Source organism: Paraburkholderia sp. J67 (genome assembly GCF_905220265.1).
In the GTDB taxonomy this organism is placed as follows: domain Bacteria; phylum Pseudomonadota; class Gammaproteobacteria; order Burkholderiales; family Burkholderiaceae; genus Paraburkholderia.
Window position 1 is genome coordinate 1 of the sequence record NZ_CAJMZK010000041.1, and the last position, 55,448, is coordinate 55,448.

Genomic DNA, 55,448 nt, shown 5'->3' on the forward strand with positions numbered 1-55,448 from the left:
CAACCTGATCGCCGACGTGCTGGAGAGCCCGGAAGACGCAGCCACGATCGAGCGCGTCAAGGCGCAGGTTGCGGAGCTGACCAAGCGCTTCCCGGTTTACCGCTAAGCCACGCGCTGACCCAGCATGCGCTGCCCCTTTTGCCGGCATGAAGACACGCAGGTCGTCGACTCGCGCGTGTCCGAGGATGGCGCCGCGATCCGGCGCCGCCGCCGTTGCCCGGCCTGCGACAAGCGTTTCACGACGTACGAGCGGGTCGAGCTGGCGATGCCGGCCATCGTCAAGAAGGATGGCAGCCGCACGGAATTCGACCGCCGCAAGATCATGGCGAGCATGCAACTGGCGCTGCGCAAGCGGCCCGTTGCTGCCGACGCGATCGACGCGGCGGTCGCCCGTATCGAGTATCAACTGCGCGGCAGCGGCGAGCGCGAAGTGCGCAGCGAACGCCTGGGCGAACTCGTGATGGGCGAACTGCGCGAGCTCGACAAAGTTGCCTTCGTGCGATTTGCGTCCGTGTACCGGCGCTTCGAGGACGTCTCTGAATTCGAGGACGTGATCGAAGAGTTTCGCCGTGCGAGCGGTGCCGCCACCCCGCCTGAAAAGAGCTGAACGCCCGCGCGTTTCTGCCTTCCGCATTTCCCTTCTCCTTGCCGTTGCCCGTGACCTTCGCATTCTCGCGAGAGGATCGTGTGCGCGATAGCTGGCCGTTCGGCTAATTGTTCCCATCCGCTTTCGTCGATAAATTGTTGGCAATCCCTTAACGATCAGGATTGCAGATGAAACAGGCGGGCTTCACCTTGCTGGAAACGATGGCCGTGATCGTCCTGATCGCGATCTGCGCAAGTGCGAGTGCGCCCGCGTTTGTTGCATGGCGTGTGCGCGATCAGGTGGATGCGCGTGCGAATGCGCTGCTCGGCACGCTGTCTTATGCGCGCAGCGAGGCGATCAGGCGCAAGGTGCGCGTGTCCGTGTGTCGGATCGACTTGGCGCGTCATTGCCTCGCGGCGGGCAAGAGCTGCCCCTCAGGGCTTGCCGACTGGTCGTGCGGCTGGGCCGTGATGGCGGAGCGCGCGGGCGCCTCGATGCTGTTGCGCGCGCAACCAGCGCTCGACGAAATCGGCGTGGCGTCGGGCCTCACGGCGCTGACTTTCACGCCCCCGGCGGGGCAGGCCATTGGCAGCCTGCGCAACTTCGAAATCGCACCACGGGCGACAACGGCGTCGACCCGCACCGCGGCGTGGCGGCGCTGCATTCGCGTCGCAGCAGGCGGGCGCGCGCGGATCAGCGATGGCGCATGCGGAGCGACGTCATGAACCGGCGATTGCGTGGCTTGCAGAGAGGATCGGCGTTGCTCGAAGTCGCGCTGGCCATGGCGCTGATGGCGATGTGCGGCTTGGGCCTCTTGAGCGCTCAACTCAGTCTCGCACGGCATGCGTTGGCCAGCGCGACACGCTCGCGCGCGGCGTTCGCCGTGGATGCGCTGGCCGAAGTTGAGCTCGAAAGCAGCACTGCATCGCGCGATCAATGGCGCGTGCGCGCTGCGGCAATCGTGCCGCAAGGGCAGGTGAGCGTATCCAGTTCGTTCATCGCGCTGTCATGGGTTGCTCCGCCGGACGAAGCTGCACCCGTGACACAGCCGCCGGGCTACGGTTGTGACAGCGGGGCAACCGCGCATGAGGGCCGGGCGTGCGTGGCGCTCGCGATCACGCAATGAGACCGCGCTTGCCGTATCCGCGAGCGGGCGCAGGCCATACGCTGCTCGAATTCACCATCGCCGTAGCGCTTGGCCTCGTCGTGATCGCGGGCGCAGTCACCGCGTATCGTTCGCAGCGCCAGGCATTTGCCTATGCGATCGACGCCTCGCGTATTCACGAAGCGGGCGTGAACGCACTGACGCTAATCGGCGAGCAGATCCAGATGGCTGGCTTCATCGCCGCCGACGATCCTTCGACCCTCTCGGGGCCGCCGATCTTTGGCTGCACCGCAGGGCGCCCCACAGGCACCGTTGCGAGCCTGACCTGCGAGGCGCTGTCGAATCGCTCGGACGGCGTCGCGGTGCGTTATCGCGGCGACGCCGATTCGACATGGCTCGCGACCAACGGGCAGGTCACCGACTGCCTGGGCCAGGCCGTCGGCGCGTCACCGGCCGAGGTCCTCAATCGCTTCCACGCGAAGGCGAGCAGTTCGACCGGCGAGCCCGAACTCTATTGCGAAGGCACGGGCAAGCTCGGCACCGCGCAGCCGCTCGTCGAGGGCGTCGAACGTCTGCGTCTGCGCTACTGGACCGTTGGCGCGGCGCAGGCCGTGGATGCCACCGTGTTGTCGCGCGAGCGTTGGGAAGCGGTCGTGGCAGTCGATCTCTGTGTGCTCGTGCGCGGCGCGTCATTCGGCCGCCGCGTGCGCTACGTCGATTGCGACGGCGCTTCGCAAACCGCCAGCGACGGGCGGGTGCGTCAGGCGTTCTGGCGGCATGTAGTCTTGCGCAACGTGCTTGAGGCACAACCATGAGTCGCGCGTCGAACCCAGCGTCGAACCGTGAGCGCGGCGTCGCGTTACCGGTGGTCTTGCTGATCGTCTCGATGATGCTGGTGACGTCCGCAGCGTGGTTCGAGGCGTCGCTTGTCGAGGCTCGGCAGGCCGCCGCTGTGTTCGACCAGTTGCAGTCGTTTCACGCGGCCGACGGCGCGCTAAGGCTCTGCGCCCGCGCGCTGATCGGCGGCGCTGCACCCATGCCTGCGGCGCCTGCACAAGCGGGCGAACCGCAGCAATGGCGGCGTCAGGACACATTCGAAGCGCTCGCAACGATGCCCGCATCGACGTGGCCGGGCTCCGTGCGGCCGCCGCAATGCCTCGTGCAAGCGTGGCGTATCGAAACGCGACCCGCCGTGCGCGCCTTCCTGATCACGGCACGCGGCTTCGGCGCGATGGAGGAGGCGCAAAGCTGGCTGCAGTTGCAGCTTGTGGTCGACGGGATGCGTATCGAGCGTCATTGGCGGCGCATCGTTGCGCGGCCATTTTGATGATGCGGGATAGAGCCATGAGACACCGCGTTCGTGCCTTCACGTTGCTGGAGATGATGATCGCGCTCGCGGCAGCGGCCATCGTCGCGGCATTCGCGCTGCCTGCGTGGCGCGGGCAGATTGCGCGCGGACATCGTATCGACGCCGTCGCGGCGCTTTATCGTGCGGCACAGTATGTCGATGCGCAAGGCGTGTCGGTGACGGCGCTGCCAGCCGGCTTCGACCAGGCGCCGCCGTCCGGCAGCGCGGTGTATCGGCTGACGCTGCTGGCAGGCGACGAGTCGAACGGCGGCTATGCGATCTCGGCTACGCCCGTGGAGACGGGCCCGATGCGCGACGATCCGTGCGGGGCGTTCGTGCTCGATGCGACAGGCGTGCGTAGCAATGACGCCACGGGGACGAGTGTGCCCGCTTCGCGAGACTGCTGGAAAGACCGGTGATGAATGTCCGGCTCAGGCAGTTCAGCCCGTGAGGTCGTCTTCGTCGGACGATGCGCGGCGCGTGCGGGTATCGGCGCTCCCACGCTGACGGCGCATTTGCTGCCAGACGCGCCAGGCTTCCCAGGCGGTGAAGGCGAGGCCGCCCCACTTGACGACGGGTTTGGCCGCCGAGGCAATGCTGTCGCGCAGCGGCTTGGCCAGCACGAGCGAGGCGAGCGAGCTCAAGAGCGGATACTGCTTGAGGAGATTGCCGAGGCCGCCGCCCAGCGCGCCCATCGTGCCCGATGCATTTGCTGCCGCGCGGCCGAAGCCGGGGACGAGAAAGCGCAGCCAGCTGAACTGCGTAACGGTTTCGCGCAGCTCGATGACCGAGGCGGCCAGTTCTGCGCGCTCGACGCTCGCACGCACCAGCAGCAGTTCTTTGCGCAGGGCGCGCATCTGCGGCGTCGAAAGATCGCGGCTGCGCGGCCGCGAGGGGCGGAAGGCTTGATCCGGTCGAAGTTGGCTCATGGCGTCGATGCTAGGGTTTGCGAAGGATTTCGCGGTCCTTCTCGAATTCTTCGAGCGTCGCCTGGAAGACCATCGGCGCGTTGCGCAGTCCGTGCCGTGCCTTCAGCGCGCAGACGAGGGCGGCGAGCGCGTAGACGATCGTGATCCCGGCGAGCGCCTGCCAGCGCCAGGTGTCCCAGAACGCGATTGCGACGAGTGCGGTCAGCGCGATCAGCGCCATCGTCGCCAGCATCATCGCCGCGAGTCCGAGGAAGAGCACGCCCAGCAGGCGCTCCTTTTCTTCGGCGAGTTCGATGCCGATCAGTTCGAGCCGCGTCTGGATGATCGCGAACGCGGAACCGAGGAGACGGCGTAACGGCCCATGTTCGTGTCGCTGCGAGTGGGGGTCTGTCGTCATGGCGAATGCGGGTTGCGCCAACACGCGCGTGGCGTTGGCGGGCGCGCGAAAAGCTGCGCGGGAAAGCGCCCAGAAAAGACAGGCCGGTGCGGTGCACCGGCCTGTTACCCAGGCACTGTGCCGAAGCGGTTCGCGTCGGTGCGCGAATCGTGGCGGCGCGCTTTGGCCGGGGCCAAGGCGCATCGACAAGCCGTACGGCGGGTGTTGCGTGAAGCGTGCACGAAGCGGCGCGTCGACCGTCTCGCGGCTGGCTTCGGCGGGTGACTTGCGGATTACTTGCGGTTGATCAGCAAGCCCACGAGCACGCCGACGCCGGCGGCGATGCCGATCGACGTCCACGGATGTTCGTGTACATAGTCGTCGGTCGCGCGCGCGGCCTTCTTGCCCTTCTCGACGACGACGACCTGAACGTCCGCCGCCTTTTCCTTCGCCTGCTTCAGGCGCGAGAGGGCCGTTTCACGTAGCTCCGAAGCACGTTCGCCGGTGGCGCTCGCCGCTTGCTTGAGCAGGTCCTCTGCATCCGCGAGGACGGTTTTGATATCGGACATCAGCCTCTCCTTATTGACCTCTGACATTGACTGGCTCCCATCGTGTCACATTACGCGTGAATCGTAACAAAGATACGGGCGCTGGCAAGCGTGGCGCGTCGCTTCCGCTTCCCGGACCTTGCCCGATTGACGCACGATTCGTTCCCGCATGTGCGATTTGTCGTGCTGCATCAAGGCTCAAGCAAGCAGCGCGAGCGCTCGCCGGGCGTCTGACGCATGTGTACGAAAAATCGACAGGGACAGACATGGAGTTGATCTGGCACGTAAAGTTTCCGCCTCAGTATTCAAAATTACAAAAACTCATACCAGTGTGACCCGATGTTCGTTCGTGAGCGATGAGCGTGACCTGTATGCTTTCATGTCGCGCGTCACATCAGATCATTACGGGCGGGCCGCATGCGGCCGCCCACTTCGTTCAAAGGAACCGCACCATGAGTCTACGTCTTGGCGATATCGCCCCCGACTTCGAGCAGGAATCGAGCATTGGCCGCATCAAGTTTCACGAATGGCTCGGCAATAGCTGGGGTGTGCTGTTCTCGCATCCGGCCGACTTCACGCCGGTCTGCACGACTGAGCTTGGCCTGACCGCGAAGCTCAAGGACGAGTTCGAGAAGCGCAACGTGAAGACGATTGCGCTGTCGGTGGATAGCGCCGAGTCGCACAACGAGTGGATCAAGGACATCAACGAGACCCAGGCCGCGAGCGTGGGCTTCCCGATCCTCGCGGACGGCGATCGCAAGGTGTCGGCGCTGTACGACATGATCCATCCGAATGCGAGCGAAACGTTCACCGTGCGCTCGCTGTTCGTGATCGACCCGAACAAGAAAGTGCGTCTCACCATCACGTATCCGGCGAGCACGGGCCGCAACTTCGACGAGATCCTGCGCGTGATCGACTCGCTGCAACTGACCGACCACTATCAGGTCGCGACGCCCGGCAACTGGAAGCAGGGCGACGACGTCGTGATCGTGCCGTCGCTCAAGGACGAGGAAGTCATCAAGCAGAAGTTCCCGAAGGGCTACAAGGCGCTGCGTCCGTATCTGCGTCTCACGCCGCAGCCGAACAAGTAAGCATTCGGCCGCCCAAACGAGAAAAGCGCCGCACGTTCGATCGTGCGGCGCTTTTTTACTTGTAGACCAGCGGCGAAGCGAGCGCTTAGAAGAACGCCTGGATGCCCGTCTGCGCGCGGCCGAGGATCAGCGCGTGAATGTCGTGCGTGCCCTCGTAGGTGTTGACCACTTCGAGGTTCACGAGGTGGCGCGCCACGCCGAATTCATCGGAGATGCCGTTGCCGCCCAGCATGTCGCGTGCGAGACGCGCGATGTCGAGCGACTTGCCGCACGAGTTGCGCTTCATGATCGACGTGATCTCGACAGCGGCCGTACCTTCATCCTTCATGCGGCCCAGACGCAGGCAGCCTTGCAGGCCGAGCGTGATTTCCGTTTGCATGTCGGCGAGCTTTTTCTGGATCAGCTGGTTGGCGGCGAGCGGGCGGCCGAACTGCTTGCGATCGAGCACGTACTGGCGCGCCGTGTGCCAGCACGACTCCGCCGCGCCAAGCGCGCCCCAGGCGATGCCGTAACGTGCCGAGTTCAGGCAGGTGAACGGGCCGCGCAGGCCCTTCACGCCCGGCATGATGTTCTCTTCCGGCACGAACACTTCGTCGAGCACGATCTCGCCCGTGATCGACGCGCGCAGACCCACCTTGCCGTGGATCGCCGGCGCCGACAGACCCTTCCAGCCTTTCTCCAGGATGAAGCCGCGGATGTCGTCCTTGCCGTCTTCCTCGAGCTTTGCCCAGACGACGAACACATCGGCGATCGGCGAATTCGTGATCCACATCTTCGCGCCGGAGAGCGAGTAGCCGCCGTTCACCTTCTTTGCGCGCGTGACCATGCTGCCCGGATCGGAGCCATGGTTCGGCTCCGTGAGGCCGAAGCAGCCGATCCACTCGCCGCTGGCGAGCTTCGGCAGGTACTTTTCTTTCTGCGCGTCCGAGCCGAATTCGAAGATCGGCACCATCACGAGCGAGGACTGCACCGACATCATCGAGCGATAGCCCGAGTCGACGCGTTCGACTTCGCGCGCGATCAGACCATAGGCGACGTAGTTGAGACCGGGGCCGCCGTACTGTTCGGGAATCGTCGGGCCGAGCAGGCCGAGTTCGCCCATCTCGCGGAAGATCGAGGCGTCGGTCTTTTCGTGGCGGAACGCTTCCACCACGCGCGGGGCGAGCTTGTCCTGCGCATAGGCGGCAGCGGCGTCGCGCACCATGCGCTCGTCTTCGGTGAGTTGCTGGTCGAGCAACAGCGGGTCTTCCCAATGGAACTGGGCGTGTGCGGCCATGGTGTCTCTCCTGAGTCTCTTAACCTCAAATAGGGCAATTTGCGCTTGACTTCGGTTCCGCTAAGCGGAACAATGTTTTGCAAATTGATCTCAGTGTATCACTAGCCCGCTCATGTCTGCATCCGAAATGAATTCATCTTCCTCGTTCGCGTCGGCGCTCGCTTCCGGGCCGGTCGACGAACGCAAATTCGTCGTCGCACTGGCGCGCGGGCTGGAGTTGTTGCGCGCTTTCCGACCCGGTGAAACGCTGCTCGGCAACCGCGATTTCGTCGAGCGCACCGGGCTGCCGAAGGCGACCGTCAACCGGCTCGCCTACACGCTCACCACGCTCGGCTATCTGCGCTTCGACGAGTCGCTTGGTAAATACGCGCTCGACGCCGGGGTGCTCTCGCTGGGTTTTGCGCTGCTCTCGGGCACGGACACGCTCGAACTCGCGCGCCCGCACCTGCGCGCGTTTGCGCGCGAGGTGGGCGCGGCCGTGTCGCTGGGCTGTCGCGATGGTCTGGACGTGATCTATCTGGAGACGATCCGCAGTGAAACGGCGCTCACGCTGGGCCTGGCTTCCGGCTCGCGGCTGTCGATGCTGACGAGTTCGATGGGGCGCGCGTATCTCGCCGTGCAGCCGCTCGATGTGCGCGCGGCGCTCTTCGCGGAACTGGAAAAGGCGGCCGGCAAGGACGGCCCGGCGCAGGTGGCGGCCGCAAAGCGCGAGATCGAGACCTTCGCGAAGGAGGGCGCGTGCTTTTCGTTTCGCGACTGGCACGAAGACGTCAACGCCGTGGCCGTGCCGTTTCGCGAGCCGCGTGAGCGGCGCTGGATGGTGCTCAGTTGCAGCGGACCGGCATCGTCGATGGGGCCGGACGTGTTCCGCGAACGCGTCGCGCCTTTGCTGAAGTCGCTCGCGCGGCGGCTGGGCGAGACGGTTTGAAGCGCCTGATTGGTCGATAGAAAAAGAAAAAGCCGGGAGACGATCCCGGCTTTTTTATCGGCGCTGCAGTCTGCACGAGGCCTGGCTCAATGATTGAGCTTGCCCAGCAGCAGGAATTCCATCAGCGCCTTCTGGACGTGCAGGCGGTTTTCCGCTTCGTCCCAGACCACGCTTTGCGGGCCGTCGATCACTTCGGCGCTCACTTCCTCGCCGCGGTGGGCGGGCAGGCAGTGCATGAAGAGGGCGTCGGCGTTGGCGCGCGCCATCATGTCGGCGTCCACGCACCAGTCGGCGAAGGCCTTCTTGCGCGCTTCGTTTTCCGCTTCGAAGCCCATGCTGGTCCACACGTCGGTGGTCACGAGATCGGCGCCTGCACAGGCTTCGTTCGGATCTTCGAACACCTCGATGAACGGCTTGCTTTCTTCCGCCACGAGCGCCGGATCGAGCTGATAGCCCGGCGGCGTCGAGATGCGCAGCTTGAAGTCGAGGATCTTCGCCGCTTCGATCCAGGTGTAGAGCATGTTGTTGGCGTCGCCGACCCACGCCACGGTCTTGCCGCGGATCGGGCCGCGAATCTCGTAGTACGTGAAGATGTCGGCCAGCACCTGGCAGGGGTGATACTCGTTGGTCAGACCGTTGATCACCGGCACGCGCGAGCTTTGCGCGAAGCGCTGGATGATGTCCTGGCCGAACGTGCGGATCATGATGATGTCGACCATGCGCGAGATGACCTGCGCGGAGTCTTCGATCGGCTCGCCGCGGCCGAGCTGCGTGTCGCGCGTGTTCATGAACACGGCGTGGCCGCCCAGCTGGAAGATGCCCGCTTCGAACGAGAGGCGCGTGCGCGTCGAGTTCTTCTCGAAGATCATCGCGAGCGTGCGGTCGTGCAGCGGATGGTAGGTCTCGTAGTTCTTGAATTTGCGCTTCAGGATGCGCGCGCGCTCCAGCACATATTCATATTCTTCAAGAGAGAAATCCGAGAACTGCAGGTAATGGCGTATGGTGCGGGAGGTCATGAAGCGAAAACGGCGCCCGATCCGGCCTCGAACTGCAGGATTGAGCCGGCGACGCCGCTGCGGTTGGTGGTAAGTCAATGCAGCATAAAGGATTTTGCGGAATTTGACGAGTCGGCCAAAAGGCGCGGCAGGCAAGGGCGGCGGCCGCCGCGTGAGGGCGCCCACACCTGCCGGACGGTCCCGCAACGGGCCGATCCTATGCCGTCAACTGTCCTGTGTGCGGTGCGTCAAAAGGGCCGCTGCGCTATAATCCGAAAGATTTCTCAGGCACAACGGCGGGCTCGACGCGCAACATGCGAGGCTCGCAAAGCGGCCTGTGCGCTGGCCCGCAGGGCGCCCGCACGCGAAGCCCGGTGCACAATCGCCGCGCGTTTCATGCCCTTGTTTGTTGAGCCGCGAGTTTGCCATAAGCCGAGTCGCACGCCGAGCCGCGCACCGCGCTGTCACACAGGTACTTCTACATGGCCGAAGAAGCCCCAACCGAATACTTCATTCAAGGCATCACCAGCAAAGGGAAGAAGTTTCGTCCGAGCGACTGGTCGGAGCGTCTGGCGGGTGTGATGTCGAGCTTTGGTCCGAAGGCATCGGCGAACGCGCGTGGGCCGAACGCCTATCTGCGGTATTCGCTTTATGTGCGTCCGACGATGATCGGCGACCTCAAGGTCGTGGTGCTCGATTCGCGCCTGAAGGACATCGAGCCGATGGCCTTCAACTTCGTGCTGAACTTCGCCAAGGACAACGATCTCGTCGTGACTGAGGCTTGCGAGCTGCCGCACGATCACGCGACGCAGCAGGGCGGCGCCCGCTAAAGCCAAACGGTGCCCTGACGCGCTGTTGAAGGGCTGCCGCAAGAAAATCACCCGCTCTGGCGGGTTTTTTTACGTCTGAATCGAGTGAGGCCAGAAACAAAAAAACCCGCCGAAGCGGGTTTTTTGTGACGCAGTGTGATCAGGTTGTGCCCGCCGAAGCAGGCGACCCGAATCGATTACTGCGCAGCTTGCATTGCCTTGACGGCAGCTGCCAGGCGGCTCTTATGGCGAGCAGCCTTGTTCTTGTGCACGATCTTCTTGTCGGAGATGATGTCGAGCGTCTTTGCCGAAGCCTTCAGGATTTCAGCAGCAGCAGCCTTGTCGCCTGCGTCGATTGCCTTGCGGACAGCCTTGATAGCCGTACGGAACTTCGAGCGCAGTGCCGAGTTGTGCGAGTTTGCCTTGGTGGCTTGACGTGCACGCTTGCGTGCTTGTGCGGAATTTGCCATTACATATCCTTGAGTTGTCGGAGCGCGAACTGATCGTCGCCCCTTGCCTGGATCTGCGCCCCGGACCCTGGCCCAAAGCGCAAAACGGTATTTGCCGGCTTCGCTTCACACCTGACTACAGTGCCTGGCTGCCGACCGCGCCCCTTGTGCCAAAGCGGGAAGGGCTGTCCGTGCTTCTTGGTGCTTCTTAAAGCTCAGGACATCCAACGCGCTTCCTTTCCAGGACGCATGAATTTCGGGTCCGATTAAGACCGCGAATCGACGATTATAGCAACAAAATCATGGACGTGACAATCGCGCGCATCGCGACACGCCAGGGCATCAGCGCAGAACACGGGGGCAGAACGACTTTTCCGCGACGCGGTCACAATACCGCGCTTCGTTAGCGCCATCCCGCGCATCCGCCCTGCAACGCTATCGGCAGCGCGATGTTTCACGTCGCCATTCGAGTCGCCACGCCGCACATCGGCGATCGGTCGTTTTGCACCCGTATAATAAGCGCCCCATGAATCTATTCCGAGCCCTGCTGACGGTCAGCGGCTTCACGCTGCTGTCGCGCGTGACCGGACTGGCCCGCGAGACACTGATCGCCCGAGCATTCGGCGCGAGCCAGTACACCGACGCCTTTTACGTCGCGTTTCGCATCCCCAACCTGCTGCGCCGCATTTCGGCGGAAGGCGCGTTTTCGCAGGCCTTCGTGCCGATCCTCGCGGAGTTCAAGAACCAGCAAGGCCACGATCCCACGCGTGCGCTCGTCGACGCCACCTCGACCGTGCTTGCCTGGTTCCTCGCGGTCCTGTCGGTGCTGGGCATCGTGGGCGCATCGTTCGTCGTGACCGTGGTCGCGTCGGGCCTGAAGAGCGATGGGCAGGCCTACCAGCTTGCCGTCACGATGACGCGCATCATGTTTCCGTACATCGTGTTCATCTCGCTGACGTCGCTCGCGTCCGGCGTGCTCAACACCTACAAGCAGTTCTCGCTGCCCGCGTTCGCGCCGGTGCTGCTCAACGTATCGTTCATCGTCGCGGCGGTGGCGTTCGCGCCGCGCATGCATCAGCCCGTCTACGCGCTCGCGTGGGCCGTGATCGTCGGCGGTGTGCTCCAGTTCCTCGTGCAGTTGCCGGGCTTGAAGCGCATCGACATGATGCCGCGCATCGGCCTCAACCCGCTCAAGGCGCTCGCGCATCGCGGCGTGAAGCGGGTGCTCGCGAAAATGGTGCCGGCGATGTTCGCGGTCTCGGTCGCGCAGATCAGCCTGATCATCAATACGAATATAGCCTCGCGCCTGGGCGCCGGCGCCGTGTCGTGGATCAACTACGCCGACCGCCTGATGGAGTTCCCCACGGCGCTGCTCGGCGTGGCGCTCGGCACGATCCTGCTGCCGTCGCTCTCGAAGGCGCACGTCGATGCGGATCCGCACGAGTATTCGGCGCTGCTCGACTGGGGCCTGCGCGTGACCTTCCTGCTGGCCGCGCCGTCGGCGGTCGCGCTGTTCTTCTTCGCCGAGCCGCTCACCGCCACGCTGTTCGACTACGGCAAGTTCGACGCGCATTCGGTCGTCATGACGGGCCGCGCGCTCGCGGCGTATGGCGTCGGCCTTGTCGGCCTCATCCTGATCAAGATCCTGGCGCCGGGCTTCTACGCGCGCCAGGATATCAAGACGCCGGTGAAGATCGGCGTGGGCGTGCTCGTCGCCACGCAGATCAGCAACTACATCTTCGTGCCGATCTTCGCGCACGCGGGCCTCACGCTCTCCGTGGGCCTCGGCGCCTGCATGAACGCGCTGCTGCTCTTTATCGGCCTGCGCCGGCGCGGCATCTACATGCCGTCCGCGGGCTGGTCCACGTTCTTCGTGCAGCTGTTCGGGGCATGCCTCGTGCTGGCAGGGGCGATGCACTGGAGCGCCATCAGCTATGACTGGATCGGCTTGCGCCACGAGCCGCTCGCGCGGATCCTGCTGCTCGGGTCCTGCCTCGTGCTGTTCGCGACGCTATATTTCGGTATGCTTTGGCTCATGGGCTTCAAATACGCATACTTCAAGAGGCGCACGAAGTGACGACGATGAACTCGCGGGTGCTGGACTATTTCAGCGCGCTCGTCGCGGAAGACGAGGGCCTGCCGCTCACGGAAGCGGCGCTGGCGATCGCGCAGGATGCCTATCCCGATCTCGATCTGCAAGGCACGCTCGCAGAAATCGACGAGCTCGCGCTGCGCGTGAGCAAGCGCCTGCCCGAGGGCGCCGACGTGCGCCAGCAGATCGCGTTTCTGAACCGCGTGTTCTTTCGTGAAATGGGCTTCGCGGCCAATCTCAACGACTTCTTCGACCCCGACAACAGCCATCTGCACGTCGTGCTGCGCCGCCGGCGCGGCATTCCCATCTCGCTCGCCGTGCTCTATCTGGAGATCGCGGGCCAGCTCGGGCTGCCGGTGCAGGGCGTCTCGTTCCCGGGGCATTTCCTGCTGCGCGTCTCGCTGCCCGACGGCGATGCGATGCTCGACCCGACCACCGGCCGCGCGCTCACCGAAGCCGACATGGTCGAAATGCTCGAACCCTACGTGGCGAACGCGGGCGACTCGGTCGCGCGCGCGCTGCGCATGCTGCTCGAACCGGCCACGCGGCGCGAGATCGTCGCGCGCATGCTGCGCAATCTGAAGTCGGTCTATTTGCAGACCGAGCGCTGGGAGCGCCTGCTCGGCATCCAGCAGCGGCTGGTGATCCTGCTGCCGGGCAATATCGAGGAAGTGCGCGACCGCGGTTTCGCTTACGCGCGGCTCGATTACGTGCGGCCCGCGCTCGAGGATCTGGAGTCGTATCTCGACGAGCGCCCGGACGCCGAAGACGCCACGGTCGTCGAATCGCAGTTGCAGGAGCTGCGTCAGCGCATGCTCGATAACGACTGAATTCCCGCGCTCCAGCAGCGCAAAAAACAAAAAAGCCCGCGACATCCAACGTTCGCGGGCTTTTTTTACGTCTTGCGCGGCTTACTTCGGCTGCATGCGGATCGCGCCATCGAGGCGGATCACTTCGCCGTTGAGCATCGGATTGTCGAAGATCTGCTTGACCAGCATGGCGTACTCGTCGGGTTTGCCCAGACGCGGGGGGAACGGCACCATCGCGCCGAGCGCGTCCTGCACTTCCTGGGGCATACCCAACAGCATCGGCGTTTCGAAGATGCCCGGTGCGATCGTCATCACGCGGATGCCGCTGCGCGACAGATCGCGCGCGATCGGCAGTGTCATGGCGACCACGCCGCCTTTGGAGGCCGCATAGGCCGCCTGGCCGATCTGGCCGTCATAGGCCGCCACCGACGCGGTATTGACGATCACGCCGCGCTCGCCGCCCTCGATGGGCGCGGTCTGCGCGATCGCGGCGGCCGCGAGGCGGATCATGTTGAAGGTGCCGATCAGATTGACCGAGATGGTCTTGCTGAAGGCGTCGAGCGGATGCGGTCCATCCTTGCCGACGGTCTTCACGGCGGGGGCGACGCCCGCGCAGTTCACGAGGCCGCGCAGGGTACCGAGCGCCGTGGCGGCGGCCACGGCCTTTGCGCCGTCGTCTTCGCTGGCGACGTTGCACTTCACGAATACGCCGCCCAGCTCCCTGGCGAGTGCGTGGCCGGTTTCCTCGTTGAGGTCGGCGAGCACGACCTTGCCGCCTTCGGCTGCGATCAGACGTGCGGTAGCGGCACCAAGGCCCGAAGCGCCGCCGGTGATCAGGAATACGTTGTCGCGGATTTGCATCTGTCTTCCTCCTTGCTGCTCGATGAGTATTTTTATAGGCGGGCCAGCCCGCGACTCATCGGCGCGACGCAGCAACGCGATCAGGCGTTAAAGCGAAGCAGAGGAGCAAAAAATGCAGAGGGCCGGCCAATAGCGCTGAAAGGGGAGGCCGGCTTTCAAGCCGGGCCTCGCCCGGCATGGCCGGCTGAAGGTGTCTTACTTGAGGGCGTCGAATGCGCGGTTGCGGATTTCGTCCACGCTGCCCAGACCCGAGATCGCGCGGTACTGCGGCGCTTGCAGGCCGTTTTCTTCACCACGCTTGGCCCAGTCGCTGTAGTAGGCGATGAGCGGCTTGGTTTGTGCGACGTACACGTCGAGACGCTTGCGCACCGTCTCTTCCTTGTCGTCGTCGCGCTGCACGAGTGCTTCGCCCGTCACGTCGTCCTTCATCTCCTCTTTCGGCGGATTGAACTTGACGTGATAGGTGCGGCCCGACGCCGGGTGCATACGGCGACCGCTCATGCGCGTGATGATCTCGTCGAACGGCACGTCGATCTCCAGCACGTAGTCGATCGCCACGCCAGCTTGCTTCATGGCTTCGGCTTGCGGCAGCGTGCGCGGAAAACCGTCGAACAGATAACCGTTCTTGCAGTCGTCTTCCTTCAGACGTTCCTTCACCAGGTTGATGATGAGCTCGTCGGTCACGAGCTCGCCCGCGTCCATGAAGCGCTTCGCCTCGAGGCCGAGCGGCGTGCCTGCCTTGACCGCCGCGCGCAGCATGTCGCCGGTCGAGATCTGCGGAATGCCGAACTTCTCCTTGATGAAGCTTGCCTGGGTTCCCTTGCCCGCGCCGGGGGCGCCCAACAGGATCAAACGCATTTCAACTTTCTCCGATCTGTGTGAATTCTTGCGGCGCGGCGGCTGCCCATCCGTTCAGGACGGCATATGCGGCGTCGTGCGTCTCCTACCCGTTTGCTCGTGCCCGACACGCCTCTCGCATCATCATGTCAGAGGCCGGTGGCGCTGCGCCAGACCCGCGCATACAAACGCGCCGGAAATGAAATCCGGCGCGGCGGGAGGCGAATAGCCTGGAAAGGCTGCGAGCAAAACCGGGCAACGGCGGGGAAACCCCCACGCACAAAGGCTTGGACGGCTCGCGCAAACAATTGATTATGCCACGGGTTTTTTTGCCTACAACCGCTATTAAGGCCGGAATAACGCCTGTACACGTGCGAGGTCCGCGGGCGTGTCGACGCCAGGCGCGGGCGCCTCGTCGGTCACGAGCACCGCGATGCGCTCGCCGTGCCACATCGCGCGCAGTTGTTCGAGCGCTTCGACCTGCTCGATCGGCGATTGCGCGAGCGACGGATAGGCGCGCAGGAATTTGGCCCGGTAGGCATACAGGCCGATATGCCGATAAACCGTCGCCGGGGCAGGCGGGGCGGGCATCGCGCCCAGATCCAGACGTGCCGGCGACCAGTGCGGCTGCCAGGCGTCGCGTGCCCAGGGAATGGGCGCGCGCGAGAAGTAGAGCGCCACGCCGCGCGCATCGAGTACGACCTTCACGACATTGGGGCTGAAGATCTCGTCGGGGGCGGTGATGGGATGGGCGGCGGTGGCGATCGCACACTCGGGGTGCGCGGCCAGGTGCGACGCCACGTCGCAGATCAGGGCCGGGTCGATGAGCGGTTCGTCGCCCTGAACATTGACAACGATCAAATCATCGTTCCAGCCGAAGTGCTCGGCGACTTCCGCTAGGCGATCGGTGCCCGACGGATGATCGGCGCGCGTGAGCACGGCTTCGAAACCGTGCTCGCGCGCGGCATCCAGCACGCTCTGGGCGTCCGAGGCCACCAGCACCTGCTGGGCGCCCGAGGCGCGCGCGCGCTCGGCGACACGCACGACCATCGGCTTGCCGCCGATATCGGCGAGCGGTTTGTTCGGCAGCCGGGTGGACGCGAGACGCGCCGGCACAACGGCGATAAAGGGTTGCACGGGAGCGGTCATGGCCAGTTCGGGCGAGGACGGAAGGGGGGCGCGCCATTTCAGGCGCGCGGAATTTCGATGAGTTTCGACGAGTTTCGCCGATATGGCGAAGCAGGTCCTGCGAGGCATATGAAGAGGCCTTGAGCGGCCCGCGCCATATGCCTCGCGCGGAGCCGAGGCGGACTCAGGCCGCAGCCGGGCCGTTCGGATCGACGGGCGTGCCTTCGACCGTCTGGCGCGCTTCGTCGACGAGCATGACGGGGATGCCGTCGCGGATCGGGTAGGCCAGTTTGTCGGCGTTGCAGATCAGTTCCTGCGCGGCGCGGTCGTAGCTGAGCGGACCTTTGCAGATCGGGCAGACCAAAATTTCAAGCAGACGGGCGTCCACGGAGTTTCTCCACAACCAGGGTAATGAGGCGATGATCGAGCGCGGCTTCCACAGGGACTACCCAGATGCGCGCGTCGTTCCAGGCCCCCAATTTTACTGCATCCTTTTCGGTGACCAGGATGGCGTCGGCAGCGATCTCGCTGAACGGGTTCGACGTGTAGTCGTAGTGATCGGGCAACGGCAGGGTGCGCGGCGCGAGACCGGCCGCGCGCAGCGTGGCAAAAAAACGTTCCGGCGAGCCGATGCCGGCGGCCGCGACGAGGCGCTGGGGCGCCTGAGCGGGGTTGGCGCTATCGGCGGCGCCGAACTGCGCAAGCGGGCGGCGCAGCGCCGGATTCGCCAGATGCCACGCGTCGCCCGGTACGAGTTTGAGCGCGAAGGTGTTCGGCCAGTCGGGCAGCGCGCGATCGAACGGATTGTTCACGAGGGTGGCATCACGACGCCGCGAAAGCGGCTCGCGCAGCGGTCCGGCGGGCAGCAGGAAGCCGTTGCCGCCCAGCCGATGGTCGAACACCACGAGCTCGACATCGCGCGCGAGGCGGTAATGCTGCAAGCCGTCGTCGCTGACGATCACGTCCACATCGCGATGCGCCGCGCACAGCGCCTGCGCCGCCGCGACGCGGTCGGGCGACACCCAGACCGGCACGCCGCTGCGCCGCGCAATCAGCAAGGGCTCGTCGCCGCAGGTGCGCGCAGGCGTGGCGGCCGTGACGGGCGTCGGGCGCTCCACCTTGGCGCCGTAGCCACGCGACACCACGCCGGGCGTATAGCCGGCGGCGCGCAGCGCCTCGACGAGCGCGATTACCGTAGGCGTCTTGCCCGTGCCGCCAACCGTGACATTGCCGACCACCACGATCGGCACGCCCACGCGCACCGATTTGAGCCAGCCCGCCGCGAACGCGGCGCGCCGCGCACCGCTCACGGCGGCGAACACGGCGGCGAGCGGCGTCAGCGCCCACGCGAGCGGGCCGCGCTGCTGCCAGGCGCGCGCGAGACCGCTTTCGGCGCGTGCCTTGAAATCGGCGACGGGGCCGCTCATCGGCGAGCGCGGCGCGCGCGGGTTGCGTCGGACGCGGGCATCGGGCGGTGGGAGGGGACAGGCATCGGAGCGGTTCTCCAGTTGGGTACGGACGGACGGCGCGGGGTGCGAGATCGTGCGCGGAAAATGGCCGTCGTGAACCCGGCACTCTAGCGCGGGTGGCCGAGGGGCGGCAAGTTGCGCGGCCGCAACCGCAGACTAAGCTCTCCCCACACTCGCCATTCCCGCTCGATCCCACCCCCGCTATTCGTCTGAAAATCCACGCCCTGTGGACAACTTTGTGGAGAAGTCGATGCCGGGCCGCCGCAAAGGCCCGATCGTGCGCCTTTCCATCGGTGTGATGCCCCGATTTCGATATAAAAAACGTATTCAAATCAATGGGATGGATGCTCTTTTATCGTTTGCGTCGTTCCTGCTGCAAATATGACAGTTGATGTCGCCGATGTGGAAACTTCACCGTGCTTGCGCACCGGGCGTCGCACTGGGAGCGTTTCCTGCTGGACTCGGGCCCCCTGAACGGTCTATCGTCTGGGCGGGCCGCTTCGTGCCTGCCGCTTATCCACACCGTCCCCATGTTCTCCGATCGCTCTCCCTCCGCGTCCGGCGGCGACGTCGTCGTCCCGGTTTCGGCGCTCAATCGCGCAATTGGCGCGATGCTCGAGCGCAGCTTTCCGCTCGCCTGGATTTCCGGCGAGGTGTCGAATTTCACGCGCGCCGCGAGCGGCCACTGGTACTTCTCGATCAAGGACGCGCAGGCGCAGATTCGCTGCGTGATGTTCCGCGGCCGCGCCCAGTACGCCGAATTCACGCCGCGCGAGGGCGATCGCATCGAGGTGCGCGCGCTCGTGACGATGTACGAGCCGCGCGGCGAGCTTCAACTCAACGTCGAGGCCGTGCGCCGCACGGGGCAGGGGCGCCTCTACGAAGCGTTCCTGCGCCTGAAGGCGCAACTCGAAGCCGAAGGTCTGTTCGACGAGGCGCGCAAGCGCGAGCTGCCCACCCATCCGCGCGCCATCGGCGTGATTACGTCGATGCAGGCCGCGGCGTTGCGCGACGTGCTCACGACGCTGTGCCGCCGCGCGCCGCACGTGCCCGTGATCGTTTATCCGGCGCCGGTGCAGGGCGCGGGCTCGGCGGAAAAGCTCACGGCCATGCTGGAGACCGCCAACGCGCGCAACGAAGTCGACGTGATCGTGTTGTGTCGCGGCGGCGGCTCGATCGAGGATCTCTGGTCGTTCAACGACGAAGCGCTGGCGCGCGCGATCGCGGCGAGCGCGATTCCCGTGGTGAGCGGCGTGGGCCATGAAACCGATTTCACCATCGCCGATTTCGCTGCCGACGTGCGCGCGCCCACGCCCACGGGCGCGGCCGAACTCGTGAGCCCGCAGCGCGTGTTGCTGCTGCGCGAACTGGATCAGCGCCATGCCACGCTTGCGCGCGGTTTCGGCCGTTTGATGGAGCGGCGTGCCCAGCAACTCGACTGGCTTGCGCGGCGTCTCGTGTCGCCGGCCGAGCGCCTCGCGCAGCAGCGCTCGCATCTGCGCCAACTGGCGATCCGGCTCGCGTCGGCGGGTTCGCGCGCGACGGCGCAGGCCCGCGCGAGCTTCAACGTCGTGCAGATGCGCTGGCAGCGCACCCGCCCGGACGCGGCAGCGCAGCGCGCGCAGGTGGAGGCGCTCGGACGGCGTCTCGACGCCGCGTTCGCGCGCGAGCGCGAGCGGACGGCAGCGCGTGTTTCGGAACTCGGCGCACGGCTCGAAGTGCTGAGCCCGCAGCGCACCCTGGAGCGTGGCTACGCGGCGCTCCTCGATGCGCAAAGCGGCGCGGCCGTGCGAGCGCCCGCCGCGCTCAAACCGGGCAAGCGCCTCACGGTGCATCTCGCGCAAGGCACCGCCGATGTCGCGCTCGCCGACGTGCAGCCGCGTCTTTCCGAGGGTTTCTGACGAGGCGATGAATACCGGCCGCGCATGCGTCTTGCGAAATATTGCAACGACCTTGCCATGTTGAAGGGCGATGCTGGCAGCGCATGCAGCGGGCGCGCCGCATGCGCATCACTCGACGCATTGACAGCGTTTGCGTTGCCCGAACATCGCCTTGGGCGAGTGGGGTGGAGCATGTGCTGACGTAGCGGCAGTCGATGCTGCGCGGCCTGCCGTGATCGGGACGTTATTCGCGCGCTCGTGGCAGCCGAAACGGCCACCGAAAGCGCACGAATTGCCCTGAAAGCGGGCTTGAAAGCCTTGTCCAGCCGATGTTCGGCATAATGTCCGCGCGTTTGCGGGGTTATTCCAACTCGCCTACAATCGAGTGCTCCATGCCGGTTATTACGCAGAACTCCCCATAACACGACGAAGGAACCGCATCATGTCATTTACGCTCCCGCCGCTGCCGTTCGCGAAGAACGCCCTCGCTCCGACCATGTCGGAAGAAACGCTCGAGTTCCACTACGGCAAGCACCACCAGGCTTACGTCACGAACCTGAACAACCTGATCCCGGGCACCGAGTTCGAAAACCTCTCGCTCGAAGAGATCGTCAAGAAGTCGTCGGGTGGCGTGTTCAACAACGCAGCCCAGATCTGGAATCACACGTTCTTCTGGAACAGCCTCTCCCCGCAAGGCGGCGGCGCACCGGCAGGCGCGCTGGGCGATGCGATCAACGCAAAGTGGGGTTCCTACGACGCGTTCAAGGAAGCGTTCACGAAGGCTGCAGTCGGCAACTTCGGTTCGGGCTGGACGTGGCTCGTGAAGAAGGCTGACGGCTCGCTCGACATCGTGTCGACCAGCAACGCTGCTACGCCGCTCACGACCGACGCAACCGCGCTGATCACGATCGACGTCTGGGAACACGCTTACTACATCGACTACCGCAACGCTCGTCCGAAGTTCGTCGAAGCGTTCTGGAACATCGTGAACTGGGACTTCGCAGCGAAGAACTTCGCTTAAGCGCAGCCGGTTCGCGCGCCGCGCGCGCATGACGTAGTGCGCGGCGCCATAAAAAAAGCCCTCGATTCGCATCGAGGGCTTTTTTGCTTTCAGCGCAGGTTAAGCAGGTGACTTACGCGAGTGCGGCGAGGGTTTCCTGCGTCGAGCGCACGTGGCCCATGTGGCGGAACAGCTTCTCGAACGTGAAGTGATGCATCTCGTCGTTCAGCGCCGAGGTGGCGTCCTCGACGAACACGAGCTTGAAGCCGAAGTCGAAGGCCGCGCGCGCGGTGGATTCGACGCCGAAGTTCGTGGCGATACCGCCGATCACGATGGTGTCGATGCCGCGGCGGCGCAACTGCTGTTCGAGATCGGTGCCGTAGAACGCGCCCCATTGGCGCTTGGAGACGATCACGTCGCCGTCCTGCGCGCCGATTTCGGGCACGAGTTCGGAGGCGATGGCGGGCGCGAGCGGCGCGTCGGGCGTGCGCGTGGGCGCATCGGCGGGCAGCGCGAGGAGGTCGTTGAGCAGCACGCGCACCCAGACGACGGCGCCGCCTTTGGCGCGCAGTGCGTCGGCGAGCGCACGGCCGTTTTCCACGACCTGCGCGCCGCTATGGGGCGCGACCGCGCGGCTCACGATACCGTGTTGCAGGTCGATCATCACGAGCGCGGTCTTGCGCGGATCGAGCGAAAGGGAAGAGAGAGCTTGCGTCATGGTGCACCATTATGTGAGGATAGCCTCACATATGATACAGGAATATGAGGGAGGACTCAGATATGGCGGCCACACCGCTGCGGCCGGGTGCCGTGCCAAAGGAAGCGGGGCGGCGCGTGCCGCGCCAGGAGCGCGCCGCGCGCACCGTCGATGCGCTGCTCGAAGCGGCGGCGGACGCCTTTGCCGAGCGCGGCTTCGAAGCCGCCACGATGACGCAGATCGCGCAGCAGGCGGGCGTGTCGATTGGCGCGGCGTACCAGTATTTTCCGAACAAGGACGCGCTCGCGCTGGCGCTGCGCCAGCAGTACGGCAACGACATGGACGCGCGCTGGAGCGCCTTTATCGAGGCGCAGGCCGACGCGCCGGCGCTGCCGGCCGCGCAACTCGCCGAGCGCCTGTTCGACATGATGGTCGACCTGATGGACTCGTATCCGGCCTATCTGCCCTTGCTGTCGGTGTCGCTCGGCTTTCGCCGTGACGACGTGGCGCGCAACAAGCTGCGCCAGCGCTTTTCGACGCTGTTCAGGCGCTATAACGAAGCGCTCTCCGCCGACGAGGCCTACCGCATGGCCGAAGTCATGTTGCAGGTCGTCAAGAGCCTCAACCCGCTTTACGCGGCGGCGAAACCGAAGGAGCGCAAGCTGCTGGTGGCCGAGTACAAGGGCGTGCTGGCAGCCTGGCTCGCGGTGCGGCTCGTCTGACGTGATCGCTTAGCGCGGCAGGGGTTCGTCGCGCGAATGCAGCACCCGGTCGATCAGGCCGTATTCCGTCGCCGCTTCGGCCGACATGAAGTGGTCGCGGTCGGTGTCGCGCACGATCTGTTCGACCGCGCGGCCCGTGTGCGCCGCGAGCATCGCGTTCAGGCGCTCGCGCAGATACAGCACCTCGCGCGCCTGCAATTCGACATCGGCGGCCGTGCCCTGGCTGCCGCCCGAAGGCTGGTGAATCATGATGCGTGCGTTCGGGAGTGCGAAGCGCTTTCCCGGAGCGCCGGCAGCCAGCAGAAACGAGCCCATGCTGGCCGCGAAGCCGGTGCAGAGCGTGGAGACATCGGGCTTCACGAACTGCATGGTGTCGTGGATCGCGAGGCCGTCGTAGACCGAACCGCCCGGCGAATTGATATAGAGGCTGATGTCCTTTTCCGGATTTTCGGCTTCGAGAAACAGCAACTGCGCGACCACCAGGCTCGCAGTCTGTTCGGTCACCGGACCGATCAGGAACACGATGCGTTCGCGCAGCAGGCGCGAGTAGATGTCGTAAGCGCGCTCGCCGCGCCCGGAGGTTTCGATGACGGTCGGCACGAGATTGAGCGCGCGCGGTGCGATTGCTGCAAGATGCTGGGAGAGGGGCGGCATTTGAGGCCTCGGAGTGCGGTGGTTTGGGTGACTGGCAGCGCGGTGTATCGGCATAGCGGCGCTGCTGCCCTCAAGACGCCCGCCGCGTCCCGCGCGTGACGACGATTTTTTTGCGCGCGGCTGTCACATCGGCGGTGCGCCGGACGTCATAAGGGCGAGGGGCGGCGCGGGCTGTCCGCAAAACCGGGCGCGGATCGCGCCGGGTCAGGGAGCGATGCGAATGACGCAGGCAATCGACCAGATGAGCGATGAAGTGACGGTGCGGGAAAGTGGCCCGCAAGAGGGCGCGTGGAGCGAGGCGCGCCGCGCGGCCACTTTCGGCCTGGAGCGCGCGCGTCTGCTGGCGTTGGCCACGCGCGTGCTCGGCAGCCGTGCCGAGGCCGAGGACGTCGTGCAGGATGCCTGGTTCCGCTGGCGCGACGCCGATGCGGCGGCCGTGCGCACGCCGCAGGCGTGGCTCGCGACAGTGACCGTGCGTCTCGCGATCGACCGGCTGCGCAAGCTGCGTCGCGATAGCGCCGCGCAAGACGGTCTCGCGGGCGACGCATCGTGGCTCGACGCTCTGGCGCCGTCGGCGGAGGAAACCGGGCTGCGTGCCGCGCATCTCTCGCAGGCGCTGCTGATGCTGCTGGATCGGCTCGGGCCGCTGGAGCAGGCGGTATTCGTGCTGCGCGAGGCGTTCGAGTGCGATTACGCCGAGATCGCCGCGCTCACGGGCTGCACGCTCGCGCATTGCCGCCAGATCGTGCATCGCGCGCGCGGCAGGCTGGCGCGTGAGGTCTCACCGCAGGCCGCGCCTGCCGATGCGGCGCAGCACGCGCGCACGCTCGAGCGTCTGCGCGAGGTGCTGCACGCGCAGGATCGGCTCGGATTGATGGATTTGCTAGGGGTGACTGCGACGGCGCTGGCTGTAGCGAGCGCCGTCGCATCGGATGCGCCGCGTGCGCTGCGCGCCGAAACGCTCGCGCTCGACGGCGAACCGGGCGTTGCGTTGCTCGCGGAGGATGGCGAACTCGCCGCGTGGCTGCACGTGAGCGAGTCCGGCGACCAGCGAGGCTTCACGCCCGTTGTCTGCGTGGCCGCGGCAGGCGTCGTACAGCGCGCGAATCGGGTATTCGGAGGCGCAGCAGTGCGCGCCTTGCTTGCGCACTACTCAGCGAACTGCGGCGGCGTGAACGTCTCGATGCAGACGACCGTCTCGCCGGTCGCGACATCGTTGGAACCCGCCTTCGCCGTGCTCGCCTAACCGCGCAGTGCGGCCGCTTCCCAGTTGATGTCCACGCACAGCACCTGCAGGCCCTGTGCCGTCTGCGCGGCGATCGAAGCCGTCACGCAAAGGTGGGCCTCGTTGATCGAGAGATAGGGAGGCGTGAACTGCACGTTGCCCGGCGACTTCATCGCACCGATGAAATAGGGCCGGCGTTCCCAGCTAGCGCCCTCGGAATGCAGCAGCGGCCGGAAGCGCTTGGCGCGCTGCGACGTGCGGCCGTCGGGCAGCACGTTGTCGCCGATCTGACGGCCCGACGCGTCCAGCAGGAAGCTGCGCGCGGTCTCCGCGAGGCCGAGCAGCGGCAGGGTGGCGTCGGTCATGCTCGCGCCGGCGGCGAGTTGCGCCGCCGCCGCTTCGAGCGCGCTCACGTACGGCGCGAGGCGCGCGCTCTGGGCCCGCTCGCGCGCGCTCACGCGCTCGCGCAGACGCGCCGACAGATCGTCCATCAGGCGCGCGGCGGTCGCGGGGGGCACCGGCTGCACGTCGGGGCGCGCGAAGTACGCGCCTTGCACGAAATCGGCGTTGCTTTCCAGCGCGATCAGCGCGTCGCGCTCGGTCGAAAGACCACCCACCAGCACCAGTTGACCCGACTCGTGCAGCATCGACACCAGCCCCGGCAGCACCCGCTCGATATGCGCGTGACGGCTCGCCTGCGCAAGCAGGCTGCGGTCGAGCGTGACGATATCGGGGCGCAACTGCCACACGCGGTCGATGTTCGAATGCTTGGCGCCGAAGCCGTCCAGCGCGATCACGAAACCGGCCTTGCGCAGCCCGTCGATGATCTCGGCGAAGCGCGAATTCTCGCCGCCCGCCTGTTCGGACACCTCCAGCACGACACGCTGCGGCGGCACGCCGAGCGCCTTGATGCCGGCGAGCAGGGCGTCGCCGTAGCTCGTGTCCATCAGCGCGGCCGGATGCAGGCTCAGGAACAGCCATTCGTCATGCGAATCGAAGGCGTTGAAATTGCCCAGGTGCAGCGATTCGGCCAGCCGGCCGAGTTCCAGCAGATCGCCGCGCCGAGCGGCCTGCGTGAAGACCTCCTGCGACGGCACCTGCTGGCCATGTTCGTCGTGCGCGCGCAGCGACGCGTGATAGCCGATCGCACGGCGGTGGGCGACCGAAAACACCGGCTGGAACACGCTGAATACGGTGTATCCGCCGTAGAGAACGGTGCGCCGGGCGCCTTCTTCGCCCGCGACGGGGCGCGACTGGTAGCCGGGGGGATCGAGGTCGATCATGCTGTTCATAGGCCTGAATGGCGCGCGCTGGAGGCGGGACGGGAGCCATCCCGGACGATGCGCGCGAGCCCCGAGTTTACATTACTGGATAAGCGTGCAAAAAGTATGCGCGCTCACACACAGGGCGGATCGGATGATCCACCCTGAATAATAGGGATTTTAAGAGGGTGTGGGGTGGCCGTCAGGCACTCGCGCGGCGCTTTGCCCGCGCGCTCGCGCACCGCGTGATCGCCGCATGCACCACCGAGGTGCGGCGAGCTTCAGGTGCGCTCGGACGGATCGGTTTTTTTCGCCGTGCGCCGCACGTCGTCGGAGAGCTGGGCAAAGATCCACGACGAGGCCGCCGTGATGATGCCCACGCACACGAAGGTGGCGTGGAACGCCGGAATTACGTTCGAGGCCGTCATATGGGCGATCAGGCCGGTGAAGGTCGTGAGCATTGCGCCCGCCACGGTCACGCCCAGACTCATCGAGAGCATCTGCACGAGCGAGAACAGGCTGTTGCCGCTGCTCGCGCCGCCCATGCCCAGGTCCTTGAGCGTGAGGGTGTTCATCGCCGTGAACTGCATCGAGTTGACGGCGCCGAACACCGCCAGTTGCACGATGCGCAGCCACAGCGGCTCGCCGGGCGTGGAGAGCGAGAAGCTCGCCATCATGAGGCCGACCAGCACCGTGTTGATGACCAGCACGCGGCGGTAGCCGTGGCGCGTGATCAGGTAGGTGACGAGGCGCTTGGAGCCCATCCCGGCCGCCGCGACCGGCAGCATCATGAGCCCCGCTTCGAACGGCGTATAGCCGAGCGCGACTTGCAGCAGCAGAGGAATCAGATAGGGCATCGCGCCACTGCCGATGCGCGCGAACAGGTTGCCCAGCAGCCCGACGCTGAAGGTGTGAATCTTGAAGAGTTCGAGCGAGAAGATCGGGCGCGGCGAGCGCTGCGCGTGCAGCCCGTAAGCCACGAAGGCGGCCAGCGAGACGATCAGCAGCACCAGCACGACCGCCTGCGGAATACCGAGTTCGGAGCGGCCGTCGAGCGCGAACGAGATCGTCACCATGCCGGTCACGAGCAGCAGGTAGCCTGGCAGGTCGAATTTCGGCGTGTCGGCGTTGCGGCTGTCGGGCATGAAGAAGAAGGTGGCGATGCAGCCCACCACGCCCACCGGCACGTTGATCAGGAAGATCCAGTGCCACGAGGCGATCTGCACGAGCCAGCCGCCGAGCGTCGGGCCGATCAGCGGGCCGATCAGGCCCGGGATCGCCACGAACGAGAGCGCGGGCAGATAGCGTTCGGCGGGGAAGGTGCGCAACACGGCGAGGCGCCCGACCGGCAGCAGCATCGCACCGCCCACGCCCTGCGCGATACGCGAGAGCACGAGCTGGTTGAGCGTGTGGGCGCTCGCGCACAGCAGCGAGCCGACGGTGAAGACCAGGATCGCGCCCATGAAGACGCGACGCGTGCCGAGTTTGTCGGCGAGCCAGCCCGAGACGGGGATCATGACCGCCATCGTCAGCGAGTAGGCGATCACGACTGATTGCATGCGCAACGGTAATTCGCCGAGGCTCGTCGCCATCGCGGGCAGCGCCGTGTTGACGATGGTCGAGTCGAGCGTCTGCATGAAAAAGCCGGTGGCGACAATCCACAGCATCACCGTCAACGAACGGGGCATGGGCGCGGGACTGGACGGCACGCTGGGAGAAGCGTTAGACGAAGTGCTGGGTTCGGACATGAGAGCAGGCGGGCGCGCAGGCAGTGGCTGGCAGCCGTCATTGTAGAGAACCCGGCGCGCTCGCGCGCTTTAGGGGCCGGGCGCGCTCACGCTGATGGCTGCGCGGTCAGCTCAGCCCGGCAGGCGCGCAGCCGCCGCGAAGAACACTTGGGCGCGCGGGTCCAGCGCGAATGCCGCGTTGATGCGCAACCAGGGGCTCGGCTCGCCGTGCGGGCGAAAGTGGCTGCCCGGCGATGCGCTCACGCCCAGCGGTTCGCCGCAGGCCACCAGTAGTCTCGAATCGTCGATATGCGGCACGCGCGCCCACACGAACTTGCCGCCCATCTGCTGATGCGCACGTCCGCTTGCGGGCGTGGCGGAGGCGCTCGCCGGGCCGCCGAACAGCTCCCAGCCGTGTTCTTCGAGGGTGCGCGAGGCTGTGCCGAGCGCCTCGGTGATGCGCCGGCGCAGCCTCTCCAGGTATTTGCGGTAGGCGCCGCGCTCCAGCAACGTCGCCGCCACGGCCTGGGTAAAGCGCGAACCGCTGATGGTGGTCAGCGCCTTGATCGCGGCCAGATCGCGCACGATTGCCGGGCTCGCGACCACATAGCCCACGCGCAGCGACGACGACAGCGTCTTCGACAGGCCGCTCACATAGACCACATGCTCGAACTGGTCGAGCGCGGCGAGGCGGTCGGTGGGATCGGTCTGGAAATCGGCGTAGATATCGTCTTCGACGATGGTGAAGCCGTGCTCGCGCGCGAGTTGCAGCAGCCGGAACGCCACGGGCGGCGAGATCGTCGTGCCGGTCGGGTTGTGAAACACCGTGTTGACGAAGAACGCACGCGGGCGGTGCTGCGCGAGGAGCGTGTGCAGATGCTCCAGATCGGGGCCGCTCGCGGTGCGCCGCACGCCCACGAGACGCAGGCCATGCAGCTTCAGGAGTCCGTAGAGGTTGTAGTAGCCGGGGTCTTCCACGAACACCGTGTCGCCGGGCTTGAGCATGTAGCGGATCAGCAGGTCGAGCCCTTCGCTCGCGCCTTCGGTCACGAGGATCTGCTGCGCCTCGGCGGCGATGCCCAGCGGCGCGAGGCGGTTGCGCAGATGCTCGCGCAGCGTCGCTTCGCCCATCGGCGAGCCGTAATCGATGAGGCTCGACGGATCGGTGCGCGAGACGTGGCGGATCGCCTGGCCGATGGCATCGACGTCTCGCCATGCCTGCGGGACCGAGCCGCTGTCGAGTTGCAGCGTCTCGCCGGGGCGGTTCAGGTGCGCGAGCAGATGACCCGATTCGTCGGCCGCGTTCGAGATATCGCAGGTGCCCATGCCGGCCATGCCGGCGCGCGCATGCTCGCTCACGTAGAAGCCCGAGCCGTGGCGCGAGTCGAGCCAGCCGAGCGACACCAGCCGGTCGTAGGCCTCGATCACGGGAAAGCGGCTGATGCGGTAGTCGGTGGCGAGCTGGCGGATCGACGGCAGGCGCGCGCCGGGATGCGCCGCGCGCGAGCGGATCCAGGTCTGCACGCCCGCGACGATCTGCTCGGTAAGCGGGACGCTACTGGCGCGGTCGAGTTCGAGTTTCATGCGGGTCTGGCGCTGGGGCGAAGAAGGGTGCAATCAAAGTGTCCGGTTTTTTGACTGGACAGTTCCGGGTTAACTGTTCGGAACTGTGCATGGGGTGACCTGACACTGACGGCAATAATGCTCCCATCCGCAACACGCTTCAAGGTGCATTTCGCAGGGTCGATACGACCTGCACAAGCCGCCCGCGAAGCGACATGGCAAGGAGCGAGGCAATGCGAGAAATCCGGATTTTCGAACTGGAACACGGCGAACCCGCCGAAACGTGGCGGCTCGCGCAGGCGATGCAACTGCATGTGAGCGAAGGCGAACTCTGGCTCACGATCGGCGGCGACGCGAACGATTACTGGCTGCGCGCGGGCGAGTCGATGCAGTTGGTGGCAGGCTCGCGCGTCTACCTGAGCGCCGGGCGCGAGGGCGCGCGTTTCGTGCTGGCGCTGGGCGGCGCGTCGGCTCGCACGGCGGGTTTTTCGACGGCATTGCATGGCTCGCGCAGCGCGATGGCCCGGCTTGGCTGGGTCGCCCAGGCGCTGCGCTCGCGCTCGGCGCGCGGCTTGATGATCGGCTGAAGCGCGGAGTTGATTATCTCGGTCAAGATTGATCGCGTTGGGGCGGTGCCCGTAACCTGAGTGGACCGCACACCACTCGACAGGACGGCCCCATGACTCCCCGCGACGCGCTCGAACACCTCTGGATGCTGGCGCATCTGCACGACGACCGGCAAGCGATGGCCGCACTCGATCTGGTCGACGTGCAAGGCGACGACCCCGGTTTGCCTTCGGTATTTCGCGTCGGCACGCTTGCGGCGGCGTCGATCGGCGCGGCGGGGCTCGCGGCCGCGCGTCTGCATGCGTTGCGCGGCGGTCCCGATCAGCGTGTAGCGATCGATGTGCGCCGTGCGCTGGCGGCGTTTCGCAGCGAACGCTATCTGAGCGTCGATGGCGGTGCGCCGTTCGAGTTGCGCCATCCGGTGACGGGCTACTTCGAGACGCGCGACGGCCGCTGGATTCAGTTGCACGCGAACTTCGCGCACCACCTGCAGGGCATCCTGCGCGTGCTCGGCTGCGGCGAGCGTCACGACGAGGTCGCGCACGCGATCCGCACCGGCTGGGACGGCGCCGCACTCGACGCGGCGCTGGCCGAGGCCGGGCTATGTGCCGCGCTCGTGCGTTCGCCGCGCGAATGGGCCGCGCACGACCAGGCCCAGGCGGTGGCGCGTCTACCGCTCTTCGAGATCGAGCGTATCGGCGACGCCGACGCGCCCGCCGTGACGAGCCAGCCCGGCGCGCGTCCGCTCGAAGGTGTGCGCGTGGTCGATCTCACGCGCATCATCGCGGGTCCAGTGGCGGGGCGCACGCTCGCGCATCATGGCGCCGACGTGCTGCTCATCAATGGGCCGCATCTGCCGAACATCGCGCCGCTCGTGATCGACAACGGCCGCGGCAAGCGCTCGGCCACGCTCGATCTGCGCGAGGCGGCGGGCCGCGAGCAACTGCATGCGCTCGTGCGCGATGCCGATGTCTTCCTGCAAGGCTATCGCCCGGGCGCGCTCGCCGCGCATGGCTTCGCGCCCGAGGTGCTGGCGCGCGAGCGGCCGGGCATCGTCTGCGTCTCGGTTTGCGCGTACTCGCATCGCGGGCCGTGGCATGAGCGGCGCGGCTTCGACAGCCTCGTGCAGTCGGCAAGCGGCATCGTCTGGACGGAGAGCATGGCGGCGGGCGGTTTCGAGCCGCCGCGCCCGCTACCGTGCCAGGCGCTCGATCATGCGACCGGCTATCTCGCCGCGTTCGGCGCGATGGTCGCGCTCGCGCGGCGTGCACGCGAAGGCGGGAGCTGGCATGTGCGCGTCTCGCTCGCGCAGACGGGCCGCTGGCTACAGTCGATGGGGACGATCGAGGGCGGGCAGCAGGCTCCCGAAGTGAGTGCGCAGGATCGCGCCGATTGCCTCGAAGAGACGCTGACGCCGTTTGGCCGCGTGCGCGCGGTCGCTCCCGCCGAACGGCTCGAACGCACCCCGGCGTTCTATGCGCGGCCGTGCGTGCCGATCGGCACGGATGCGCCGCAGTGGAGCGCGTGACCGGCGCGCGTCGCGTCGCTTACTTGCTTACTTGCGCAGTTCCGCGACGAAGTCGTAGTAGTCGTTGCGGCAGTATGTATCGGTCAGCTCGATCGCGCGCTGGTCGGCGGTATAGCCCACGCGCGTGATGAGCAGCAGCGCCTCGTTGGGCGCGATGCTCATCTGCTTCGCGATCTCCTCGCTCGCGTTCACGGCGCGAAAGTGCTGCAACGCGCGCACGATCGCGAGACCGCGCTGCTCGAGAAAGCTGTAGAGCGAATCGCCGATGGCGTTCGGATCGGGAATCAGCGCGGCGGGGAAGGTCGAGTTTTCGACCGCCATGACGATGCCGTCCGCGAGACGCAGGCGTTTGAGCCGCGTGACGGCGGCCGCCGGCGACAGGCCGAGCTGGATCACCTCGTCGCGGCTCGCGGGCTGGATCTCGCGCGAGAGCCAGCGGGAACTTGGCGTGAAGCCGCGCTGGCGCAACATCTCCGAAAAGCTCGTGAGCCGCGAGAGCGGGTCTTCATAGCGCGGCGTGATGAAGCTGCCCGCGCCCTGGGTGCGGCGGATCAGGCCTTGCTCGACCAGCAGCGCGATGGCCTTGCGCGCGGTGATGCGCGAGACGCCGAGCGCATCGGCGAGCACGCGCTCGGAGGGCAGCGCCTCACCGGCGGCCCAGCGGTTCTCATGGATCGCGTCGCTGAGCTTGCGGGCGAGTTGCAGATAAAGCGGCGTGTCGTTGTCCGGGTCCGGGCGCAGGCCGCGCCAGCGGTCTTCCGTGGGAGCGTTCATGGGAGGCAGGCATGAAAGGCGAACGGCAATTTTATGACATAGGCGCGCTCACGCGGAAATGAAGGTCTTATCGTTCGACGCATGAGCGTGTGCGGGCCGAGGCGCTACACTGGCCCCTCGCTGCGAGCGCAGTTCACGCACAGTCTTGCATGGGAAGGACGACAACATGACGACCGATATTGCCAGCATCGCGTTGCCCGGCGGCGAGCGCATCGCGAAGCTCGGCCAGGGCACCTGGGAAATGGGCGAGCGCGCCACCCGCTGCGCCGACGAAATCGCCGCGCTGCGCGAGGGCGTGGCGCTCGGCATGACGCTCATCGACACCGCCGAAATGTATGGCGACGGCGCGACCGAAACGCTCGTCGGCGCCGCGCTCGACGGGCTGCGCGATGACGTGTTCCTCGTCAGCAAGGTCTATCCGCACAACGCCAGCCGACGCGGCGTGGAGCGCGCCTGCGAGGCGAGTCTGAAGCGCCTGGGCACCGACCGGCTCGATCTGTATCTGCTGCACTGGCGCGGCGGCGTGCCGCTCGAGGAAACCGTCGCGGGCTTCGAGGCGCTGGTGCGCGCGGGCAAGATCCGCTACTGGGGTGTCAGCAACTTCGATACCGAGGACATGGAAGAACTTCTCGCGATTCCCGGCGGCGAGGCCTGCGCGATGAACCAGATCCTCTACAACGTCGCGCGTCGCGGGCCCGAGTTCGATCTGCTGCCGTGGAGTCTCGCGCAGGGCGTGCCGGTCATGGCGTATAGCCCCGTCGATCATGCGCGTTTGCCGCGGCGCTCGCCGCTCGACGATATCGCGGCGGCGCATGGCGTGTCGGTGTATCAGGTCGCGCTCGCGTGGGTGCTGCGTCAGCCGGGCGTGTGCGCGATTCCGAAGGCCGCGCGCGTCGAGCACGTGCGTGACAATCGCGCCGCACTCGATCTCGTGCTGAGCGCGCAGGATCACGCGACGCTCGATACCTACTTCAAGCCGCCGCGCGCCAAACGTCCACTGGAGATGCTGTAAGGGAAGCGGTAGCGCGCATGAGGGAAGGCGAGGGGGCTCGCCGGTGCGCGCTACGTGATCAGGTCGATCAGGTCGATCAAGAGAGAAGGCCGGGCTGCAAGCAGGCAGAGCCGGTGGCCGTGTTCCGGCCACCGGCGGCGGCTTCCGGCCGGGGGACCGGAAGACCGCCGCCGTTGCTGCCTGGAATGGCGCGACCGGCCGTCGCGCCAATTCGGGGTGGCTGAGGCGCGTTTGCACCGCCGTGCGAGTTCAATGACCGCTGCCATTGCCGCCACCGTGGCCGCCGCCGTTCCCGCCGCCCGGGCCGCCCGACGAACCACCCTTGCCGAATCCACCACCAAAGCCGCCTCCGAAACCACCGCCGAAGCCGCCGCCGAAACCACCTCCGAAGCCGCCGGACGGACCTGAGGGACCCGAAGGACCGGAGCCGTGACCGCTGCCGCAACCGCAGCCGCTCGATCCACCGCCGCTCGATCCGCCGCCGCCGTTGCTGCCGCCACCGCCGTTGCTGCCGCCACCGCCGTTGCTGCCGCCGCCGCCGTTGCTGCCACCGCCGCCGTTGCTTCCGCCACCGCCGTTGCTGCCGCCACCGCCGTTGCTGCCACCGCCGCCGTTGCTTCCGCCACCGCCGTTGCTGCCGCCGCCGCCGTTGCTGCCGCCACCGCCGTTGCTGCCGCCACCGCCGTTGCTGCCGCCGCCGCCGTTGCTTCCGCCACCGCCGTTGCTGCCGCCACCGCCGCTATTGCTCGATCCGCTGTTCGAGCCGCCAACGCCCGACGTGCCGCCGCCGCGTCCCGTGCCGCTGCTCGAACTCGTGCTGCCGGAGACGCCCGCGCCGACGCCCCCGCCACCACCCGAACTCGCCGAGCTAGACGATGATCCGCCGCGGCCGCCTTGTCCGCAGTTGCCATTGTTGTTGCCGTAACAGTTTTGCGGCAGGAACACGGTGGCCGCGTCCGTGGCTTCGCTCACGATTTCCGTGCCCGGCGTGCTGCCGGTGCTGGCAGCACCACCAGGATTGACGCCCGAAGTCGATGACGACGTGCCCGCCGAATCCGGCGCCGTGCCATCCGCTGGCATGCCCGCGTCGTTGACGACGCCGCCGCTGGCTGGCAAGGCGGCATCGGCGACGACGATCCAGGACGGGGACGTCACGTTGCTTTGCGCATGGGCGCCGATGGCGGGCAGCAGCACACTGACTCCTGCCGCCCCGATCGCAACGATTGCGAGACCTCGGCCAACCCCGTAGCAGTACTGATGAAATGATCTGTTCTTCATGGCTTCCTCCCGGGAAGCGATGGCGCGTGTCCGCCTCGCCTCTCTTGCGCCTTGTGTCTAGCGCCGCGCAGCAAAGCGCCAACGCCGACCCCCGTCAGGCTGGATCCGCTTTGCACCGGCGTGCGCTCCATATCGTGAGAGCGCGTTGTCAAGCCAGCCTAAGCGGTACACGTGCACACGGCCGGCTTCGCATCGAATGACCGGGTTGGGCAGGAGTCCTTGCCGATTGTCGATGCCCTGGAACGGGACGGCAGAAAGCAAGCGCGTCATGCGGCCGGTCATCCGTTCGCCCGGTGCGGGATGTCACGCTCATGGCGCTGTCAAACCTCGCTGGGCGGCGACCGGATGCCTGGTCTCGATATAGCGAGTTCTGTGCCATCGGCCCGCGAGGGCCATGTGAAGGGGACTTTACAATTCGCCTTTGGTGTTGACGCTGAAAAAATCACTGAAAACGTATCGGCGATGAAACGCGCGGAGCCGAAACGTCGATTTACGTTGCAAATGCGGACAACGCAACGAGTTTCGTCTGATCTTCGCGACGGCCAGGCGGCTTACGAAGGAGCGCGAGCCTGTGCCGTCGAGCGCTGCAGTTCGCGCAGTTCGTCAACGGGGATGTGGCAGCGGATGCGATGGTCTTCGGCATGGGCGTCGAAGGGCGGTGCGGTTTCGTCGCAGATCGCGCCGAGCTTGCGCGGACAGCGTGCGCTGAAAACGCAGCCGCCTCGCTCCCGAGGCGCACTATGGGCGGCGTCGGTCGCAAGCGGCGGCTCGCGCGTCAATGCGCCTGCGTTGAGCAATGTTTCGGTGTAGGGATGGCAGGGACCGCCGAGCACCGCATTCGCGGGACCGCTTTCCACGACACGGCCCGCGTACAGCACCATGACCCGGTCGGCGAGATAGCGCACCACGTCGAGATCATGCGAGATGAAGAGGTAGCTCACGCCGCGCTCGCGCTGCAGGCGCGCAAGCAGGTTCAGGATCGCGGCTTGTACCGACACATCGAGTGCGGAAGTCGGCTCGTCGCAGATCACGACACGCGGCGCGCCCGCGAAGGCCTGGGCGATCGCCACACGCTGTTTAAGACCGCCCGAGAGCTGCCGCGCCCGCGCGTTGAGATAACGCAGGGGCACGCGCACGGCGTCGAGCAGACTGCCGATGCGGGCGAGTTGGGCGCTGCCGGCACGGTCGTCCGCGTGGTCGCCGTCGGCCTGCGCAAGCGCGCGGCCTACGAGCCGGCTCACGGGCAACGCGCGGTTGAGCGAGGCGTCGGGATGCTGGAACACCATGCGTAGCGCCTGCAAGGCTCGTGTGTCGCGCTGTGTGAGACGGGGCGGCAGAGGCTTGCCGTCGAGTTCGATGCGAGCGCCCGCATCGGCGGCATGCACGCCGAGCAGCAGCTTCGCGAGCGTCGTCTTGCCGCTGCCCGACTCGCCGACAAGGCCCAGCGTTTCGCCCGCACGCAGTTCGAGAGAGACATCGTCGAGCACACGCAGCGTCTGTGCGCCCTGACCAAAGGTGCGCGAGAGATGCGTCGCGCGCAGCACGACCGGCGCCGCGCGCGCCTGATTTGCCTGCTGCCTTTCGTCAGTCTGTTCGTTTGTCTGTTGTATGGCCTCTTCCAAAGCGGGCGTTGCTGTCTGTGCGCTTGCACGCACATCGATCGCGTTGGCGACATTGGCGGCATCCGCGGCGGGCAGATCGATGGCGCGCTCGTGATAGTGGCAGCGCGACATCTGCTCGCCATGCGCGGCGGCCATGCGATGCGGTGGCGGCGCGTGTTCGCGGCAGCGCGTGTCGGCGAGACGGCAGCGCGGGGCATAGACGCAGCCATGCGTGAGTGTGCCTGGCGCGGGCAACTCGCCCGCGATCGTGTCGAGCGCGCCGTGCGCCTTGGTGCGGCCCGGCGCGGGCAGGCAGCGCAACAAGCCCACCGTGTACGGATGACGGGCATGCGCGAACACGTCCTCCGTTGTGCCTTCTTCGACCAGGCGGCCCGCGTAGAGCACGCCCACGCGCTCGCACATGCGCGCGATCACGGCAAGATCGTGGCTGATGAGCAGCACCGCCATGCCCAGCTCTTCGCGCAGTTGCGCGACGAGCGCGAGCACTTCGGCTTCGACGGTGGCGTCGAGTCCCGTGGTGGGTTCGTCGAGGATCAACAGCATGGGGTTCGAGGCGAGCGCCATGGCGATCACCACGCGTTGCTGCATGCCGCCCGAGAGCTGGTGCGGCCAGCTCGCCATGACGCGCGCGGGGTCGGCGATGCGCACGCGCGCGAGCATCGCGTACGCCTGATCGAGGGCTTCGGCGACGCTTGCGCCCGCGGCCTCGAAGGCTTCGCTCAGCTGCCGCGCGATGGTGAGCGTCGGGTTGAGCGCGCTCGCCGGATCCTGATAGACCATCGAGACTTTGTGCGCGCGCAACATGCGCAGGCCTTCGCGATCGAGCGCGAGCACGTCTTCGCCCGCGATGGCGATGCGCCCGGATTTCACGCGTCCGTTGTGGGCGAGGTAGCGCAGCACGGCGAGCGCGACCGTCGACTTGCCGCAGCCCGATTCGCCCACCAGCCCATACGCTTCGCCGCGCCGGATGCGTAGCGAGACGTCGGTGAGCACGTCGAGGTCCCGGCCGCGCACGCGGTAGGACACACTCAGGCCAACCAGCGCGAGTGCATCATCGGCGCGCGGTGCGCTGAAGGTCGCAAGCGCCGGGCTTCGTGCGGCGTTCGTGCCGGAAGCGGGACGGTTCACGATTCGAGCACCTCGCGCAAGCTGTCGGCGATCAGGTTCACCGCCACCACGAGCGAGGCGATCGCGAGCGCGTCGAAGGCCACGGTCCACCACGCGCCGCCCGCGAGCAGCGCGTACGATTCCGCGAGCGCGAGTCCCCAGTCGGCGGAAGGCGGCTGGATGCCGAAGCCAAGAAACGAGAGCGTGGCCACCGCGAAGATCGCGTAGCCGAGCCGCACGGTGGCTTCGACCACGATCGGCGGCCAGACATTGGGCAGGATCTCGGCGAACATCACGTAGAGCGCCCCCTCGCCGCGCAAGCGGGCGGCGGCCACGTAGTCGAGATGGCGTTCGGCCAGCACGGCCGCGCGCACCGTGCGTGCGACGAGCGGCGCGAACGTGATGCCGATCACGAGCACCACGGCGAGACTGGAAGCGCCCACGGCCGCGAGCACAAGTAGCGCGACGATCACGAGCGGCAGGGCGAGCACGGCGTCGAGCGCGCGCGCGACCAGTGTGCCCGCCCAGCCTTCGAGATAGCCGGTGACGAGGCCGAGCGCCGCGCCCGCGAGCGTGCCCGTCAAGGTGGCGAGCGGTGCGATCGTGAGGATGTCGCGCGCGCCCACGATCACGCGCGAGCAGATGTCGCGGCCAAGCTGGTCGGTGCCGCACCAATGCGTGTGATCGGGCGGCAGCAGCGAGCCGAGCGGATCGGACGCGTAGGCATCGTACGGCGCGATCCAGCCGCCCGCGAGCGCGCAGACGATCCACACGAGCAGGATCAGCGCGCCCAGCACGAAGGCGGGCGAGCGCAGCAGCACGCGTAGCGTCGCCGCGAACCGCGACGGTTCGACCTCGGGCGCGCCAGCTTCGATCGATTCGGATGCCGTATCGTTCATGCGAGGCTCATGAGCGGGTTTTTCATCGGCTGGCGGGATTGCGCAGACGTGGATCGAACAGCGCGTGCAGTAGATCGGCGCCGAAATTCGCGAGCGTATAGACGAGGCCCACCGTGAGCACGCCCGCTTCGAGCAGCGGGAAGTCCTTGGCCTTGGCCGCGTTGTAGATCAGCGAGCCGATGCCGGGATAGCGGAACAGCGACTCCACCACCACCAGCCCGCCGATCAGATAGCCGAGTTGCGTGGCTGCCACCGTCACGCTCGGCAGCAGGGCATTGCGCAGCACGTGGCGCACGATCACGGTATGGCGCGGCAGGCCCTTGAGGATGGCGGTGCGGGTGTAGTCGGCATCGAGCGCGTCGAGCATGCCCGCGCGCGCGATACGCGCGAGATAGCCGAAGAACACCAGCACGAGCGGCAGCACCGGCAGCAGCAGATGGCGTAGCGTCTCGAATACGCCCGCGTCGGGCGGCGCCACGGCTTCGATCGGCAGCCAGCGCAGCCACACGCCGAACACGAGGATGAGCGCAATCGACGAGACGAACTCCGGCACTGCGCTCGCGCAAAGCCCGAGCGTGCTGATGAGCCGGTCGAGCCAGCGTCCGCCATTGAGCGCGGCCCACACGCCGCCGCCGATGCCGAGCGGCACCACCACGATGAAGGCCAGCAAGCCGAGTTTCGCGGATTGCAGCAGCGCGTCGCCCACCATCGGCGCGACCGGCTGGCGGTACGTCCAGGATGTGCCGAAGTCGCCGCGCAGCGCATGGCCGATCCACGCGCCGTATTGATCGAGGAGCGGGCGGTCCGCGCCCAGTTGATGATTGAGCGCGGCCACGGCGCGCGCGTCGGCCAGCGGGCCGAGCACGGCTCGGCCGATGTCGCCCGGCAGCAATTGACCGCCCGCGAACACCAGCACGGAAAGCAGCCAGAGCGTGAAGAGCGCCCACGCCGCGCGGTGCGCGAGAAAGCGCGCAGCACCGCTGCCGCGTGGCAGGCGCGGTGCTTGCCTGTCGGAGTGAGGCGGTCTCGTCAGCTCAGTGGCCATTGCCTGGACAAATGCGGGCGCGCCATCGCCATGAATCAGGCCGCGAGTGTGGCGCGGTCGAAGTAGAGCTGCGCAAGCGCCGTGAAATGCACGCCCGAAAGCGCCGTGCGCTGCGCGATCAACTGGTCGTAGAAGAACGGAATGATCACCGGCGTTTCGTCGAGCAGCAGCGTCTGGATCTGCGCGGACACCTGCTTTTGCGCGGCCACGTCGAGCGTCGCGACGAACTGTGCGACCAGCTTGTCGTACTGCGGATTGCGAAAGTGCGCCGCATTCCATGTACCGCCGCTCGTGAGCGGTGCGTTGAGGAACACGTTGGGCACGCCGCGATGGCCGTAATCGGTGATGCCGAGCGGCGCGTCGAGCCAGTCCGATTTGCCGTAGGTGCCCGCGCCGTAGTACTGCGACTGGCTTTCCACCTTCAGCGCGATGCGCACGCCGATGGCCTTGGCCGCGTTCTGCACGACCACGGCGAGATCCGGAATCTCCATGTACTTCTCGGTCGTGAGCGTGACGTCGAAGCCGTTCGCCACGCCCGCCTGGGCGAGCAACTGGCGCGCGCGGGCCAGGTCGGCCTTGCGCTGTGGCACGGTCGTGGCCGTCGACGGGAAGATTGGCGCGAACGGGCTGTCGTTGCCCACCACGGCGCGGCCCTTGAAGAGGCCGCGCACGATGACGTCGCGGTCGAGCGCGAGCGCGAGCGCCTGGCGCACGCGCTTGTCCTTGAACGGCGCGACGTCGTTGCGCATGTGGATCTGGCGGTGGGCGCTCGAACGCACGCCGATCACCTTGAAGTCGGGGTTGTTGAGAATGCCGATGCCGCCCTGCACGGTGAAGGTGCCCATCACATCGGCCTGATTGCCTTGCAGCGCGAGAATCTGCGCCTGCTCGTCGGCGTAGAAGGCGAACTGCACGCGCGCGGGGAGCGCCTTGTCGCCCCAGTAGCCGTCGTGGCGCACGAAGCTCGCGCCTCGACGCGCTTCGTATTTTTCGAGCTTGAACGGTCCGGTGCCGATGAAGCTCTTCTCGTAGTTGCCCGCGTAGTTCGCGGGCAGCAGCACGGCGTTGTAGTTGTCCGACGAGACGTAGTAGGGGAAGTTGCCGTTGGGCGCGTCGAGATGGAACGCGACGGTGTGCTCGTCGACGAACTTCGTGCCGCCCTTCGAGAGCACGCCCTTGAGCACCGAGAGCGCCGCCGAGCCGCTGGCCGGATCGGCCAGACGGTCGAACGTGGCCACGACGTCTTTCGCGCCGAATGGCTGGCCGTCGTGAAACTTCACACCGGTGCGCAGCTTGAAGGTCCACACATCGGCGTGCTCGTTGGGCTGCCAGGAGAGCGCGAGGGCCGGTTGCAGGTGGCCGTCGGCGTCGTCGTTGAGGAGGAATTCGCCGGTCTGGTTCAGGAGGCACAGCGCGCCCGCATCGGTCACGGTGAGCGGATCGACCGCGCCCGCGGGCATCAGATGCGCGACGCGGATGGTCTGATTGCCCGGGGTGCCGGGCTTGCTCGCGGCCTGGGCACGCGCGCCGCGCGGTGCAATCAGGCTGCCACCCGCGAGGAACAGGCTCGACAGACCCAGCACGCCCGCATGGCGCAGCAACTCGCGGCGCGTGAGGCGGCCGGCAAGAAATTCGTCGATGGCGTGGTTGCCGTATTCGCCAGCCTGGCGGCGCAGCGGTTCGAGGTCGGGCGATGCGCTCGTAGTAGCGAGCGCACGGGAAGGCGTGGACTGCGGACGTTTCATCGGCGCGAATTTCCGTGCGGTTCCGTGGAGGGGCGCGGCCGTATCAAGCGGCCGTATGAGGCGGCGGACGCGACGGCGGCATGCGGTGCGGCAGACGACGGGTGCGGCCCAGTCTACGCGTTTTCGGGAATCGCTACGAGGCCCAGGGTTGTGCGGGGTTGCGCTCGGCCGCGCGGGAAGGCAGGCATGGCGCAGCGAGCGGCCGTGCCTTTGCTCGCACGGATGTGGAAGCGGCGCAGGTGTCTGCTATCGCATGAGACGCGTCACAGCGCGCCCGAGCCGCCTGCGTGCGCCGAGGGCCGACGCCAGCGATGGAACAGCACCGAGCCGATCCAGCACGCGATAAAGAGCGCGACGATGCCATAGCCAAGCTCGCCGAAGCGGTCGTTGAGCCCGGTGGCGATCGACCACAGGCCGCCGCTTGCGCCGAGCTTATCGGCGATCAGGCCCAGGGCTTCCACGCCGCCGATCACGATCGCCACCAGCGCCGAGACGAACGTGATGCTCGCGTTGTAGTAGAGCTTGCGCCTGGGGTCGTCCATGGCCCAGCCGTAGGCGTGGACCATCAGCACGTTGTCGGTGGAGTCGACGAGCGTCATGCCCGCCGTGAAAAGCGCCGGAAACACGAGGATCGAATAGAGCGGCAGGCCCTTGCCGGCCTCCGCTGCGGCAATCGCGAGCAGGCCGATTTCCGTGGCTGTGTCGAAACCCAGACCGAACAGCACGCCCACCGGGTACATGTGCGAGCTTTTCGTGACGAGCCGGAAAAGTGGCCGCAGCGCGCGCGAAAGCAGACCGGCTGGCGCGCTCGTCTGCGCGGCGAGCGCCGCTGCGTCGTCGCCTTGCTGCATGCGACGGTAGCGCCGCCAGACGTCGCGCAGGATCACGAGATTCACCCCCGCGAGCACGAGCAGAAAGCCTGACGAGACCAGCGTGCCGATGGTCGAGCCGATCTCGTGGAACTGCTCGAAGCGCCCATGCAGCGTAAGCGCCGACAACGCGATGCCGATGGTCGCCGCGATCACGATGGAGGAGTGCCCGAGCGAGAAGGCGAGGCCCACGCCGATCGGCCGCTGACCGCGTTGCATGAGCTTGCGCGTGACGGCGTCGATGGCGGCGATGTGGTCGGCGTCCACCGCGTGGCGCAGCCCGAAGCCGTAGGCGAGCACGGCGGTGCCGAGCAGCAGCGGATAGTGGCGCAAGGCGATCAGCGCCCAGGCCCAGGCCGCGACGTTCGCGGCGATCAGCACGGCGTAGAGCGGAATAAGGCGTCGGCGCAGCGGCCTGGCGTCAGGTGTCATGCGTGGGCGGCGTTCAATGATCGTGGGGATGGCGATGAATCGGATCGACCCAGTAGACGGTCTCGGGCGCTTCGACGGCGTCGATGTTCAGGTTCACGACCACGGCCTCGTTGTCGCTGCGCACCAGCACGCATTCGAGCGCATCGTCGGTGCTCGCGTTGATTTCCTGGTGCGGCACGTAGGGCGGCACGAAGATGAAGTCGCCGGGCCCGGCTTCGGCCGTGAACTCCAGATGCTCGCCCCAGCGCATGCGTGCGTGGCCGCGCACCACGTAGATCACGCTTTCCAGCGCGCCGTGATGATGCGCGCCGGTCTTCGCGTTGGGATGGATCGTCACGGTGCCGGCCCAGATTTTCTGCGCGCCCACGCGCGCCGCGTTGATGGCGGCCGCGCGGTTCATGCCGGGCGTCTGCGCCGTGTTGCTGTCGAGCTGGTCGCCGCGGATCACCTTGACGCCGTGCTCGCGCCAGTCGACGGGCGTGTCTTCGTGAGGTTGGTCGGGGTCATGATCGTGGCTCATCGTCGTGTCTCCTCGCTGTTGGCGCGCTTGCGTCGCTTGTGCGTCAGTTCGCGCTGCGTGCAGCGTGATCGTTGCATTGTGGCATGGTCGAATTTTTGCCGCGCGCAGACAAAAAAGCCCGTCCGGAAAGGGACGGGCTTGTATGAACCGCACTGCGACGCGCGGTGACGTCTCGCGGTTACGTCTTCTTCGCGTTGATGACCGCCTCGGCCACGTTCTGCGGCGTTTCCGAGTAGTGCTTGAACTCCATCGTGTAGGTGGCGCGGCCCTGGGTGAGCGAGCGCAGCGACGTCGAGTAGCCGAACATTTCGGAGAGCGGCACTTCGGCGCGCACGATCTTGCCGCCGCCGCCCGCGATGTCCTCCATGCCCTGCACGATGCCGCGACGGCTCGACAGATCGCCCATCACGTTGCCCATGAAGTCCTCGGGCGTTTCCACTTCGACAGCCATCATCGGCTCGAGCAGGATCGGCTTGGCCTTGCGCATCGCCTCCTTGAAGGCCATCGAGCCGGCCATGCGGAAGGCGTTTTCGTTCGAGTCGACGTCGTGGTACGAGCCGAACGTGAGCGTCACCTTCGTGTCGACCACCGGGTAGCCCGCGAGCACGCCGGCCTTCAGCGTCTCCTGGATGCCCTTGTCGACGGCCGGAATGAATTCGCGCGGAATCACGCCGCCCTTGATGGCGTCGACGAATTCGTAGCCCTTGCCCGGCGCCTGCGGTTCGAGCGTGATGACCGCGTGGCCGTACTGGCCGCGCCCGCCCGACTGCTTGACGAACTTGCCTTCGACATCCTCGACCTTGTTCTTCACCGTTTCGCGATACGCCACCTGCGGCTTGCCGACGGTCGCCTCCACGCCGAACTCGCGCTTCATGCGGTCGACGAGAATTTCCAGGTGCAGCTCGCCCATGCCGGAGATGATGGTCTGGCCGGACTCTTCATCGGTCTGAACGCGGAACGACGGGTCTTCCTGCGCAAGACGATTGAGCGCGATGCCCATCTTTTCCTGGTCGGCCTTGGTTTTCGGCTCGACGGCCTGCGAGATCACGGGCTCGGGGAAGATCATGCGTTCGAGCACGATCGGGTTCGCCGGATCGCACAGCGTGTCGCCGGTCGTGGCTTCCTTCAGCCCCACGGCGGCCGCGATGTCGCCCGCGCGCACTTCCTTGATTTCCTTGCGCTCGTTCGCGTGCATCTGGAGGATGCGGCCAAGGCGCTCCTTCTTGTCCTTGATCGCGTTGAGCACCGTGTTGCCCGATTCCACCACGCCCGAATAGACGCGGAAGAAGATCAGCTGGCCGACGAACGGGTCGGTCATGATCTTGAAGGCGAGCGCGGAGAACGGTTCTTCGTCGCTCGGATGACGCTCGATTTCCTTGTCGTGGAGGTCGTGACCGAGAATGGCGGGCACGTCCACCGGCGAGGGCAGATAGTCGATCACGGCGTCGAGCATGGCCTGTACGCCCTTGTTCTTGAACGCGCTGCCGCACAGCATCGGCACGATTTCGCCGGCGATCGTGCGCTTGCGCAGTGCGCCCTTGATTTCGTCTTCGGTCAGGCTCTGGTGGTCTTCGAGGTACTTTTCGAGCAGCGTCTCGTCGGCTTCGGCGGCGGCTTCGACCATCTTTTCGCGCCATTCCTTCGCCGTTTCCAGCAGGTTCGCAGGAATGTCCGCGTACTCGAACTTCACGCCCTGGCTCTCGTCGTCCCAGACGATCGCCTTCATCTTCACGAGATCGACCACGCCCTGGAAGTGATCTTCCGCGCCCACCGGAATCTGGATGGGCACGGCCACACCCTTCAGGCGCTCGCCGATCTGCCGCTGCACGCGGAAGAAGTCCGCGCCGACACGGTCCATCTTGTTGACAAAGGCGATGCGCGGCACCTTGTACTTGTTCGCCTGGCGCCACACGGTTTCCGACTGCGGCTGCACGCCGCCGACCGAGTCGTACACCATGCAGGCGCCGTCGAGCACGCGCATGGAGCGCTCGACTTCGATCGTGAAGTCCACGTGCCCCGGTGTGTCGATGATGTTGATGCGGTGTTCGGGGTAATTGCCGGCCATGCCTTTCCAGAAGGCAGTCGTCGCGGCCGAGGTGATCGTGATGCCGCGTTCCTGCTCCTGCTCCATCCAGTCCATGGTCGCCGCGCCGTCGTGAACCTCGCCGAGCTTGTGATTCACACCGGTGTAGAAAAGGATGCGTTCGGTCGTCGTGGTTTTGCCGGCATCGATGTGGGCGCTGATCCCGATATTGCGATAGCGCTCGATGGGAGTCTTGCGAGGCACGGTGATCTCCTTGGAATGACGCGCCATGGGAAGTGCCGGGCGGCGCGCGGCGCGGCCTGCGCGCTGTCCGGCGATCCGCGTGAGGGCTGATCCGGATTGCTGCGGGCAAGCCGGGGTCGCGCGGTGGATTACTAGGATAGCGCTTGCGCGTGGCTTTTGCAGAAACAGCGCCGGAGCGGGGGACGGCGCAGCAGAGGCGGGCGGCGGACGTAAAAAAACCGGCGCCGCGGGTTGCGGGGCCGGTTTCCTGGGCGCGACGTGAAGGACGTCTGCGCCGGTCGTGCTTGATTGCGCTTACTGCATCGGCGGCAGGCCGTCGATCTTCATGCCGGGCTTGATGCCTTTCGACGTGAAGAAGCCCTTGCTCATTTCGAGTGCATAAACACCGTTGTTGCGCGGGCAGTGGTTGTTGGTGGTTTCCGCCTGCATCTCGTCGATGTCGGTGATCGTGCCGTCGGCGCGCATGAAGGCGATCGACAGCGGGATCAGCGTGTTCTTCATCCAGAAGCAGTGCACGGCGTTTTCGCCGAACACGAACAGCATGCCTTCGTTGGGGGCGAGTTGCGTGCGATACATGAGACCTTGCTCGCGATCCGCATCATTGGCCGCGACGGCGGCGTCGATCACGAACATGCCGGCCGTGAGCTTCAGACGCGGAAAATCGCCCGGCTGCTTCGCGCCGGGCGGCATCTGTTGCGCGTGAGCCGGTGTGCTGGTGAGGGCCGACGAGAACGTGAAGGCCGTGACGGCAGCAAGCGGCAATGCAACGGCAAGCGCGCAGCGCGCGATGAGCGGGCGCAGAGAAAATCGCACGAGGGGACTCCTTGCTAGAGATTAGTCCGCGCATGTTACGCGAGTACGTCAGCGCGGGTCAAAACTTGCGGCGGCTGATGAGCGAAGCGCGACGATGCGCAACGAGTACGACGCGGCGATGCATGCACGGGGACGTCTTGTTCGATGCTACATAAACAAAAAGGCAGAGTGCCTTGCGACACTCTGCCTTTCGAACGAAGCGAAGATCGGCACGATGGGCCGTTCTCCGAAACGTCTTACAACAAGCTTACTCCGAAGCTGCCGAAGCTGCTTCAGCCTTAGCTGCAGCTGCCTTCTTGTGCGACTTCTTGTGCGACTTCTTGTGCGAAGCCTTGTGTGCCGACGAAGCAGCAGCTGCCGGAGCAGCCGAAGCAGCTTCCGGAGCCGAAGCTTGTGCGAATGCAGCCGATGCGAAGAGGCCAGCGACCAGAGCAGCGATCAGTTTGTTCATTTTGTACATCCTCAGCTTGAGTTAATTAACCAAGTGACCCGGTTATATTGGATCAGGTCGGTAAACGTGCCATCCACCTTTCGGTTGACAGTCGCCTTCGACAAATTTGCATGAATTTGCGCGTGTTGCGTCTGCCAGCGGTCGGGACCGTGCATTGCTGCGAGGACCCTGAAGGCTGAATGCCGGATAGCTTCGGCGGCATCTGCGTCGTTTAACGCATGGTCTCGCAAGACGGTTGACGCGAAGTTTTCATTTGCTTCTCGATTTGTCGAATAAGTGCGGCGGCTGAAAGGCCGCGCTTTTTGCAGGGGTGCCGATTCGAAAGAAATTGAAAAAGTGCTTGCGCAACAGTTACTTGAGATCGCGCCGCGGATGCGTCGAGGGCTTCCACGGAGCATCCGTGGGCACGTCGGTGCTCTCACCGGGCGCGAGACCCAGCGAAAAAATATTTAGCGAGCCGATCGCCACACGCACGAGACGCAGCGTCGGAAAACCTACCGCGGCAGTCATGCGCCGCACTTGCCGGTTTTTGCCTTCGCTGATCGCAAGCTCGATCCAGGTGGTGGGAATCGCGGCGCGAAAGCGGATCGGTGGCGTGCGTGGCCAGAGCAGCGCGGCATCGGTATCGGAAATTTTTTTTGCGCGACACGGCTGTGTCACATAGTCGCCGAGATCGACGCCACGTTCGAGCGCGGCCAGCGCATCGTCGCCGGGCGCGCCTTCGACTTGCGCCCAATAGCGCTTCACGAGCTTGCGTTTGGGCTCGGCGATGCGCGATTGCAGGCTTCCATCGTCGGTGAGCAGCAGCAGACCTTCGCTGTCGGCGTCGAGTCGGCCCGCCGGATAGACGTTCGGCGTCTTGACCCAGTCGGCAAGCGACTGGCGCGTCTCGTGCGGCGAGAATTGACAGATCGTGCCGAACGGTTTGTTGAGGGCGATCAAGCGCATGGCGGAAGAAACAATATGCAAATCAGGATGGGGGTAGCGCCGCGATCTTAATGCAAAACGCGCATCTGTATGTCATGAGTCTTATATAAGACATAAGACGTTATGTGCGCGGGCGGCGTTTGAAATTACAGTATGAACGCCCCGCGAGCGTATCGTGAGGGCGCCGGCACGAGCGTTCGGAGCGTGGGCTAGAATAATGGCCAGATTTGGGCGCCGCGTCGAATTCCATGCCTTGCCGCCAGCCTGGCTGCATTGGCCATGACGATCGTATCGGCGCCCCGCACGGCATCGGCAGCCGATCGCGCGCTCACGCATGCGCCAACGAACGGTTCACGGCCCGCACAAATACAGACCTATCCCCCTACTGGAGTTGATCATGCCGTATCAGCACATCAAGGTCCCGGCGGGCGGTGAGAAGATCACCGTCAATCCGGATTTCTCGCTCAATGTCTCCGACCAGCCGATCATTCCGTACATCGAAGGCGACGGCACCGGCGTCGACATCACGCCGGTCATGCTCAAGGTAGTCGACGCCGCCGTGGAGAAGGCCTACGGCGGCAAGCGCAAGATTCACTGGATGGAGATCTACGCGGGCGAGAAGGCGACGCGCGTGTACGGCCCGGACGTGTGGCTGCCCGAAGAGACGCTCGACGTCGTGAAGGAATACGTCGTGTCGATCAAGGGACCGCTCACCACGCCGGTGGGCGGCGGCATCCGTTCGCTGAACGTGACGCTGCGCCAGCAACTCGACCTCTATGTGTGCCTGCGGCCGGTGCAGTACTTCAAGGGCGTGCCTTCGCCGGTGCGCGCGCCCGAGAAGGTCAACATGGTGATCTTCCGCGAGAACTCGGAAGACATCTATGCGGGCATCGAATGGCCTGCGGAGTCGGAAGGCGCGAAGAAGATCATCGCGTTCCTGCGCGACGAGATGGGCATTTCGAAAATCCGCTTCCCGGATAGCTCGGGTCTGGGCATCAAGCCGGTTTCGCGCGAAGGCACGGAGCGTCTCGTGCGCAAGGCGATCCAGTACGCGATCGATCACGAACGCCGTTCGGTGACGCTCGTGCACAAGGGCAACATCATGAAGTTCACCGAAGGCGCGTTCCGCGACTACGGCTATGCGCTCGCGCAGAAGGAATTCGCGGCTGAACTGATCGACGGCGGCCCGTGGATGAAGATCAAGAACCCGAAGACGGGCGCGGACATCGTCATCAAGGATGTGATCGCCGACGCCTTCCTCCAGCAGATCCTGCTACGTCCGGCCGAATACGACGTGATCGCCACGCTGAACCTGAACGGCGATTACATCTCGGACGCATTGGCGGCGCAGGTTGGCGGCATCGGCATCGCGCCGGGTGCGAACCTGTCGGATTCGGTGGCGATGTTCGAAGCGACACACGGCACGGCGCCGAAGTATGCGGGCAAGGACTATGTGAATCCGGGTTCGGAGATTCTGTCGGCGGAAATGATGCTGCGTCACATCGGCTGGACCGAAGCGGCGGATCGGATCATCGCGTCGATGGAAAAGTCGATCCAGCAAAAGCGCGTGACGTATGACTTCGCACGCTTGATGGAAGGCGCGACGCAGGTGTCGTGCTCGGCATTCGGCCAGGTGTTGATCGACAATATGTAAGCGGATTCGGGGCGCATTGTTCTTGCGCACTGAATGCTAAAAACCCGGCGGACCTTCGCGTCTGCCGGGTTTTTTTATGGATCGTCGGACAGGCTTGAATCGTTTTTTTAGTTATCCGAATTTATAGGGTGAGTGTGCGTGCTCGATTCAGGCCCAGCTTAGTTGGGCAGTCGCGTGATCTTCTGGCCTTGCACGCCCAGACCGGCCATCAGACCGGATTGCCCGTAGATGAACGCGAACACATCAGGCCGTGCGGTGGTCGTTGTGACGTCGCGGGCCATCCCGCTATCGGCGACGGCGACGCTCGGCCCCATGCCAACCGACCAGCCGTCGGCGGTGTCGAGATTCTTGACCGCTTCAGGCGTCATCAGCACCATCGCTTCGGAGAAGTTTTGTGCGCCTGCCTGCATCCCCCACGACACCGCGCCTGCGTTGTAGTAGCCCTTCACGCTGCCGTCCCGTCCGAACAACACGCCATTGCCACCCGAGCCGCCGATCAGCAGGCCAGCCTTCAGGATGCTGGGAAAGACCAGCACGCCGGCGGCGTTGGCGCTCAGTTCCTTCGCGCGCGGAGTACTTGCATAAAGGTTCTTCAGTGCATCGCGCGCATCTTGTTCTAGTTGCGCGCGCGAGGTGGCGTCGCTGGATGCCGTGAATGGCGTGGTGAGCGTGCTCGAACAGGCCGCGACGAGCATGGCGCCAAGCAACGCGGCGATGCGTAGAGGTTTGAGTGACATGATGTGAGCGCTCCTGATTCGATTTGCTTGTTTGTTTCGATGACGCTCGCCAGCAAGTCGCAACGCTTCACAAGCCGACGAGGACTGGATCTTAGCGAGCAGTCCTGCCGGTTTCTTTGTCGTACCCATGCTTTGCAGCGAGATAGCGCGAGCGATGCACCGTCTCGTGTGCGCTATCATGATGCGGATCAATAGCGTGTCGTCTCCTGCATGACTGTCCTGTGCCGCCTTCTTCTCGTTTGCGTTTTCGCGCTGCTCGGCATGCGTGGCGCGAACGCGTGCGAGCACATGGGGCACGAAGCGCCAATGGCGTCGATGGCGCATGTCACGCATCGGGCCATCACGAGCAGTAGCGGATGCGACCTTGCTCAAGCTGCGCATACCTGCGCGGGCTGTGCCGATCACAGCGATTGCGCTCACCACGCGGGATGCTGCGGCGCGGGTGGCTGCGCCCAGTGCGGCTTGCCGCTGCACGCGTCACGCGTCGACGCCCAAGTGCTGTCGCATCACGCGCCCTCGATGTGGGTTGCCGCGCTGCGCGTCGGCATCACGCACGCGCCTCCATTGCCTCCTCCGATCGTCTGAATGCGGCTCGCGTGCGATTGCGCGCGTGAAGCCGAGGTCCAACGAAACGCTTCGCAAGCCTATGTACGCGAAGCCGATGACCGCCTGCGCGGTGCGCGACCGAAGCGCGCCTTGCTGGCAGACGTATTTGAGGAATTCATCGATGAAACGCAGAACGTTTTTGTCCGGCGCACTGAGCGCTGCCACTGCTACGTTGTTCGCGCGCACGGCGTTTGCCGGCGAACCTGGCAACGCGATGTCGGGGATGGCAGGGATGCAGGGCATGTCTGAAGGCATGGCGCACGCATCGGCCTCGCTCGCGGCCATTGACGCGTTACCCGCTGGCGCACCGCTTCCGGCATTGCGCTTGCTCGCCAACGAAAGTCGCGAAGCGGGTGTGTTTCGAGCAACGCTAATCGCGCGGCCCGTGTCACACGCGCTACTGACCGGCCAGCAGCCGACCACATTCTGGCAATACGATGCAGATGACAAGGCCAATGCGGCCGATAACAGCTGCCCGGTGATCGGCCCGCTCATCGATGTGCGCGAGGGCGACCGCGTCGAGCTGCGCTTCGTGAACCGCCTGACGCAGCCGTCGACGATTCACTGGCATGGCTTGCCCGTGCCGCCCGATCAGGACGGCAATCCGTCAAACTCCGTCGCGCCTGGCGGCGAGCGCATCTATCGTTTCACTTTGCCGAAAGGCAGCGCGGGCACTTACTGGTATCACCCGCATCCGCACATGCTGTCGGCGGAACAGGTGTTTCGCGGGCTCGCGGGGCCGATCGTCGTACGCGCCGCCGACGATCCGCTCGCGGGCTGGCCGGAGCGGCATCTGTTCGTCTCGGACCTGAAACTGGCGACTGATGGCACGATTGCCGCGAACAGCATGATGGACTGGATGAACGGCCGCGAAGGGCAGTTCGTGCTCATGAACGGCGCGCGCGAACCTCGCATGGAGATCGTGCGCGATGAGCGCTGGCGCGTCTGGAACGGCTGCAACGCGCGTTATCTGCAACTGGCGTTCGACGATGGCCGGGCGTTCGCCCAGGTCGGCACCGACGGCGGACTACTCGGCGCACCGCGCGAGGGTGTGACGTCGCTCCTGCTCGCGCCGGGCGAGCGCGCCGAGTTGATCGTGCGTGCGGGGCAGGGCGCGGGCCAGGTCGCGACAATGGCGCGCCTGATCGCGGCCCAGTACGACCGCGGCAAGATGGCCATGACTCATGGCAGCCTGCCGCCCACGCCGACGGCTGCACTGGCACAGATCCATTTCGCGCCTCAGGGCGAGGGCACGACCGTGCCGCTCACGCTACGTCCGATCGAACCGCTCGTGCCCTCAGCTGCCAAACAATCCGTGGTGTTCAGTGAGGCGATGGACATGCACGCGATGCACCAGCCGGGTGCAGCGAACAGGTCGATGCCCCAAGGCATGCATTTCATGATCAACGGCGAGTCATACGATCCGGCTCGCATCACGCTCACGAGCCGGCGCAACGTAGTCGAGCAATGGACGATTACGAACCAGACGGACATGGATCATCCCTTCCATCTGCATGGCACGCAGTTTCAGATACTGGCGCGCGAGTCGCGGGGCAATCGGGTGAACGAGGCTTTGCTCGCATGGCGCGACACGGTCAACGTGAAGCCGGGAGAAAGCGTGCATCTCGCGACGGTTCAGCATGTGGCGGGCGAGCGCATGTTTCATTGCCATATCCTCGAACATGAGGACCTCGGCATGATGGGGACGCTGCGTGTGACGTGACGCTTCGAATAACACGCGCGCGTGAAACTAACGTTAAAAAATGTGACGCGCGCCAGGTGTTTTATTCAAGATGCGAATGGCGAATAAAAACCTTCGCACAAAAAAGAAAACCCGGCCGAAGCCGGGTTTCCAAGGTACGGGTACCGAACGATCAGGCTGCTGCCTGAATGTTCGATGCCTGTTTACCCTTCGGGCCTTGCACGACTTCGAAGCTCACCTTCTGACCTTCTTTGAGGGTCTTGAAGCCATTCATCTGAATAGCCGAAAAGTGCGCAAACAGGTCCTCGCCGCCTTCATCCGGCGTGATGAACCCGAAACCCTTCGCGTCGTTGAACCACTTGACCGTACCGGTTGCCATACCAACTTCCCCTGTAACTCATGTCACTACCACGAGCAGTTCGAAAAGCTAAACGATCGCAGAGTGCGATCGCCCCCTCCTCACAAGCTCACCAACGGCATTTTTTCGAAATTAAAGGCGGTTGAAAAAAGTGCCAGCTTGATTGTTGAGGCTCTTTATTCTGGTGTCAAGAATATTTTGAGACGTTCCAGGACGCGTTGTAAAGATCGCATTTCCAGGGTTTTTCCGGCTTTTCTAGCGGCCTTTGCTGCTGCGTCGCGCAGCAGGTTGCCAAAGCGGAGATCGGGTTCGTTTTTTATCCCTACACCGACGATGGCGTTTAGCCACGCATCTTGAAAAGTCGCATAATCGACTCACATGGGATGCATCGCTGGGCCGGACCCAGGGCACGACGTGGCACGGAATCTGAATGTGTGCGTGCGCAGGCCGACAAAGCGAGGACGATTCGGCGCGAGTCGTGGCCCACGTGAGCGCGCAGGTTGTGCGATACTCGATTCGACGGTGGCCCGAAAGCTGCTGGCAGGATGATTCGAACCGGCCCCGCAGCCGGCGCCCACTGGGCGAAGTTGATCGAGCCCGGAACGGGGAAGGCGCAGGGATTGCTCGCAGGATGTGAGGGCGCCGGAGCCAGTTTCACCGGACGGCCGGTCGGGTTACGGCAGGATTGCGGGCCTGGCCGAGTTGTTTAGAATGGGTGTATGGCGATTATCCCGGACAAGCAGGATTCAACCGTACTGGAGCGGCAGGAGCAAAAGGTCAAACCGCCCTCCATGTACAAGGTCGTGCTGATGAACGACGACTACACGCCGATGGAGTTCGTCGTGATGGTCGTGCAGGAGTATTTCAATAAAGACCGCGAGACCGCAACGCAGATCATGTTGAAGGTCCATCGCGAGGGCAGGGGTGTTTGTGGGGTCTATACGCGGGACATCGCGTCGACCAAAGTTGAGCAAGTCGTTACCCACGCACGGCAGGCCGGGCATCCGCTGCAGTGTGTGATGGAGGAAGCATGATTGCCCAGGAACTGGAAGTCAGCCTGCACATGGCGTTCATGGAAGCACGTCAGGCGCGGCACGAGTTCATAACGGTCGAGCATCTCTTGCTGGCGCTGTTGGACAATCCGACAGCGGCAGAAGTGCTGCGCGCCTGTGCCGCGAATATAGAAGACCTGCGACAGAACCTGCGCAACTTCATTCACGACAACACCCCTACGGTGCCAGGAACGGACGACGTCGACACACAGCCGACGCTCGGGTTCCAGCGCGTGATCCAGCGCGCGATCATGCACGTCCAGTCCACTTCCAACGGCAAGAAGGAAGTGACGGGCGCGAATGTGCTGGTCGCGATCTTCGGCGAGAAGGATTCGCACGCGGTGTACTACCTGCAACAGCAGGGCGTCACGCGTCTGGATGTCGTGAACTTCATTTCGCATGGCATTGCGAAGACCGGCAGCGGCGAAGCCGCCAAGTCGAGCGACGCGAATGCCGAGGCGGAAGACGCCGCGGGCCAGAAGGAAACGCCGCTCGCCCAGTTCACGCAGAACCTGAACCAGATGGCGAAGGACGGCCGCATCGATCCGCTGATCGGGCGCGAACCGGAAGTCGAGCGCGTGGTGCAGGTGCTGTGCCGCCGCCGCAAGAACAATCCGCTGCTCGTGGGCGAAGCCGGTGTCGGCAAGACCGCGATCGCGGAAGGCCTCGCCTGGCGCATCACGCGCGGCGAAGTGCCGGACATCCTTGCCGACGCACAGGTCTACTCGCTCGACATGGGCGCGTTGCTGGCCGGCACGAAATACCGCGGCGACTTCGAGCAACGTCTGAAGACGGTGCTCAAGGAGCTCAAGGAGCGTCCGCACGCGATCCTGTTCATCGACGAGATTCACACGCTGATTGGCGCGGGCGCAGCATCGGGCGGTACGCTCGACGCGTCGAACCTGCTCAAGCCGGCGCTCTCGTCGGGTACGCTCAAGTGCATCGGTGCGACCACCTTTACGGAATACCGTGGCATCTTCGAGAAGGACGCAGCGTTGTCGCGGCGCTTCCAGAAGGTCGACGTGGTCGAGCCGACGGTCGAGCAGACCGTGGCGATCCTGCGTGGTCTGAAATCGCGCTTCGAAGAGCACCACGGCGTGAAGTATTCGTCGGGCGCGCTCAATGCGGCTGCTGAACTGTCCGCACGCTTCATCACCGACCGTCATCTGCCCGACAAGGCGATCGACGTGATCGACGAAGCGGGCGCGGCCCAGCGCATCCTGCCGAAGTCGAAGCAGAAGAAGACCATCGGCAAGAGCGAGATCGAAGAGATCATCTCGAAGATCGCGCGCGTGCCGGCGCAAAGCGTATCGCAGGACGATCGCAGCAAGTTGCAAACGCTCGACCGCGATCTGAAGGCCGTCGTGTTTGGCCAGGATCCGGCGATCGACGCGCTGTCGGCCTCGATCAAGATGGCGCGTGCGGGTCTGGGCAAGACCGACAAGCCGATCGGCTCGTTCCTGTTCTCGGGTCCGACGGGTGTTGGCAAGACCGAAGTGGCGCGTCAACTCGCGTTCACGCTCGGCATCGAACTGATCCGCTTCGACATGTCCGAATACATGGAGCGTCATGCGGTGAGCCGTCTGATCGGCGCGCCGCCGGGCTACGTCGGGTTCGATCAGGGCGGTTTGCTCACCGAAGCCGTCACGAAGAAGCCGCACTGCGTGCTGCTGCTCGACGAAATCGAGAAGGCGCATCCGGACATCTTCAACGTGCTGCTGCAGGTGATGGACCACGGCACGCTGACCGATAACAACGGTCGCAAGGCGGACTTCCGCAACGTCATCATCATCATGACGACGAATGCGGGTGCGGACACGATGAACAAGTCGACGATCGGTTTCACGACGCGCCGCGAACAAGGCGACGAAATGGCCGATATCAAGCGCCTGTTCACGCCGGAGTTCCGCAATCGTCTGGATTCGACGATCAGCTTCCGTGCGCTCGATGAGGAAATCATCATGCGCGTGGTCGACAAGTTCCTCATGCAGCTCGAAGATCAGTTGCATGAGAAGAAGGTCGATGCGCTCTTCACCGACGCGCTGCGCAAGCATCTGGCCAAGCACGGCTTCGACCCGCTCATGGGCGCGCGGCCGATGCAACGCCTGATCCAGGACACGATCCGCCGTGCGCTCGCCGACGAACTGCTGTTCGGCAAGCTCATGAGTGGCGGCCGCGTGACCGTGGACGTCGATGCGGAAGACAAGGTGACGCTCACGTTCGACGAGCAGCCTGCGACACGTCCGCCGGAGGCGGTCGAAGTAGAATAAGCGGTTAGTTCCGCTTCATTACGCTTCATCGTAGTTTCAGTCAGCCGGAACGGCGCGGACTTCAAGGTCCGCGCCGTTTTGTTTTTGTGCGCTATGTCGCTCAAGTGCGCGCAATGTCGGCGAAAACCGTCTGTCGTAGAGGATTGCTGTGGGTTCAGATAAAAAGGGTGCGTTCGACTCCATCGTCGAGCGCGAGCGCGGTCTGCGCCGGGGGCTGTCCGCCGGTCAGATGACGATGATTGCCATCGGCGGCGCGGTCGGCACGGGCTTGTTTCTCGGCAGCGGTTTCGCGATCGGCTTCGCCGGGCCGGGCGTGCTTATTTCCTACGCGATCGGCGCGCTGATCGCGATGTTGTTGATGGGCGCGCTCGCCGAGATGACGGTCGCCCATCCGACATCCGGTTCGTTCGGCGCCTACGCCGAGCACTACATCGGCCCGCTCGCGGGTTTCCTCGTGCGCTATGCGTACTGGTCGGCTTATGTGCTGGCGGTCGGCACCGAAGTCTCGGCCATCGCCGTGTACATGAAGTTCTGGTTCCCGCACGTGCCGGGGTTGTACTGGATCGTCGGCTTTTCGGCGGCGCTGATCGTCGTGAACGCGATGAGCGTGCGCGCCTACGGCAGCATCGAATATCTCTTCTCCAGCCTCAAGATCGCCGCGATCGTGGCGTTCATCGTGCTCGGCGCGTGGTTCGTCTGGCATGCGTCGGCGGATTCGGGTGTCGGCTTCGCGAACTACACCTCGCACGGCGGGCTGCTGCCCAAGGGCTGGTGGGGCGTGTGGGTGGGCACGATCGTCTCGCTCTTCAGCTATCTGGGGCTGGAGA

General features: G+C 65.4%; 55 protein-coding genes (1 of these 55 running past the window's edge). 24 read left to right on the forward strand and 31 right to left on the reverse strand.

What is annotated here, in order from left to right:
* The first annotated feature begins 124 nt into the window (after positions 1-124).
* The 6 genes from nrdR (at position 125) to U5782_RS38625 (ending at position 3,458) form a co-directional block, all read left to right on the forward strand.
* Positions 125-607 (forward strand): transcriptional regulator NrdR, encoded by a 483-nt coding sequence (gene nrdR / locus U5782_RS38600; protein WP_322049120.1) that lies wholly within the window; start codon positions 125-127, stop codon positions 605-607.
* A gap of 167 nt (positions 608-774) precedes the next feature.
* Positions 775-1,311, forward strand: coding sequence for a GspH/FimT family pseudopilin (locus U5782_RS38605; RefSeq protein ID WP_322049121.1), 537 nt, complete (start codon positions 775-777; stop codon positions 1,309-1,311).
* Positions 1,308-1,712, forward strand: coding sequence for a hypothetical protein (locus tag U5782_RS38610; protein WP_322049122.1), 405 nt, complete (start codon positions 1,308-1,310; stop codon positions 1,710-1,712). The genes U5782_RS38605 and U5782_RS38610 overlap by 4 nt, the downstream gene beginning before the upstream one ends.
* Positions 1,709-2,506, forward strand: coding sequence for a PilW family protein (locus U5782_RS38615; protein WP_322049123.1), 798 nt, complete (start codon positions 1,709-1,711; stop codon positions 2,504-2,506). Before U5782_RS38610 ends, U5782_RS38615 begins: the two co-directional genes overlap by 4 nt.
* Positions 2,503-3,018, forward strand: coding sequence for a hypothetical protein (locus U5782_RS38620; protein WP_322049124.1), 516 nt, complete (start codon positions 2,503-2,505; stop codon positions 3,016-3,018). Before U5782_RS38615 ends, U5782_RS38620 begins: the two co-directional genes overlap by 4 nt.
* 17 nt (positions 3,019-3,035) lie before the next feature.
* A complete protein-coding gene (locus U5782_RS38625) occupies positions 3,036-3,458 on the forward strand; it encodes a type IV pilin protein (protein WP_322049125.1) in 423 nt (140 codons plus the stop codon).
* Between the two features lie 21 nt (positions 3,459-3,479).
* Here U5782_RS38625 and U5782_RS38630 read toward each other — a convergent pair whose 3' ends face one another.
* From U5782_RS38630 to U5782_RS38640, 3 genes are all read right to left on the reverse strand, one after another.
* Positions 3,480-3,968, reverse strand: coding sequence for a DUF3318 domain-containing protein (locus tag U5782_RS38630; protein WP_322049126.1), 489 nt, complete (start codon positions 3,966-3,968; stop codon positions 3,480-3,482).
* A gap of 10 nt (positions 3,969-3,978) precedes the next feature.
* On the reverse strand, positions 3,979-4,365 hold the full coding sequence (locus U5782_RS38635; RefSeq protein WP_322049127.1) for a phage holin family protein: 387 nt from the start codon (positions 4,363-4,365) through the stop codon (positions 3,979-3,981).
* Positions 4,366-4,637: 272 nt separating this feature from the next.
* Positions 4,638-4,940, reverse strand: a complete 303-nt coding sequence (locus U5782_RS38640; RefSeq protein ID WP_027817793.1) for a DUF883 family protein — start codon at positions 4,938-4,940, stop codon at positions 4,638-4,640.
* A gap of 404 nt (positions 4,941-5,344) precedes the next feature.
* Between U5782_RS38640 and U5782_RS38645 the strand changes: the two genes are divergently transcribed.
* A complete protein-coding gene (locus tag U5782_RS38645) occupies positions 5,345-5,983 on the forward strand; it encodes a peroxiredoxin (RefSeq protein ID WP_322049128.1) in 639 nt (212 codons plus the stop codon).
* 85 nt (positions 5,984-6,068) lie between these two features.
* On the opposite strand, the gene U5782_RS38650 is transcribed toward U5782_RS38645, so the two are convergent.
* Positions 6,069-7,259: an acyl-CoA dehydrogenase gene (locus U5782_RS38650; RefSeq protein WP_322049129.1), complete on the reverse strand. Its 1,191-nt coding sequence runs from the start codon at positions 7,257-7,259 to the stop codon at positions 6,069-6,071.
* 127 nt (positions 7,260-7,386) lie between these two features.
* Here U5782_RS38650 and U5782_RS38655 point away from each other — a divergent pair, with 127 nt between their 5' ends.
* Positions 7,387-8,187, forward strand: a complete 801-nt coding sequence (locus tag U5782_RS38655; RefSeq protein ID WP_322049130.1) for an IclR family transcriptional regulator — start codon at positions 7,387-7,389, stop codon at positions 8,185-8,187.
* An 86-nt stretch (positions 8,188-8,273) separates the two neighbouring features.
* Here U5782_RS38655 and argF read toward each other — a convergent pair whose 3' ends face one another.
* A complete protein-coding gene (argF, locus tag U5782_RS38660; RefSeq protein ID WP_322049131.1) occupies positions 8,274-9,203 on the reverse strand; it encodes an ornithine carbamoyltransferase in 930 nt (309 codons plus the stop codon).
* Between the two features lie 461 nt (positions 9,204-9,664).
* On the opposite strand from argF, the gene U5782_RS38665 reads away from it, so the two are divergent.
* The gene (locus U5782_RS38665; RefSeq protein ID WP_322049132.1) at positions 9,665-10,012 is read left to right on the forward strand and encodes a DUF3579 domain-containing protein; all 348 of its coding nucleotides are present in this window, start codon (positions 9,665-9,667) and stop codon (positions 10,010-10,012) included.
* Positions 10,013-10,188: 176 nt separating this feature from the next.
* On the opposite strand, the gene rpsT is transcribed toward U5782_RS38665, so the two are convergent.
* Positions 10,189-10,461: a 30S ribosomal protein S20 gene (rpsT, locus tag U5782_RS38670; RefSeq protein WP_322049133.1), complete on the reverse strand. Its 273-nt coding sequence runs from the start codon at positions 10,459-10,461 to the stop codon at positions 10,189-10,191.
* Between the two features lie 505 nt (positions 10,462-10,966).
* On the opposite strand from rpsT, the gene murJ reads away from it, so the two are divergent.
* The gene (gene murJ / locus U5782_RS38675) at positions 10,967-12,517 is read left to right on the forward strand and encodes a murein biosynthesis integral membrane protein MurJ (RefSeq protein WP_322049134.1); all 1,551 of its coding nucleotides are present in this window, start codon (positions 10,967-10,969) and stop codon (positions 12,515-12,517) included.
* A gap of 5 nt (positions 12,518-12,522) precedes the next feature.
* Positions 12,523-13,362, forward strand: coding sequence for a SirB1 family protein (locus U5782_RS38680; RefSeq protein ID WP_322049185.1), 840 nt, complete (start codon positions 12,523-12,525; stop codon positions 13,360-13,362).
* Between the two features lie 81 nt (positions 13,363-13,443).
* On the opposite strand, the gene U5782_RS38685 is transcribed toward U5782_RS38680, so the two are convergent.
* The 5 genes from U5782_RS38685 to lpxK all read right to left on the reverse strand — a co-directional run bounded on the left by U5782_RS38685 (position 13,444) and on the right by lpxK (position 17,594).
* On the reverse strand, positions 13,444-14,202 hold the full coding sequence (locus tag U5782_RS38685) for a 3-hydroxyacyl-CoA dehydrogenase (protein ID WP_322049135.1): 759 nt from the start codon (positions 14,200-14,202) through the stop codon (positions 13,444-13,446).
* Positions 14,203-14,397: 195 nt separating this feature from the next.
* Positions 14,398-15,060, reverse strand: a complete 663-nt coding sequence (adk, locus tag U5782_RS38690; protein ID WP_322049136.1) for an adenylate kinase — start codon at positions 15,058-15,060, stop codon at positions 14,398-14,400.
* Between the two features lie 324 nt (positions 15,061-15,384).
* Positions 15,385-16,188: a 3-deoxy-manno-octulosonate cytidylyltransferase gene (kdsB, locus tag U5782_RS38695; RefSeq protein WP_322049137.1), complete on the reverse strand. Its 804-nt coding sequence runs from the start codon at positions 16,186-16,188 to the stop codon at positions 15,385-15,387.
* A gap of 163 nt (positions 16,189-16,351) precedes the next feature.
* Positions 16,352-16,555, reverse strand: a complete 204-nt coding sequence (locus U5782_RS38700) for a Trm112 family protein (RefSeq protein ID WP_322049138.1) — start codon at positions 16,553-16,555, stop codon at positions 16,352-16,354.
* Positions 16,536-17,594, reverse strand: coding sequence for a tetraacyldisaccharide 4'-kinase (gene lpxK / locus U5782_RS38705; protein ID WP_322049139.1), 1,059 nt, complete (start codon positions 17,592-17,594; stop codon positions 16,536-16,538). The genes U5782_RS38700 and lpxK overlap by 20 nt, the downstream gene beginning before the upstream one ends.
* 280 nt (positions 17,595-17,874) lie before the next feature.
* Between lpxK and U5782_RS38710 the strand changes: the two genes are divergently transcribed.
* The 3 genes from U5782_RS38710 to sodB all read left to right on the forward strand — a co-directional run bounded on the left by U5782_RS38710 (position 17,875) and on the right by sodB (position 20,537).
* Positions 17,875-18,021, forward strand: coding sequence for a hypothetical protein (locus tag U5782_RS38710; RefSeq protein WP_322049140.1), 147 nt, complete (start codon positions 17,875-17,877; stop codon positions 18,019-18,021).
* Positions 18,022-18,166: 145 nt separating this feature from the next.
* Positions 18,167-19,537, forward strand: a complete 1,371-nt coding sequence (gene xseA / locus U5782_RS38715; protein WP_322049141.1) for an exodeoxyribonuclease VII large subunit — start codon at positions 18,167-18,169, stop codon at positions 19,535-19,537.
* Positions 19,538-19,958: 421 nt separating this feature from the next.
* Positions 19,959-20,537: a superoxide dismutase [Fe] gene (gene sodB / locus U5782_RS38720; protein ID WP_322049142.1), complete on the forward strand. Its 579-nt coding sequence runs from the start codon at positions 19,959-19,961 to the stop codon at positions 20,535-20,537.
* A 112-nt stretch (positions 20,538-20,649) separates the two neighbouring features.
* On the opposite strand, the gene U5782_RS38725 is transcribed toward sodB, so the two are convergent.
* The gene (locus U5782_RS38725; RefSeq protein WP_322049143.1) at positions 20,650-21,234 is read right to left on the reverse strand and encodes an isochorismatase family protein; all 585 of its coding nucleotides are present in this window, start codon (positions 21,232-21,234) and stop codon (positions 20,650-20,652) included.
* Between the two features lie 62 nt (positions 21,235-21,296).
* Here U5782_RS38725 and U5782_RS38730 point away from each other — a divergent pair, with 62 nt between their 5' ends.
* Positions 21,297-21,935 (forward strand): TetR/AcrR family transcriptional regulator, encoded by a 639-nt coding sequence (locus tag U5782_RS38730; protein WP_322049144.1) that lies wholly within the window; start codon positions 21,297-21,299, stop codon positions 21,933-21,935.
* A 9-nt stretch (positions 21,936-21,944) separates the two neighbouring features.
* Here the strand turns inward: U5782_RS38730 and clpP are convergent, their stop codons facing one another.
* Positions 21,945-22,589 (reverse strand): ATP-dependent Clp endopeptidase proteolytic subunit ClpP, encoded by a 645-nt coding sequence (gene clpP, locus U5782_RS38735; protein ID WP_322049145.1) that lies wholly within the window; start codon positions 22,587-22,589, stop codon positions 21,945-21,947.
* Between the two features lie 220 nt (positions 22,590-22,809).
* Between clpP and U5782_RS38740 the strand changes: the two genes are divergently transcribed.
* Complete coding sequence (locus tag U5782_RS38740; protein WP_322049146.1) at positions 22,810-23,835, forward strand: sigma-70 family RNA polymerase sigma factor; 1,026 nt, start codon at positions 22,810-22,812, stop codon at positions 23,833-23,835.
* Here the strand turns inward: U5782_RS38740 and U5782_RS38745 are convergent.
* From U5782_RS38745 to U5782_RS38755, 3 genes are all read right to left on the reverse strand, one after another.
* Positions 23,832-25,106, reverse strand: a complete 1,275-nt coding sequence (locus U5782_RS38745) for an EAL domain-containing protein (RefSeq protein WP_322049147.1) — start codon at positions 25,104-25,106, stop codon at positions 23,832-23,834. The two genes, U5782_RS38740 and U5782_RS38745, sit on opposite strands and share 4 nt — an antisense overlap.
* A gap of 251 nt (positions 25,107-25,357) precedes the next feature.
* Positions 25,358-26,764 carry a multidrug transporter subunit MdtD gene (gene mdtD / locus U5782_RS38750; RefSeq protein ID WP_322049148.1) on the reverse strand — a complete coding sequence of 469 codons (1,407 nt, stop codon included), beginning with the start codon at positions 26,762-26,764 and terminating at the stop codon, positions 25,358-25,360.
* Positions 26,765-26,935: 171 nt separating this feature from the next.
* A complete protein-coding gene (locus U5782_RS38755) occupies positions 26,936-28,387 on the reverse strand; it encodes a PLP-dependent aminotransferase family protein (RefSeq protein ID WP_322049149.1) in 1,452 nt (483 codons plus the stop codon).
* Positions 28,388-28,599: 212 nt separating this feature from the next.
* On the opposite strand from U5782_RS38755, the gene U5782_RS38760 reads away from it, so the two are divergent.
* Both U5782_RS38760 and U5782_RS38765 read left to right on the forward strand, forming a co-directional pair.
* On the forward strand, positions 28,600-28,953 hold the full coding sequence (locus U5782_RS38760) for a DUF2917 domain-containing protein (protein ID WP_322049150.1): 354 nt from the start codon (positions 28,600-28,602) through the stop codon (positions 28,951-28,953).
* Between the two features lie 92 nt (positions 28,954-29,045).
* The gene (locus U5782_RS38765) at positions 29,046-30,461 is read left to right on the forward strand and encodes a CoA transferase (RefSeq protein ID WP_322049151.1); all 1,416 of its coding nucleotides are present in this window, start codon (positions 29,046-29,048) and stop codon (positions 30,459-30,461) included.
* A 27-nt stretch (positions 30,462-30,488) separates the two neighbouring features.
* On the opposite strand, the gene U5782_RS38770 is transcribed toward U5782_RS38765, so the two are convergent.
* Positions 30,489-31,235: a GntR family transcriptional regulator gene (locus tag U5782_RS38770; protein WP_322049152.1), complete on the reverse strand. Its 747-nt coding sequence runs from the start codon at positions 31,233-31,235 to the stop codon at positions 30,489-30,491.
* A 166-nt stretch (positions 31,236-31,401) separates the two neighbouring features.
* Here U5782_RS38770 and U5782_RS38775 point away from each other — a divergent pair, with 166 nt between their 5' ends.
* Positions 31,402-32,247, forward strand: a complete 846-nt coding sequence (locus U5782_RS38775; protein ID WP_322049153.1) for an aldo/keto reductase — start codon at positions 31,402-31,404, stop codon at positions 32,245-32,247.
* Positions 32,248-32,496: 249 nt separating this feature from the next.
* On the opposite strand, the gene U5782_RS38780 is transcribed toward U5782_RS38775, so the two are convergent.
* The 11 genes from U5782_RS38780 to U5782_RS38830 all read right to left on the reverse strand — a co-directional run bounded on the left by U5782_RS38780 (position 32,497) and on the right by U5782_RS38830 (position 46,263).
* Entirely contained in the window at positions 32,497-33,525 is a 1,029-nt protein-coding gene (locus U5782_RS38780; protein WP_322049154.1) for a hypothetical protein, read from the reverse strand.
* A 551-nt stretch (positions 33,526-34,076) separates the two neighbouring features.
* Positions 34,077-36,275: an ABC transporter ATP-binding protein gene (locus U5782_RS38785; protein WP_322049155.1), complete on the reverse strand. Its 2,199-nt coding sequence runs from the start codon at positions 36,273-36,275 to the stop codon at positions 34,077-34,079.
* Positions 36,272-37,153 (reverse strand): ABC transporter permease, encoded by an 882-nt coding sequence (locus U5782_RS38790; protein WP_322049156.1) that lies wholly within the window; start codon positions 37,151-37,153, stop codon positions 36,272-36,274. The genes U5782_RS38785 and U5782_RS38790 overlap by 4 nt, the downstream gene beginning before the upstream one ends.
* 22 nt (positions 37,154-37,175) lie before the next feature.
* Positions 37,176-38,198 carry an ABC transporter permease gene (locus U5782_RS38795; RefSeq protein WP_322049157.1) on the reverse strand — a complete coding sequence of 341 codons (1,023 nt, stop codon included), beginning with the start codon at positions 38,196-38,198 and terminating at the stop codon, positions 37,176-37,178.
* Between the two features lie 35 nt (positions 38,199-38,233).
* Entirely contained in the window at positions 38,234-39,943 is a 1,710-nt protein-coding gene (locus U5782_RS38800) for an ABC transporter substrate-binding protein (RefSeq protein ID WP_322049158.1), read from the reverse strand.
* Between the two features lie 263 nt (positions 39,944-40,206).
* Positions 40,207-41,244 carry a HoxN/HupN/NixA family nickel/cobalt transporter gene (locus U5782_RS38805; protein ID WP_322049159.1) on the reverse strand — a complete coding sequence of 346 codons (1,038 nt, stop codon included), beginning with the start codon at positions 41,242-41,244 and terminating at the stop codon, positions 40,207-40,209.
* Between the two features lie 13 nt (positions 41,245-41,257).
* Positions 41,258-41,764: a cupin domain-containing protein gene (locus U5782_RS38810; protein ID WP_322049160.1), complete on the reverse strand. Its 507-nt coding sequence runs from the start codon at positions 41,762-41,764 to the stop codon at positions 41,258-41,260.
* 178 nt (positions 41,765-41,942) lie between these two features.
* Positions 41,943-44,051, reverse strand: a complete 2,109-nt coding sequence (gene fusA, locus U5782_RS38815) for an elongation factor G (protein WP_415914490.1) — start codon at positions 44,049-44,051, stop codon at positions 41,943-41,945.
* 294 nt (positions 44,052-44,345) lie between these two features.
* Positions 44,346-44,864, reverse strand: coding sequence for a DUF192 domain-containing protein (locus U5782_RS38820; protein WP_322049162.1), 519 nt, complete (start codon positions 44,862-44,864; stop codon positions 44,346-44,348).
* A gap of 247 nt (positions 44,865-45,111) precedes the next feature.
* The gene (locus U5782_RS38825; RefSeq protein WP_322049163.1) at positions 45,112-45,315 is read right to left on the reverse strand and encodes a hypothetical protein; all 204 of its coding nucleotides are present in this window, start codon (positions 45,313-45,315) and stop codon (positions 45,112-45,114) included.
* 351 nt (positions 45,316-45,666) lie between these two features.
* Positions 45,667-46,263 (reverse strand): pseudouridine synthase, encoded by a 597-nt coding sequence (locus U5782_RS38830; RefSeq protein ID WP_322049164.1) that lies wholly within the window; start codon positions 46,261-46,263, stop codon positions 45,667-45,669.
* Between the two features lie 376 nt (positions 46,264-46,639).
* Between U5782_RS38830 and icd the strand changes: the two genes are divergently transcribed.
* Positions 46,640-47,896: an NADP-dependent isocitrate dehydrogenase gene (gene icd, locus U5782_RS38835; RefSeq protein ID WP_322049165.1), complete on the forward strand. Its 1,257-nt coding sequence runs from the start codon at positions 46,640-46,642 to the stop codon at positions 47,894-47,896.
* A gap of 158 nt (positions 47,897-48,054) precedes the next feature.
* On the opposite strand, the gene U5782_RS38840 is transcribed toward icd, so the two are convergent.
* A complete protein-coding gene (locus tag U5782_RS38840; RefSeq protein WP_322049166.1) occupies positions 48,055-48,633 on the reverse strand; it encodes a lipid-binding SYLF domain-containing protein in 579 nt (192 codons plus the stop codon).
* A 477-nt stretch (positions 48,634-49,110) separates the two neighbouring features.
* Positions 49,111-49,494, reverse strand: a complete 384-nt coding sequence (locus U5782_RS38845; protein ID WP_322049188.1) for a hypothetical protein — start codon at positions 49,492-49,494, stop codon at positions 49,111-49,113.
* On the opposite strand from U5782_RS38845, the gene U5782_RS38850 reads away from it, so the two are divergent.
* Positions 49,412-50,962 (forward strand): multicopper oxidase family protein, encoded by a 1,551-nt coding sequence (locus U5782_RS38850; protein ID WP_322049186.1) that lies wholly within the window; start codon positions 49,412-49,414, stop codon positions 50,960-50,962. The two genes, U5782_RS38845 and U5782_RS38850, sit on opposite strands and share 83 nt — an antisense overlap.
* Positions 50,963-51,113: 151 nt before the next feature.
* Here U5782_RS38850 and cspD read toward each other — a convergent pair whose 3' ends face one another.
* Complete coding sequence (gene cspD, locus U5782_RS38855; protein WP_017776809.1) at positions 51,114-51,320, reverse strand: cold shock domain-containing protein CspD; 207 nt, start codon at positions 51,318-51,320, stop codon at positions 51,114-51,116.
* Between the two features lie 698 nt (positions 51,321-52,018).
* On the opposite strand from cspD, the gene clpS reads away from it, so the two are divergent.
* From clpS to U5782_RS38870, 3 genes are all read left to right on the forward strand, one after another.
* On the forward strand, positions 52,019-52,333 hold the full coding sequence (gene clpS / locus U5782_RS38860; protein ID WP_028213389.1) for an ATP-dependent Clp protease adapter ClpS: 315 nt from the start codon (positions 52,019-52,021) through the stop codon (positions 52,331-52,333).
* Positions 52,330-54,621: an ATP-dependent Clp protease ATP-binding subunit ClpA gene (clpA, locus tag U5782_RS38865; protein ID WP_322049167.1), complete on the forward strand. Its 2,292-nt coding sequence runs from the start codon at positions 52,330-52,332 to the stop codon at positions 54,619-54,621. The genes clpS and clpA overlap by 4 nt, the downstream gene beginning before the upstream one ends.
* Positions 54,622-54,769: 148 nt before the next feature.
* On the forward strand, positions 54,770-55,448 hold the beginning of the coding sequence (locus tag U5782_RS38870) for an amino acid permease (RefSeq protein ID WP_322049168.1). 725 nt of this gene lie beyond the right edge of the window; the window shows 679 of its 1,404 coding nt (coding positions 1-679); it begins with the start codon at positions 54,770-54,772; the stop codon falls past the right edge of the window.

What these genes read in the sequence shown, in the direction of transcription:
- U5782_RS38620 (WP_322049124.1), top strand. Translation starts at nt 2,503, where the DNA reads ATGAGTCGCGCGTCGAACCCAGCGTCGAACCGTGAGCGCGGCGTCGCG.
- U5782_RS38725 (WP_322049143.1), bottom strand. Translation starts at nt 21,234, where the DNA reads ATGACGCAAGCTCTCTCTTCCCTTTCGCTCGATCCGCGCAAGACCGCG.
- U5782_RS38825 (WP_322049163.1), bottom strand. Translation starts at nt 45,315, where the DNA reads ATGAACAAACTGATCGCTGCTCTGGTCGCTGGCCTCTTCGCATCGGCT.
- U5782_RS38650 (WP_322049129.1), bottom strand. Translation starts at nt 7,259, where the DNA reads ATGGCCGCACACGCCCAGTTCCATTGGGAAGACCCGCTGTTGCTCGAC.
- U5782_RS38730 (WP_322049144.1), top strand. Translation starts at nt 21,297, where the DNA reads ATGGCGGCCACACCGCTGCGGCCGGGTGCCGTGCCAAAGGAAGCGGGG.
- U5782_RS38765 (WP_322049151.1), top strand. Translation starts at nt 29,046, where the DNA reads ATGACTCCCCGCGACGCGCTCGAACACCTCTGGATGCTGGCGCATCTG.
- U5782_RS38800 (WP_322049158.1), bottom strand. Translation starts at nt 39,943, where the DNA reads ATGAAACGTCCGCAGTCCACGCCTTCCCGTGCGCTCGCTACTACGAGC.
- U5782_RS38685 (WP_322049135.1), bottom strand. Translation starts at nt 14,202, where the DNA reads ATGCAAATCCGCGACAACGTATTCCTGATCACCGGCGGCGCTTCGGGC.
- clpP (WP_322049145.1), bottom strand. Translation starts at nt 22,589, where the DNA reads ATGCCGCCCCTCTCCCAGCATCTTGCAGCAATCGCACCGCGCGCGCTC.
- U5782_RS38830 (WP_322049164.1), bottom strand. Translation starts at nt 46,263, where the DNA reads ATGCGCTTGATCGCCCTCAACAAACCGTTCGGCACGATCTGTCAATTC.
- U5782_RS38680 (WP_322049185.1), top strand. Translation starts at nt 12,523, where the DNA reads ATGAACTCGCGGGTGCTGGACTATTTCAGCGCGCTCGTCGCGGAAGAC.
- U5782_RS38645 (WP_322049128.1), top strand. Translation starts at nt 5,345, where the DNA reads ATGAGTCTACGTCTTGGCGATATCGCCCCCGACTTCGAGCAGGAATCG.
- U5782_RS38635 (WP_322049127.1), bottom strand. Translation starts at nt 4,365, where the DNA reads ATGACGACAGACCCCCACTCGCAGCGACACGAACATGGGCCGTTACGC.
- U5782_RS38605 (WP_322049121.1), top strand. Translation starts at nt 775, where the DNA reads ATGAAACAGGCGGGCTTCACCTTGCTGGAAACGATGGCCGTGATCGTC.
- kdsB (WP_322049137.1), bottom strand. Translation starts at nt 16,188, where the DNA reads ATGACCGCTCCCGTGCAACCCTTTATCGCCGTTGTGCCGGCGCGTCTC.
- clpS (WP_028213389.1), top strand. Translation starts at nt 52,019, where the DNA reads ATGGCGATTATCCCGGACAAGCAGGATTCAACCGTACTGGAGCGGCAG.
- U5782_RS38740 (WP_322049146.1), top strand. Translation starts at nt 22,810, where the DNA reads ATGACGCAGGCAATCGACCAGATGAGCGATGAAGTGACGGTGCGGGAA.
- murJ (WP_322049134.1), top strand. Translation starts at nt 10,967, where the DNA reads ATGAATCTATTCCGAGCCCTGCTGACGGTCAGCGGCTTCACGCTGCTG.
- argF (WP_322049131.1), bottom strand. Translation starts at nt 9,203, where the DNA reads ATGACCTCCCGCACCATACGCCATTACCTGCAGTTCTCGGATTTCTCT.
- sodB (WP_322049142.1), top strand. Translation starts at nt 19,959, where the DNA reads ATGTCATTTACGCTCCCGCCGCTGCCGTTCGCGAAGAACGCCCTCGCT.
- adk (WP_322049136.1), bottom strand. Translation starts at nt 15,060, where the DNA reads ATGCGTTTGATCCTGTTGGGCGCCCCCGGCGCGGGCAAGGGAACCCAG.
- clpA (WP_322049167.1), top strand. Translation starts at nt 52,330, where the DNA reads ATGATTGCCCAGGAACTGGAAGTCAGCCTGCACATGGCGTTCATGGAA.
- U5782_RS38840 (WP_322049166.1), bottom strand. Translation starts at nt 48,633, where the DNA reads ATGTCACTCAAACCTCTACGCATCGCCGCGTTGCTTGGCGCCATGCTC.
- icd (WP_322049165.1), top strand. Translation starts at nt 46,640, where the DNA reads ATGCCGTATCAGCACATCAAGGTCCCGGCGGGCGGTGAGAAGATCACC.
- xseA (WP_322049141.1), top strand. Translation starts at nt 18,167, where the DNA reads ATGTTCTCCGATCGCTCTCCCTCCGCGTCCGGCGGCGACGTCGTCGTC.
- U5782_RS38640 (WP_027817793.1), bottom strand. Translation starts at nt 4,940, where the DNA reads ATGTCAGAGGTCAATAAGGAGAGGCTGATGTCCGATATCAAAACCGTC.
- U5782_RS38665 (WP_322049132.1), top strand. Translation starts at nt 9,665, where the DNA reads ATGGCCGAAGAAGCCCCAACCGAATACTTCATTCAAGGCATCACCAGC.
- U5782_RS38655 (WP_322049130.1), top strand. Translation starts at nt 7,387, where the DNA reads ATGAATTCATCTTCCTCGTTCGCGTCGGCGCTCGCTTCCGGGCCGGTC.
- mdtD (WP_322049148.1), bottom strand. Translation starts at nt 26,764, where the DNA reads ATGCCCCGTTCGTTGACGGTGATGCTGTGGATTGTCGCCACCGGCTTT.
- nrdR (WP_322049120.1), top strand. Translation starts at nt 125, where the DNA reads ATGCGCTGCCCCTTTTGCCGGCATGAAGACACGCAGGTCGTCGACTCG.
- U5782_RS38775 (WP_322049153.1), top strand. Translation starts at nt 31,402, where the DNA reads ATGACGACCGATATTGCCAGCATCGCGTTGCCCGGCGGCGAGCGCATC.
- cspD (WP_017776809.1), bottom strand. Translation starts at nt 51,320, where the DNA reads ATGGCAACCGGTACGGTCAAGTGGTTCAACGACGCGAAGGGTTTCGGG.
- U5782_RS38805 (WP_322049159.1), bottom strand. Translation starts at nt 41,244, where the DNA reads ATGACACCTGACGCCAGGCCGCTGCGCCGACGCCTTATTCCGCTCTAC.
- U5782_RS38615 (WP_322049123.1), top strand. Translation starts at nt 1,709, where the DNA reads ATGAGACCGCGCTTGCCGTATCCGCGAGCGGGCGCAGGCCATACGCTG.
- U5782_RS38745 (WP_322049147.1), bottom strand. Translation starts at nt 25,106, where the DNA reads ATGAACAGCATGATCGACCTCGATCCCCCCGGCTACCAGTCGCGCCCC.
- U5782_RS38845 (WP_322049188.1), bottom strand. Translation starts at nt 49,494, where the DNA reads ATGCCTTCAGACATGCCCTGCATCCCTGCCATCCCCGACATCGCGTTG.
- U5782_RS38790 (WP_322049156.1), bottom strand. Translation starts at nt 37,153, where the DNA reads ATGAACGATACGGCATCCGAATCGATCGAAGCTGGCGCGCCCGAGGTC.
- U5782_RS38810 (WP_322049160.1), bottom strand. Translation starts at nt 41,764, where the DNA reads ATGAGCCACGATCATGACCCCGACCAACCTCACGAAGACACGCCCGTC.
- U5782_RS38795 (WP_322049157.1), bottom strand. Translation starts at nt 38,198, where the DNA reads ATGGCCACTGAGCTGACGAGACCGCCTCACTCCGACAGGCAAGCACCG.
- lpxK (WP_322049139.1), bottom strand. Translation starts at nt 17,594, where the DNA reads ATGAGCGGCCCCGTCGCCGATTTCAAGGCACGCGCCGAAAGCGGTCTC.
- U5782_RS38625 (WP_322049125.1), top strand. Translation starts at nt 3,036, where the DNA reads ATGAGACACCGCGTTCGTGCCTTCACGTTGCTGGAGATGATGATCGCG.
- U5782_RS38770 (WP_322049152.1), bottom strand. Translation starts at nt 31,235, where the DNA reads ATGAACGCTCCCACGGAAGACCGCTGGCGCGGCCTGCGCCCGGACCCG.
- U5782_RS38630 (WP_322049126.1), bottom strand. Translation starts at nt 3,968, where the DNA reads ATGAGCCAACTTCGACCGGATCAAGCCTTCCGCCCCTCGCGGCCGCGC.
- rpsT (WP_322049133.1), bottom strand. Translation starts at nt 10,461, where the DNA reads ATGGCAAATTCCGCACAAGCACGCAAGCGTGCACGTCAAGCCACCAAG.
- U5782_RS38610 (WP_322049122.1), top strand. Translation starts at nt 1,308, where the DNA reads ATGAACCGGCGATTGCGTGGCTTGCAGAGAGGATCGGCGTTGCTCGAA.
- U5782_RS38755 (WP_322049149.1), bottom strand. Translation starts at nt 28,387, where the DNA reads ATGAAACTCGAACTCGACCGCGCCAGTAGCGTCCCGCTTACCGAGCAG.
- U5782_RS38760 (WP_322049150.1), top strand. Translation starts at nt 28,600, where the DNA reads ATGCGAGAAATCCGGATTTTCGAACTGGAACACGGCGAACCCGCCGAA.
- U5782_RS38780 (WP_322049154.1), bottom strand. Translation starts at nt 33,525, where the DNA reads ATGAAGAACAGATCATTTCATCAGTACTGCTACGGGGTTGGCCGAGGT.